We start from the raw sequence: 56,879 nt of genomic DNA, 5'->3' as shown, positions 1-56,879 counted from the left end.
TTCCGTAACGGTTGATTTCAGTCGTGGCGTACCCATGCCACGATACAAATTCGGCAATATCAAAACGATAGAGGCAACAGCTGCGTTCACCGGTTTTAGACATTGATAATGTGTTGCTATATTTGCATGCATTGGTTTCAACGGAGGTCGCAAAAGCGGCCTCTTTTTTATTGGTATAACAGACTGTTACAGTAAAGTAATGCATGATTTATAGGTGTGAAGCTACCGTTTAAATCTCCGCTATGACAGCATGCTTACTACAGTTTCTTTAACCGCCGAACAGCTTCAGTCGTTGCAAGCGATGGCTGATATGAACCAACAGAAGGTAATCGTTTATGAAACATGTGACCCATTCTGACCAGCTCAGTAAGTTGCTGATTGAAGGTTACAAGTCTATTGAACGTTGTGAGTTGCACATGGGCAGTCTCAATGTGCTGATTGGCGCGAATGGTGCAGGTAAATCGAACTTTATCAGTTTTTTCCGTTTGATTGCGACGTTACTTGACCAGCGTTTGCAATCGTTAGTCAGTAAGGCTGGCGGGCCTGATGCCATGTTGCATTTCGGACGTAAAAAGACACCGCATCTGAAAGGCGAACTGTATTTCGGCAATAATGGTTATAAGTTCGAGCTGGAGCCAACCAATGACAACCGGATGATGTTTTCACGAGAAGCATTGTGGTGGAACATGAGTGGTGAGAAAGGTGTCGTTGCTGGTCATTTCGAATCACGGGCGGAAGAACATCACACCGGAATTAAAAAGTACACATTGCCAATTATGCGACGCTGGCGTGTTTATCACTTTCATGACACCAGCGAATCAGCTCGCGTAAAGCAGATCCACCGCATTAATGATAATGATTATTTAAGAGAAGATGGTGCGAATCTCGCGGCATTTTTGTATCGGTTGCAGAAAAACCATTTTTCACACTATAAGCGAATCGTTAAAAGTATTCAGATGGTCGCGCCTTTTTTTGGTGATTTCTACCTGCGCCCAACGCCAGATAATCCCGATACTATTCAGCTTGAGTGGACAGAGAAAGAGCAAGACATTCCGTTCAAAGCCAATGAACTGTCGGACGGCAGCCTGCGTTTTATTCTCCTGGCAACGGTGTTATTGCAACCAGAAGAATATAAACCGAGTGCGATCATCGTAGATGAACCCGAATTGGGCTTACACCCATACGCGATTGCCGTGCTGGCAGAATTAATTAAAACTGCCAGTCACGAACATCAGTTAATTATCTCAACCCAGTCGGTAGAATTGGTCAATGAATTTGATGCGGAAGATTTGATTGTCGTTGATAAGAAAGACGGCGCATCAACATTCAAACGGCTTGAGGCTGATTCATTGGAAGAGTGGTTAAGTGATTATAGCCTGGGTGAGTTGTGGACGAAAAATCTGCTGGGCGGGAGGCCGCAACGATGATTCGGGTTAATATCTTTGTGGAAGGGCAAACGGAAGAAACCTTTGTTCGTGATGTTCTCGCACCCGCTTTTGCGTATAAACACATTTATTTTACGCCAATCCTTGCACAAACCAGCCGGGGGTATAAAGGCGGTATTGTAAGTTACGGCAAGGTGAAGCATCAGATAGAACGGTTGTGTAAGCAAGATCCGCAGGCATGGGTGACAACCATGATAGATTATTATGGTTTACCGACGGATTTTCCGGGGCAAGATGAGAGTCCGGTTCAGAATGCCGATATTTACGTCAGAATTGGTCGTCTGGAGCAGGCATTTAAGCAAGATATCAATCAGCCTAATTTTCTCGCGAATTTTATTGTGCATGAATATGAGGCGTTGTTGTTTTGCCAGCCTGAAAAGTTTATTGATTGGATTGATGATGAAGATCCGGTAAAAAGACTTCTGGCAATGAAAGCCGAGTTTCCTACGCCTGAGCAGATCAATAACAGCCCGCAAACCGCGCCATCTAAACGTATTCGGGCGGTTATCCCTACATACAAAAAACATTACATGGCCCGCTGATTGCGGCTGATATTGGGCTGGATAGTATGCGTCAGCAGTGCCCTCATTTTCACCGTTGGCTTCAGTGTATTGAAGCGTTGGCTGATTAATGTGTTTGAAAAAATAGGATAATGAAAACACAAAAACTGGAAATGACAGAGTGAGTTACTGAAAAGAGATGTACCATAAAAATCACGTGATTTTTAGTTCTGTATGACTGACCTGAAACCATGAGTTAATTATGTGGACTCTTCCATGAGCTCACGAAAACTCGCGGAGTCAGAGGCCTTATTTTAATAAGCGTAGTAGCATTTCGATTTCTGAATTTGGTAATGAATAAAGGCATTTTATCAGTTTTCTCTTTTCTCTTTTCTCTTCAGTATCCCCTTCAGGATCAAATGATAGAAGTCAATCTGTAAACCCAATATTTCTTATTTCGACTTGGTTTGATTTATTGACGATGAAATCTGGAATTTCAGTTCTTTTGGGGTCGCAGATTACTCATTTTGTGCCTGATATATTAAGCCAGTCGGCTAAAACTACATTTACATGTTCATCTCCGAAACTATAGCCAACAACAATTAGCTCCCGAATCGATTGAATTTTACTCCTAAATTCTTCAAATAATTCCTTTGATAGATACAAAATGCTCTTGAATATTCTTATTTTCTGAGAAATAAAATAGATATGTATCAATTCTTGTTAATATGTTCTCCCTGAGTGTGGCAGTAAATGACCATACAAGTGGCATACCACATTCTACTGAAGCTCCTGCACCTAGAAAAAAAGCCAGCACCTATTACTCTCCTTAAATCTAAGTCGTGTCGATCTTATGCCTCAGGGTGCGTTTATTTCGCTAACATAATGCAGTATTTCGTCAGTAAAGACTCATCTACAAACTTAGTAGTCAAATCGTATATAGCACCTTTTTCAATAGTGACTTCTTCAAGGGCTTTATTGATACGTTCTTCAATTGAAACATCAAGGTCTGCGGTGCTCCGCGATTGTATAAAAACCGCATGAATGCGGAAATTATAATTTTCAGAAGTAAAATCTACATAATGAAATTGTCGATCTACTTGGAATGTTTCAGAAAAAATAGACTCAAAGTGAGTATGAATTATTTTTATTATCTTGTTGATATCATTATACATTTAGATAGCCCAATATTGTTGATTCATTATAGTTAACGAGTATCTGACTATCTTTTCATATTAGGGGGCTTAGGGGGCGTTCTCATATTTTCCATTCTTAAAACACCAATTTCGTTGTCGAGAGCACTTCCCGCAGGCCGATAAACGAGCGGATCTGGCGCACGCCGGGCAGGAACAGCAACTGTTCGGCGTGCAGTTTATTGAAACTCTGGTTGTCTTTGGTGCGGATCATCAGGATGTAGTCGAATTCGCCGGTGACGACGTGGCATTCCATGCAACCACTGATCTTTTGCACCGCCAACTCGAAATCCTCAAAGGTTTTCGGCGTGGAACGATCAAGCACGACGCCGATCAACACCACCAGGCCCACATTCAGCGCCTGCGGATTCAGCAGCGCGACATAGCCCTTGATCAACCCGATCTGTTTGAGCCGTTCAACCCGGCGCAGGCAGGCTGGTGGGCTGAGCGTGACTTTTTCCGCGAGGGCGACGTTGGAGATGGAAGCATCCAGCTGCAATTGACGCAGGATGGCAAGATCAAAACGATCCAGGTTGTAGTTTTTTTCGTCGTCGGCGCTGACGGTGGTTTTGGCGTTCATCTCTGCATCCTGTTAAATGGAATCTTATTGCGTATCGACATGGTAATACGCAATACGCAGGATAACTATCCAATAGATAAAGGACATGAAGCCGGGTTTATGGCTGCCGGGCGAAAGAATATTTCGCCCGGTATCGGTTACTCGTGGCGGAGTTTCGCCTGCTTCAATGTGGTGAATAGGCGTTCTTTATCGTGCGTGCTGAGGTTGTGCTGGGTGATGGTTTGCAGAAAGGTTGCATGGTTGAGGTGTTGCAACGACCCTTCCTTGTGCAGGGTATCCGCCAATTGTTGCAGGATGGCGCCATTCAGCGTCGCCAGCCGTGAGCGCACGTCTTCCAACGGTTTGGGTTGCCAGTCGTGTTCCGGCGCGGCCAGCCAGTCGGCGCGATAGCGATACTGAATGGCTTTGGCGGCATCCATTTGCGCCTGAATGAATGGCGTGACGGAGTCTGCATCCAACCCATATTGGCTGGCTTGCTGGCGGCTGGCCTTCAGCACATTGTCTTCTTGTTGCAGGTCTTCGATCGCCAAATGGTGCCCGGCTTTGTAACCGGCTACATCTTTCATGTAGCTGAGCCGCTGATTGATCAGGGTCGGGAGTTCGGTACTTTTTGCCGCGATGGCGCTGGTGCTCAATAACAAGGCCGTAAGGCCGAGGATCCGTAGCATGGTGCCTCCTGAGTGTGAGTATGAATCAATAGCTTAATCACCGAGTATGACAACGCCATACCGACGGATGCACGGATTAGTAACCTGATGTGGCAGATGTTTCATAACGGTTATAATTTCGTGCCGTTATTTTTATTGCGAGAGCGCGATTGAGCGGCATCACCGCCGCATCCCTATGGTTATCATTTTCTTATCCATTCTGACATTACGCCGCGATGATGTGGCGTCGCAGTTGCCATGTGGGGAACGGAGAACCGTTTGCATCTGCAAGGGACGATGATGATCACGAAAAATCAGCCGGTGGTGATTGCTCGTTTATGCAGTTTTCTGGTGATGCTTTACAGCTTGTCGATGGGCTTAACGGCGGATGGATTCGGCAGCCTGAACGACGGCGCCAAGTGGTTAATGTGTGTGGCGATGATCATGGGGCGTCTGGCGATCTTCCCGATCCTGGTGTTGTTTTCTTCATCGTTCTGGCGTGGTTAGTTTTGCCGGGACGCCGAGAGAGTCAGATTTTGTTTTATGCCTTAACGCCGTGAGCATGCCCATGCCTGCCAGCAGCGACAGCGCCAGCGCGGCGTACAGAAAGTATTGCAACGGCAGTGCGAAACGTTCGGACAGGAACAAAAACAGCGACATGAACGGTAAAATCGACTGATTCAGCAACATGATCCACGACGAGGCGCGGGCCAGTTGCCGTTCCGGGATCAGCGTTATGCGCAGCGTGCGCATAACGTTGCCGGTAAATACCCTGCCGGCAATGCCCAGCGAGTAAAACGCCAGAAAAGCGCCAAGTTGCTGTAACGATCCCATCAGCAATAATGATGCGCCGAGACTGACGCCCAGGCCGATGGTCAACAGCATTTCCTGGCTCAGGCGACGGAGGGCGGCGCTGTAAACAAACGTAGATAAAAAACCTACTGCGCCGGCGCAGATATCAATAAAACCGAAATATTTCACCGACAGCGCCATGTTATTTTTGATGAGTGCCGCGCCGCTGGATTCAATCAAACCGTCAAACATGTTATTTCCCACCGCTAAAACGATCATCAAAATAATAAATGGCTGGCGCATTATTACCGACAGTGAAATTTTATCGTTTGACGAGATACTTTTATTCCCTTCGCTTTTTTCATCATATTCAGGAGAGGCCGAAAAGAGACGCGCGGTGAGAAAATAATAAGCATTGCATAAATAACAGGTTGCGGAGATATACAATAACGTTACGAAACCATATTCAAATAACAACATGCCAAGCGCGGGGCCGACGATCATCCCCAGCAGATCGAGCCGGGTCAGCAGATTGGCGTCATGTTCAATACGACGGCTGCGCCCGGCGATCAGTTTTTCCATGGCGACCAGCGTCTGAGCGTTGCCGGTCGAAATGACGGCGCCCAGCAGGCCGCAGGCTATCGCCAACGTCAGGGATTCATTGGAGAAATTGAGTACCAGACAGAGCAGCAGACAGCCGAAGGCTTTGGCGGCGTCGGCGGTGATGGACACCGGGCGGATACCGATGCGATCGATAAATGCGCCCAGCGCCGGGATCATCACCAGGCGCGGTAGCCACCAGATCGCGTAGGACAACCCCGAATAGGTCAGACTCTGTGTTTCAGCATACACCGCCACCGGGATCAGAAAGGTCATTAATCCGTCAGCAATAAAAACTAAAGAAAGAAAAGAAATTAAAACCGGGCTCATAATAAATATACCGCTGACAATGATATTTGTGTTTTGTAAATTAAAAAAATGACAAAATTCGGAGCAATGAAATAAAGGAATCGTCATATAAAAGACAGCATCAATATAATAATAGCCTTTTGGAAAAGTAAATATTTATTTATTGAAGAATACGGTTTTTCACCGTTTATCGCTGTCGCAATTAATCGGGGTATTATCCATATTGATGATGTCTGGAAACATCATTGTCACAAGGAAAGGGTTATGCTGATGCGCATAATAACGAGACGTCGCCTGGAGAGAACCTATGGATATCACCGATTTTGAACAAACGTTGAGCCGATACATTGCAGAACGACTGGCGGATGCGCAGGACGGCGCGCACGACCATCACCATCTCTACCGAGTCGCGGCGAATGCTCGGCACATTCAGCAGCAGGAAGGGGGCGACCTGCGGGTGATTATCGCCGCAGCCTGGCTGCACGATATTGTGCAGGTTCCTAAAAATCATCCCGATCGTTGTCGCGCTTCGCGTATGGCGGCGGACGAAGCGGTGCGGATTCTGCAAACCCGTTTTCCGGCATTTCCCGCGACGTTGCACGCCGCCGTGTTTCATGCCGTGGAGGCGCACAGTTTCAGCGCCGGGATCACGGCGGAGACGCTGGAGGCGCAGGTCGTGCAGGATGCCGATCGTCTCGATTCTCTGGGCGCGTTGGGGGTGGCGCGTGTGTTTTATGTCGCGGGATTGATGTCGCGCCCGCTGTTTGAACCGCAGGATCCGTTTGCGACCGCGCGTCCGTTGGATGATCAGCGTTATACGCTCGATCATTTTCGCGTCAAAGTGATGCGCCTGCCGGAACTGATGAATACGGCGGAAGGCCGGCGTATTGCTGAAACCAATGCTTCCTGGATGATCGATTTTCTGTCCAAGCTGGCGGGCGAAATCGACGGCGAACCCTTACAGGCATCGGCGTGGGTACGTGAGCATTTCGCTCGCTGGCATCCCTGGTTGCAGTGATGGGCGGTTGCCCTGACCGAGGTCAAGGCGCCGGTGTGGCCCGGTGACGATAATAGACGCCTGATTTCCACCGGCTGGAGATGAACGATGCCCGTTGATTTGCCTCAGACTGATCCTTACCCTCCTGTGACGTCTTCCGGTCTGCATGTTCGTGATGTGTGGCTGGAGAGTCCAACCGGGCAGCGCCTGCTGCATCAGGTCAGCTTTTCGCTGCCGCCGTCTTGTTGTCTGGGGATGGTCGGCGAGAGCGGCAGCGGCAAAAGTCTCACCAGTCAGGCGTTAATGAACCTGACCGGGCCGGGGTTTCGCCGTGGCGGCGACGTGCTGCTGGAGGGGCAATCGCTGTTGACGTTGGATAACCGCGCCATGCGGCGTCTGTGCGGCAGCCAACTGGCGCTGATTCCGCAACAGCCCATGACTGCGTTTGATCCGCTGCAACGGGTGGGAAACCAGATCGCCGAAACCTTGCGCCAGCATGTGCCGCTGAGTGCCCGGCAGGCGCGAGAACAGGCGATAGCGGCAATGGAACAGGTTCGGTTGCCGCATCCCGAGCAGTTGTATCGCTGTTATCCTTCCGAACTGAGCGGCGGCATGCTGCAACGGGTGGCGATCGCCCTGGTGCTGGCGCTACGCCCGCGCTGGCTGATTGCCGATGAGCCGACATCCGCGCTGGATGAGGACAACCGCCGGGAGGTGGTGCGTCTGTTGCAGGATTTGCGGGCGCAAGGGTGTGGGCTGTTGTTGATCTCTCATGATTTTTCGCTGCTGGATCAGATGGCGGATCGTCTGGTGGTGATGCAGCAAGGGCGCAGCGTGGAGTATGGCGAGTATGCCTCTCTGTTGCATGCGCCGCGTCATGTCTGCACCCGACAGTGGGTGGCATCGGTACAGGCGTTAGCGGGGATGGTCGCCGTCGATAAGGAGCCGTATGTTGATTGAGGTCGAAGCGCTGTCGTACCGCTACGGTGCAACGCCGGTTCTGCGCGATATTTATTTGCATGCCCGGCGGGGCGAATTTACTGGGATTATCGGGCCGAGCGGTTGTGGCAAGAGTACGTTGCTGCGGATACTGCTGGGCATGGAGACGCCGACGTGCGGCACGGTGCGCATCAACGGGGTGGATATCCATGACCGGCGCCGCAGAGCGTCGGGGTTGCCGGTGACGGTGGGCGCGGTATTTCAGGATTATGTCTCTTCCGTCAATCCACTGATGACCGTGGCGCAGATCGTCGCCGAACCTCTGCGGCTGCGTAAGGTGGATGTGCAAGACGCCCAAAGCGCGGTGGCGTGCCGGCTGAATGATGTCGGCCTGAGCGCCGACCTGTTGCCGCGTTATCCGCATCAATTGAGCGGTGGGCAATTGCAGCGGGTTTGTCTTGCCCGGGCGTTGGTGGCGCAGCCGCAACTGCTGGTGCTGGATGAAGCGCTCAGCGCGCTGGATGCCGCCGCTCAGATGCTGATCCTGCGCGGTTTACGCCGGCATACCGAGATGACCTGCCTGTTCATCAGCCATGATCGGGCGATGGTCAACCGTTTGTGTCAGCGGATATGGTGTATTGAACGCGGGGAGGGGAGACAGGTGTCGGCGGCATAGTTGATGCCTGCGGCGGCGGATCAGCGGGTTTACTGTCGGTGTGGAGTGCTCAACCGTAGGCTTCGCATCCTGTTTCATCATGAAGTGACCGCCGTTGCGGTCACTTCGTCGTTATAGGGTATGGCGGGGTTAACTGAGTCGCAGGCGGTTTTCCTGCGGCGAGTCGATCTGGAAGACACGAACAGAGTCCCGCAGTTGTTCACCCAGTTCGGTCATCGACTGCGCCGCGGTGGCGGCCTGTTCTACCAGGGCGGCGTTCTGCTGGGTGACTTGATCCATTTGATCGATAGCGACGCTGATCTCCTTGATGCCGTTGTGCTGTTCGTTGGATGCCATAGAGATTTCCGCCACGATATCGGTCACTTTGGTGATGGAACTGACAATCTCTTCCATCGCCTGATTGGCGCTGTCTGCGTGTTGCGAACCGTCGGTGATTTTTTCCACCGTCCCTTCGATCAGCGTTTTTATCTCTTTGGCGGCGTTGGCGCTCTTTTGCGCCAGATTACGCACTTCACCCGCCACCACGGCGAACCCTTTACCTTGCTCGCCGGCGCGCGCCGCCTCTACTGCGGCGTTCAGCGCCAGGATATTGGTTTGGAAAGCGATGCCTTCAATCACCGAAATAATGTCGACGATCTTTTGTGAACTGTCGGAAATCTCGTGCATGCGCTTGAGCATGTCGTTCACGATGCCGCCGCCGCGTTGCGCGGTTTGTGACGTCTGGTGCGCCAGCTCGCTGGCTTGATGGGCGTTGTCCGCGTTGCGTTTCACTGTCTCTGTGATTTGTTGCATGTTGGACGAGGTTTGAACCAGCGACGCCGCCTGTTCTTCGGTACGTTGCGACAGGTCGCTGTTGCCCTGAGCGATTTCATCGGCGGCCAGCGAGATAGATTCGCTGCCCTGAATAATGTTTCTGATGGTGTCCTGCAGACGTCCGTTCATGAATTTCATCGTCGCCAACAGGCTGCTGTTGTCGCCGTTACGTAACGCGATCTCTACATTCAGCTTGCCTTCGGCGATGTGGTTCATGATATTGGCGGCATAAGCCGGTTCGCCGCCCAACTGGCGTGACAGGTTGCGGGAGATGAGGGTGGCGATAACGCCGGTGGCGATCAACGCCAGCAGCAGCAAACCGGATAACAGATAAACGGCCGTATGGTAGGACTGTTCGGACTCTTGCGCCGCCTGATCGCTACTGGCGATTTCCAGGTCGACCAATGTCGCCAGATCCTTCATCAACTGTGTACGGTATTTGGACGATACCGCGCCGCTGATCTTGCTGGCTTCGTCCAGTTTCTCGCTATTGACGGCATCGATGACCTTGGCATTGACGTCGACGAAGTTTTTGAAGTTGTCCGTGATCCGATTGAAAATGGCTTGTTTATCGGCGCCGTCATTTTTTACCAGCTTGGCGTAATTAGCCTGGGCGGTAAGAAAAATATCCTGATTTTGCAGCAGTTCTTTGCGATGCCCTTCCCGCTCATCCGGGGTTTGGGAAGCAATATACTGCACCTGTTGCAGACGAAGTTCCGACAAAACGCCACGCATTTCCAGCGTATAGCGCACGGAAGGAAGTTGGTTGCTGCGGAAGTTGTCGATATGGGCATTGCTGGCGCCGAGCTGGAGCAGAGAGATGATGCCCGGCAGTAACATCATCACCATCAATACTGAGAATCCGCACAACAGTTTGGCAAAAACGGTCATTTGCGAGAGTTTTTTCATAGCGGTTTGCTTTCCTGGGAATGGATTTATCAAGTAACGGCATTCTGGGAGGTAACTTTATTGCCGATGGGTTGGGGTGTGACTGATATAGCAATATTGGCCTAATAAATAATCAAGGGTTTTATATTCCATAAGAGAAAATATCTTCATGATAAGAAAGGGTATCGGACGGGCAGGCGAACAATATTTATCTGCTTATGGATTGCGCCATGACAAAAATAGTCATTTTTATAGATCATGCGGTTACTACATTGTGTTATGCGTCGCATCGCATTCCGGTTATTTTTTTATTTCATCTTGCGCTTATTTAAATATACCCCAAATCATTCGAGTTGCAGGAAGGCGGCAAGTGAGTGAACCGATGAACTTACTCAGGTAAGTGATTCGGGTGAGCTAACGCAGCCAACATACCTGCAACGTGAAGTATGACGGGTATAAAACGATAAAAAATCGTTTATCGGCTATTCGCCGTATAAAAATATTTTATTGCCAATATTGATTGGATAACGATTTACCAATGAGGAAGGCGGCGGTGGATATATCGGCGGTTTGCCCGCCGATGGATTATTCAAGATAGAAAACAGGCTGTAATTCTTCGCTGATCGGGCTGTCATCCGGATTGGCGGGCATTACGTCTTTCATGTATTCCCACCAGCGCCGGCAGGCTTCAGTGTGTGCAATAGCATTCCAGCGTTCTTCGGATTCAATCTCCACGTAGCCGAACAGCAAATTACGCTGCTTATCCAGGAAGATGCTGTAGTGGTGCGCGCCGTGCGACTTCAGTGTTTCCGTCAGTTCCGGCCAGATGGCATCGTGCCGACGCTGATACTCGTCATGACATTCTGGAAATACCTGCATGACAAAGGCTTTTCTTATCATGGTGCATATCCTGTTCAGGCGGCGTCGTCTTGTCAGCGTCGCCGCCTTATGGTGTTGATGTGTCTTACTGTTTTAGCGCTGACGCCATCGGGCTGACGCCGAAGCGTGTGCCCAGTGCTATCAGTTCTTCGGTGCTGATGGTCTGCTTTTTCCCCCCCATCGCGCGGACTTTCACCATGATTTCAGCGGATTTCTCGGCGGTATCGATCAGGCCGAAAGCATCATCCAGTGACGGGCCGGTACCGAAAATACCATGGAACGGCCACAGCACTAGCGAGTGATGATGCATCTGTTCGGCGGTGGCGGTGCCAATGGCGTCGGTGCCGGGCACCATCCAGGGCACGATGCCGACGCCGTCAGGGAAGACCACCAGACACTCGGTGCTGCCTTCCCACAGTTCGCGGGTAAACGTAGCGCTGGTCAGTTCCAGCACGTAGCTGAGGGCAATCAAATTGGTGGCGTGGCAGTGCATGATGACCCGATCGCGCCCGCCGCTGACCCCGATGCGCACAATGTGCGACTGAAAGTGCGCCGCCAGTTCGGAGGTGGGCAGGCCGCCGGCGGTCAGCCCCCAGAAAATGCGATAGCCGGCGCCGTTTGCATCCACTTGCAGCAGTACCAGGTTTTCCGCTGGATCCAGCGGCACATTGCGGAAGAATTTGCCGGAGCCGGTGACGATAAACCAGCCATTAGCCAGCTCGGGCATTGGCTGCGACAGCGCTTCATGGCGCGGCTGGGGATAAAAATCGCTTTCGTAGGGGGTGATGTCTTCGGTCGTCAGACGCAGGCTGATGTTGCCGCCGTTGCGTTCGTCCCAGCCTTTGAGCCACATGTCGCCGGTGGCCTTGACCATGCCCTGGACGAACCAGGAAGAGAGAATGGATTGCATAGCACAGTGTTCCTTAACGTTGACGGAGGACGGTGGTTTCATACTCGCGCACGCTTTGCAGCCATTCGCTGCCCGGCGTGACGTCCTGCTGCTGGCAGTAGTATTCCCAGACGGCCTGCCACGGCAGCGATTTTTGTTCTTCCAGCAGCGCCAGACGCGCGGTGTAGTCGCCGTTCTGTTCCAGTTTGCGCAGGCTGTCGGTCGGTTCCAGCAGTGCGCGCAGCAACGCTTTTTTCATGTTGCGGGTGCCGATCACCCAGGCCGCGATGCGGTTGATGGAGGCGTCAAAGAAATCCAGCCCGATATGAACCCGGTCGAACAGACCGTGGCGCACGATCTCGTGGGCGATGGCCTGGGTTTCATCATCCAGCAGCACCACATGGTCGCTGTCCCAGCGCACCGGGCGACTGACGTGCAGCAGCAGGCGGGGAACGAACAGGCTGGCGCTGGAAATCTTATCGGAGATGACCTCCGTGGGATGAAAGTGGCCGGCATCCAGACAGAGCGCGGTCTGACGGCGGGTGGCGTAGCCCAGGTAGAATTCGTTGGAGCCGACGGTGAAGCTTTCGGCGCCCAGGCCGAACAGCTTGCTTTCTACGGCGTCGATGTGGTGGGCCGGATCCAACCGCTCGGCGATGACGTCGTCTAATGCGTTCAACAAGCGCTGGCGAAACGCCAGACGATCGACGGTCAGATCTTTCATGCCGTCCGGGATCCAGATGTTCATGATCGACGGCGTGCCCAGCTCGCGGCCGAAATAGGCGGAAATGCGGCGGCTGGCCTGGCAGTGTTCAATCCAAAAGCGGCGTATGTTTTCATCCGGGTGCGACAGGGTAAAGCCGTCGCTGCTGAGCGGATGAGAGAAACAGGTCGGATTGAAGTCCAGCCCCAGCGCGTTTTCCCGCGCCCAGTCCACCCAGCGGCTGAAGTGGCGCGGCTCGATGGCGTTACGCGCCACCGGTGTATCCGATTCCAGATAAATGGCGTGCAGATTCAATCGCTTGGGGCCGGGTATCAGGCGCAGCGCCTGTTCCAGATCGGCGCGCAGTTCGTCGGCGTTGCGCGCCTTGCCGGGGTAGTTGCCGGTGGCCTGAATGCCGCCGGTCAATGCGCCGCCCTGCTGTTCAAAACCGGCGACGTCGTCTCCCTGCCAGCAGTGCATGGAGACGGGGATCTGGTCGAGCCGACGCAAGGCCGCGTCCACATCCACGTTCAGTTTGGCATAGCGTTCTTGTGCCAGACGCCAGGCGGTTTCAATGGCTGTATTCATACGGTGAGTTCCTCATTAATCTGGCAAAGCGCCTGGAAACGGCGCCAATGGCCAGTGAAATCAATATCCTGACGGGGGGTATAGTGTTGCAGCGGGAAACTGTCGGGCAGCAAGCGACGGAACGCCGCCAGATCGGCCACTTCGCCCTGGGCGATCAGCTGGCAGCCGATATTGCCGAGAGTGGAGGCTTCTACCGGGCCGGCCACCACCGGAATCTGGCACACATCGGCGCAAAGCTGATTCAGCAGCCGGTTCTGGCAGCCGCCGCCCACCACATGCAGACGGCGGATCGGCGACTGACGCAGCGACGCCAGCGTCAGCAGGCCCTGCCGGTAGCCGAGCGCCAGACTATCCATGATGCAGCGCGTCATCGCGGCAGACGTTTGCGGCACCGGTTGCCGGTGCTCGCGGCAAAAATCGCGGATCGCCTCGCTCATGGACGGCGGATTGATGAAGCGCTCGTCGTTCGGATTGATAAGGCTGGCGAAGCCGGTTTCCTGTTCCGCCGCCTCCAACAGCGCCGGCAGATCGCTCACCTGCTGTTCCTGGCTGATGCGTTGCAGTAGCCACAGCCCCATGATGTTTTTCAGGACGCGATAACGCCCGTTGGTTCCGCCTTCATTGGTGATGTTGGCGGCCATCGCGCGGTCACTGATGAACGGCGTCTGGCTTTCGATGCCGATAAGCGACCAGGTGCCGGAGCTGAGGTAGGCGCTGTCGTCATCGTTCAACGGGGTGGCGACCACCGCGCTGGCGGTGTCGTGACTGGCGACGGCAATCACCGGGATGCGGGCGCCGCTGGGGGCGAGCCAGTCGCCCAGAGGATCGCCGGGCTGGCTAGGTGCCGGCAGCCAGTGTGCTTGGATGCCGAGGTAATCCAGCAGCAGCGGATCCCAGTCACCGCGGGTCAGATTCAGCATCTGGGTGGTGGTAGCGTTGGTGTATTCGCTCGCCATCCTGCCGGTCAGCCGATAGTGAAAGTAGTCGGGGATCATCAGCAGGTGCGCGATTTGCGCCCAATATTCCGGTTGCTGCTGGCGCAGCGCCCGGAGCTGGTAAAGGGTGTTGAACGGCAGAAACTGAATGCCGGTGTGACGATAGAGGGTGTCGCGTCCGAGGTCGGCGATGACCTGCGCCATCACGCCGTCGGTGCGGTGATCCCGATAGGAATAGGGCGGCCCGATACGCTGGCCCTGTCGATCCAGCGCCACCATATCGACTCCCCAGCTGTCGATGCCGATGCTGGCTGGCCGGATCCCGCGCCGATCCACTGTATTCAGACCTTGCAAAATGTGCCGCTCCAGTGCGTCCAGATCCCACAGGTGATGCCCGTGATCAACCACCAGACGATTGCTGAAACGGTGGATCTCCTCCAGCGAGAGACGCTGGGTGTCCGTGTCCAGCGACGCCAGCATGACCCTTCCGCTGGATGCGCCGAGATCGACCGCTACGCTGTGTGTTATCGCCATTGCCCGTTCCCTTGTCGTTCTGTTATGTCGGGCAGTGTAGGGAAGATAGTCGGGGCGCACCTTTGGGTGAGTGCCATCTGTGAAAACGGGTTGGCAAAATGGCAAAGCTGACGGTGAAATCGCTCACATTCCAGGGCGGGGATCGCGGAGAAAACACCTGTGATCCTACCCACATTTCAGTAATTTAACGGCACGATCTTGAAAAAATGACATCGTTCCGGCCGGGGCGCGGCGCTATTTTAAGGCGTGGGTGCCCGGCACTGGCTACTATCGTTCACAGACTATCGGTTTACCGACGTAACAGTCTGGCAATAGCCGCAGGCGGAGGGGCAACATGACGATACTTCATGGCGATGAGTTTTTTGTTTCGCAGGCGACGACGGTGGCGGTGGAACCTCGTATGCCCCAGAGCGCATTTCCGGAGCATTACCACGATTTTTGGGAGATTGTGGTGGTGGATCAGGGCGCCGGGGTGCACGTATTCAACGATCAACCCTATGTGTTGTGCAGCGGCGCGGTGTTTTTCGTGCGCGACAACGACCGTCACCTGTTCGAGCAGGTCGAGGAACTGCACCTGACCAACGTGCTGTATCGCTCGCCGCGCGGCTTTCGCTTTCTGTCCGACATCGCGCCGTTTCTGCCTTACGGCCCGAACGGCGAATGGCTGGGGCAATGGCAGGTCAACAACGGAACCCGGCAGCAGGTAAAACAGCTGATTCTGCAACTGGCCGGGCAGGCCCGCAGCGAGCGTCCGGAGGACATCGCTACCAGTGAAAGCCTGTTCCTGCAGATTCTGGTGCTGTTGCGGCAAAAAGGATTCCGTACCCAGAGCGACGGCAGCGCAGCGCAGGGGATTCAGGCGTTGTTGGGCTGGTTGCAGAATAATTTCTGCGAGGAAGTGAACTGGGATGCGTTGGCGGAGCGTTTTTCGCTGTCGTTGCGCACGATGCATCGGCAGCTCAAGCAGCACACCGGTATGACGCCGCAGCGTTATTTGAACCGTCTGCGTTTGCTGGAGGCCCGCCGTCGTTTGCAGCAGAGCGACGATTCCATCACCACCATCGCCCATGATTGCGGCTTTAGCGACAGCAACCATTTTTCGACGCAGTTTCGCAAGGCGTTCTCGTTGGCACCCAAATCGCTGCGTCATCGGGCGCAGCATGAGGAAACCATCCAGTAGGTAGCCCGCCGTCAGGCGCGATCCGTTGCGACGGTGGCGGGCACTCTCTGGCAGAGACAGGTGTAAGAGAGCGTGCAATCTCGCGGCCTTAAGTTACAAACAGAAGATTATTTCCTGACCGAAAAAAATGCGGTCACGGTAGCGGAACGCAGCCCTCAGTCTGCGTTCCCGCTGCATCATCACGATTTCGACGAGCTGGTGATTGTCTGGCGCGGTAACGGCCTGCATATCTGGAACGACGTCCCTTATCGCATTACCTGCGGCGACCTGTTTTATGTGACCGCCGACGATCGCCACAGCTACGAATCCGTTCATGCACTGGAACTGGACAATATTCTGTATATTCGCCCGCGCCTGACCTTGCCCACCGACTGGCAGAACCTGCTGCCGGACGGTGGGGTGGCGCAACAGCAACGCTATTGGCGGTTAGGGGAGCAGGGGATGGCGATTATCCGCGATCGGGTGGAGTCCTTGACGCAGGAGTGCATGAAGTCCGATCCGCTATCGTTGCAACTGAGCGAAGTGCTGCTGATGCAAATCGCGCTGCTGGCGCTGCGCTATCGTCACGCGCCCGGCGAGACGCAACTGGCGGATGCCCATCAGCTTGACCTGTTGATGAATGCGCTGCGGGACAGCATCGCCCAGCCTTTCCGGCTGGAGGCGTTTTGTCAGCAATATGGGTTCAGCCTGCGCAGCCTGCGCAGTCGCTTCAAACAGCAAACCGGTATGAGCGTTTCGCAGTATCTGCGCCAGCTACGGCTGTGCCGGGCGATGGAGCTGTTGCGTTATGACCGTCAGACCATCAGCGAGGTGGCGGCGCAATGCGGTTTTGACGACAGTAACTATTTTTCGGTGGTATTCCATCAGGCGTTTGGCGTGACGCCCAGCAGTTACCGGCAACGTTTTCAAACTCGGAGCGTTGCCGGTACGGCTTGTTCAGATGTGGATATCGGCAACCGTTGACAGCAATTGGCGGGTGTAGGGATGCTGGGGCTGAGTGAAAATCTGTTCGACCGTGCCGCGTTCCACCACTTCGCCGCTTTTCATCACCAGAATGCGATGGCTCATATGTTGCACGACGCCCAAATCGTGGGAGATGAAAACCATCGACAACCTGAGTCTCTGTTGCAGCGCCACCAGCAAATCCAGCACTTGTGCCTGTGTGGTGACATCCAGCGCCGACACCGGCTCGTCGCAGATCAGCACCTCCGGCTCCGCCGCCAGCGCCTGCGCGATGGAAATACGCTGACGCTGGCCGCCGGACAGCGAACGTGGCCGACGGGAAAGCAGCGTCGGCGATAATCCCACCAGTTCCAGCAGCGCCAGAATGCGTTGCCGGCGGGCTTCCGGCGAAAGGTCGCGTCGCAGCCGCAAGGGTTGCAGCAGAATGTGTTCGACAGTGAATTGCGGGTCGAATGAACTGAGCGGATCTTGCGTAATGGTTTGGATCCGGGCGCGCAGCGGGCGGCGTTCCCGCTCGGGCAGCGCGCTCCAGGGGCATTCGCCGAGCAGGACTTCGCCGTCGTCCGGCGGTTGTAGCGCCAGAATGACTTTGCCCAACGTGGTTTTGCCGGAGCCGGATTCGCCGACGATGCCCAGTGTTTCACCCCGTTCCAGCACGAGCGAGAGCCGGTTGACCGCCGTCATCCGGCTGCCGTCCGGCCGTTTGAAGCTGACCGATACGCCATCCACCCGCAGCGCCTGCCCGGGGCGTTCGGTCTGTTCCGATAACGACGAGAGCAGCGCGGCGGCGTGCTGGCTCAGCGGGTTCTCGCCCGCCAGCCAGTTCCCGCGCGTAGCGGCGGTCGGGATCGCCGCCAGCAGACGATGGGTGTAGGGATGCTGCGGCGATGTCAGGATCTGGCGCGTCGGGCCACTTTCCACCAGGGCGCCTTTTTGCATCACCATCACGCGATCGGCGATTTGGGCTACCACGGCCAGATCGTGGGTAATCAACAACACGCCGTGGCCGGCCTGCGCCAGTGCAGTAAACAGCTTTAGCACCTGCTGTGAAACGGTGGCATCCAGCGCGGTGGTGGGCTCATCGGCGATCAGTAGTTTAGGGCCGCCCGCCAGCGCGGTGGCGATCAGCGCTCGCTGGCGCAGTCCACCGGAGAGTTCGTGCGGGTATTGCGCAGCGCGGATGTGCGGATCGGGAATACCGGCTTGCTGGAGCAGTTCCGCCACGCGGGCCGGTACCTCGGCGCGCGGCAGCAATTTATGCGTCAGCAGCGGCTCCGCCACTTCTTGACCGATTTTGCGCAGCGGATCGAGCGAGACCAGCGCATCCTGTAGAACAAAGCCGATTTCCCGGCCGCGGATGTGGCGCCATTGCCGATCGCCGAGCGTTGGTAAATCACAGAGACTACCGTCGTGGCGCGTCAACTTGATGGCGTCTGCCGTCACTTGCGCATGCTCGCCCGCCAGTCCGACCAGCGTCCGGGCCGTCACCGATTTGCCGGAACCGGATTCACCGACCAGCGCCAGTATTTCGCCGGGATTCACCTGGAACGACAGATTGCGTACCGATTCCACCGGCCCGGTCGGGCTGGGGAACGTCACGTTCAGGTTTGCGACCCGCAGTAGCGGCGGCGGTGTTGTCGTTGTTGTCGTTGTCGTTTGGCTCATACTTCCCCTCTGGCGAGAATAGCCTGCAAGCGACGCCCCAGCAGGGTGATGACGATGACCGACAGGGCGACGACGGTCGCCGGGAACAGGCTGACCCAGGGGGCGATATCCAGAAAATTGCGGCCATCCGCCAGCAGCGCGCCCCATTCCGCGGTTGGGGGAACGACGCCCAGACCGAGAAAACTCAGCGCAGAGGCGGCGAGCACCGCATGGCCGACGCCGATGGTGGCGAGGATCAGCAGCGGGCGCAGAGTGTTGGGGATGATGTGCCGGACGATGATATACAACGGGTGTTCGCCCAACGCGATGGCGTGTTCCACATAACCGGACAGCTTCACCTGTAACACCTGCGAACGTACCAGCCGGGCGTAACCGGCGACGCCGGATAACCCGACCGCCAGCAGCGTGTTCTCCGGGCCGCGGCCCAGCACGGCGATAACCAGCAATGCCAGCAGCAGTTCCGGGAAGGCCAGCATGATATCCAGCAGACGTACCAGTACGCGCTGCACGGCGGCCGGCGCCAGCGCCGACAGCGTGCCGAACAGGATCCCGCCCAGGCAGGCGATCAGCATGGCGCCCACGCCGATACTCAACGACAACGAGGTACCGTGAACCACGCGGGCGAAGACATCCCGGCCGAGCGCATCGGTGCCGAACCAATGCGCCGCATCGGGCGCCTGCAGTACGGCGCTGATATCCATCTCATCGGCGGCCCGATGGGTGAAGAGCGCAGGGAAAAATACCGCCAGCACCAGCAGCAGTACGGTGGCGGCGGGTAGCAGCGTGGCGGGCGCCAGCCACGGACTGCGCCAGGTGGTGCGTACTCGTGTACGCGGCAACGTCAGGGGTTCACTGCTCATGAGCGTTCGCCTTCTTTCTCAGACGCGGATCGATGACCAGATACAGGGCATCCACCAGCAGGTTAATCACCACAAACAACAGGGCGGAGAGCATCACCAGCCCCAGCACCAGCGGCATGTCGCGGCTTTCAATCGCATGTAACGTGACCTGCCCGATGCCGGCGCGGCCAAACACGGTTTCTGTCAAGACGGAGCCGCTCAACACGCTGGCCAGCAACGTGCCGGTCAGCGTGGCGGCAGCCAGCGCGCCGTGACGTAATCCATGTCTGAACCGCAACCAGGTTTCACTGACGCCGCGGGTTCGCACCGTCAGCGCGAACGGCTGCGATAGCGCTTCTTCCAGCCCATCGCGCAGTACCTGGCTCAACAACGCCGCGATCGGCAGGCTTAAGGTGATCACCGGCAATACCAGCGAGGCGATGCCGTCATTGCCAGTGACCGGGAACCATTGCAGGCGGAAGCTGAACAGGCTCAACAGCACAATGCCGATCCAATAGACCGGCGTACTGAGCAGCGTCAGCTCCAGCCAGGACAATAGCGCCCGCAGCCGATAGTGGCGACCGGCGGTGAGCAGCGCGTTGAGCGTCGCCAGCAGCAACGCCAGCAACAACGCGCTGAGCGCCAGTTTTACCGTTTCACGCATGGCCTCGCCGACCACATCCAGTACCGGCTGGCGATACTGGTAGCTGATGCCGAAATCGCCCTGCAATGCCTGTTGGCAATAGCGCAGGTACTGCATCCACAGCGGCTGATCCAGCCCGAATTGATGGATCAGCGCCATTCGATAGGCTTCATCCACCACGTTTTCACCGCCGCTGAGGATGGCGACCGGGTCGCCGGGGATCATTTTGACGGCGATAAACGTCAGGGTGGCCGCGCCCCAGAGCACAGCCACGATGGTGAACAGACGTTGTAGCGCCGTTACGGCCAAATTACGGTTTAATCCAGACATCATAGAAGTTCGGTTTCGCATTGGTGGCCCAGCTGATCCCCTGTACTTTTTTCGACAGACCCAGCTGGTAGGCCGGAACCAGTAGTGGTACCGCGTAGGCCTGCTCGATGAGCGTCTTCTGGATATCGCTGTAAAGCTGTTTACGTTCCGCCTCCGGCGCACCGATCGCTTTTCTCAGTGTTTCATCCAGCGCGCTGGTGCGTGTGAAGTTGTTGCCGTTGGGCGGGATGTAGGCGGAATCGAACACCGTTCGCAGGATGTCCGGCTCGGCGCGCACAAAGTAGTTGGACGCGGCGTCATAGTCGTTGTTGTTGCTACGACTGGTATAGGTACCGCTATCCACCGGGTTAAGTTGTAAATCGAAGCCCGCCTGCTTCACCTGGTATTGCACCGCCTGGAACAGCGTGATGTCGGTGGATTCTACCGAACTGGTGCTGTAGAGCAGCGCTACGCTCAGACGTTTGCCGTCTTTGGTGCGGTAGCCTTCGCTATCTTTGGTTTTCCAACCTGCTTCATCCAACAATTGATTGGCTTTTTGCAGATCGAATTTCCACAGCGACGCTACCGTCGGATCGTAGTATAGCGTTGACGGGCCAAGCACGTTGCTGGCCGGTTGCAGCGCGCCGAAAAACGCCACTTTAGTGGACGATGCCGCATCTACGGCGCGCAGGAATGCCTGGCGTACCTTGAGGTCTTCGAAGGGGCCGCGGGTGGTGTTGAGATACAGGACGCGGTTGACGCCGGGGTTTTCCCGCGTGATGACATTCAGCCGTGTGTCTTTTTTAACGGAGGCGATATTGGCGGGCGGCACTGCATCGATAGCCTGCACCTGGCCGCTGTTGAGTGCGCCGAGGCGCACGGACGGTTCGGGCAGGTATTTAAACTCCAGCCGATCCAGATAAGCCGGGCCGGTGTGTGCGGCGTAACCGGGGCCCCAATGGTAGTCCGGGCGTTTTGTTAGCTTGCTGCCGTTGCCTTTCACGAAGGATTCCAGAATGAACGGGCCGGATCCGATCACCGTGTTGCTGGTGTTGGGGGTGTTCTTCAGATAGGTCGGCGATTGAATGCCCAGATAGGGCAGGCTCAACCCTTGCAGCAGCGGCGCGAAGGGGGTTTTGTAGCTGATGACGACCGTATAGTCGTCAGGCGTGGTCACGCTGTCGATCGGGCCCAGCAGCGATTTGGCGTAGCTGGAGGTGGTTTTCGGATCGAGGATGCGATCCAGATTGTATTTCACTGCGGCGGCGTCCAGTTTGGTGCCGTCGCTGAAGGTGACGTCTTGACGCAGATGGAAAACGTAGCGGGTATTGTCGCTGTTGATTTCCCAGCGTTCCGCCAGCCATGGCGTATAACGATTGTCTTCAGCCTGGCCGACCAGCGAATCCACAACATTGCGGGAAACCAGCGCGGCCACGGAGAAAGCGGTAATGGAGGGATCGATAACCGGCGTGTCGCTGCCCAGACCCACCGTCAGGGTGCCGCCGGATACAGGCTTAGGCGCATCGGCGGCGTGGGCGCCGGGTAAATTGCTGGCCAGCACGGCAACCAGACCGGCGGCAAGCAATGTCATTCTCAATGGGGCTTTTGTCGTTGATCGTATTGCCATTCCCTGAATCCTCTGCGTCATTGTTTTATGGAAGTATTGCTGACGAATTCATTTTGGGGAGTACGTTGAGTAGAGTAAAAGTCTAAAAAATTATGTTTAGTGATTAAAAAGTTATATGTAGGGTCGACACCGGGGAAGTGGATGCATGTGATGAACCTCGGCGGAAGGGGATATAACGTGAGCGCTGGTGGTGATGGAAGAGGGTGGGTCACGTTGTGAATGGCCCACCCAGTAAACGCCAATTAGTGCGCCGTATGCAGTTTCAGGTCGCGGTCTTCATCCTGATGTGTGATGCGATTGCGCAAATCGCGCCGTGCCAGTTCCGCCACCCAGAAACAGAACATGTGGCCGAAGATTTCGGAGAAATGCTCGGCGAACGGTTGATCCCATGGCGCGGGTACGGTGCCAAACAGCGGCAGCAATACGACGTGGAATACCGCCCACAGCACCAAACCGTAAAAGGCGCCTTGCCACAATTTGATGCGTGGCCAGAATTCGGCGACGACGGTATAGAGAACGGTAAACGTAATGGAAAAACCGAAATGCATGATAAAGCTCATGATCGGCCGTGGGTTGCCATTAAACAGATAGCTGATATGCGACATGTCGAAAGACATACCCAACTGTTGCAGTAACTGTTGGGGCGGGTTGGTGAGATCCCTGGCGGGGGTTCTGGGAGGAAACGGTATTTCCCAGCCGAATTTCGCAATTGCGCAAATAACACCCGCAATAATGCCCAAAATAATTGCCAGGATGATTTTTTCTTTAACGGTTCGTGCCTGCATTATTATTTCTCCTTTAATAACGCTACGAATTAAACAATATCTGACCTGCCAGGATGGCGATAACCCGCCGAAAGGCGCCCTGTTATATGTCAGACCGGGTCATAATATAGCGGTTCTTTTTTTACGCCACACTATCTATTTGTTTTAAATCGACTATGTAAATAATTTGCTAATAATGACGGGTATTGTGGTTATTTATTTATCGGGTGGATTATATTCTTATTAATAATATTCGTTTCTTTTAATCATCGTTTTAATGAAATAGATAAATCATTTAATGGTATTTATTAATATTTTTTCATGCTTGGACACATTCATCATCCGTATGGAAATCCGCAAGCGGAAATACGTATTGCCGTTGAAAAGGGGAGAAACGGTAATCATTGACTGACTGACTGACTGACTGACTGACTGACTGACTGACTGACTGACTGACTGACTGACTGACTGACTGACTGACTGACTGACTGACTGACTGACTGACTGACTGACTGCGGCAGGCGGTGAACCTGCCGCTCCGGCGGCGTTACTGTGCTTCAAGCCATTCGGGCAGATCGTTGAGCCCCATGGCCTGCCGCACCAGCACCGGTTTAACCCCAGGCAGCGTATCCGCCAGCTTCAGGCCGATATCACGCAGCAGTTTCCCCGCCGGATGGGAGCCTGCGAACAGGGTGCGGAATCCCTGCATGCTCGCCAGCATGAGCGCGGCGCTGTGTTTACGACGGCGCTCATAGCGACGCAGGTACAGATGCTGGCCGATATCCTTGCCCTGTGATTGCAGCCGTTTCAGTTCGGCAATCAATTCCGCCGCGTCCATAAACCCGAGGTTTACCCCCTGACCGGCGAGCGGATGGATGGTATGGGCGGCATCGCCGATCAACGCCAGTCGGTGCGCGGCAAAACTGCGGGCGTAACGGGCCGTCAATGGGAACGTCTGGCGCTCGCTTTCCAGGTGGCAGCGGCCGAGATGCATATCGAAGCTCATCGCCAGCTGTTTGCAGAAACTGTCGATATCCGCTTCTTTCATGGCCAGAGCCTGTTCCGGCGGCAACGACCAGACGATGGAGCAAAGATGCGGATCGCTCAGCGGCAGAAACGCCAGAATGCCGTCGCCGTGGAAGACCTGACTGGCGATGGCGTGGTGCGGCCGCTCGGTGCGGATGTTCGCGACTAGCGCATGGTGGCCGTAATCCCAGAATGTCAGCGGGATATCCGCATGTTGGCGTAGCCAGGAGTGTGCGCCGTCCGCCGCTACCATTAGCCGGGCAGTCAGCATATTGCCATCCTGTAGCGTGATGAAGACTTCGTTCTCGCCCCATGCCACCTGCTGCAAACCGGCGGACGCCATCAGGGTGATGTCCCGCGAGCGGGCCGCCTGTTGCCACAGCGCCCACTGGATAACATCGTTTTCTACGATATGCCCAAGACGCGAAAAACCGAAATCCTCACCGCTGAAGCTGATGTTGCCGAAACTGTCCTTGTCCCAGACATACATGTTGTTGTAAGGGCTGATACGCTGCGTGGCGATGTCCGGCCAGACGTTGAGGCGGGTTAACAACGCTTCGCTGGCGGCGTTGATGGCTGAAACGCGCAACGTGCGCTCGGCGCCTGACGGGGGATGAGCGGCCGACTGCTTTTCCAACACCGCTATGCTCAAACCGCTGCCAGCAAGACCGCAGGCCAGCGCCAGACCTACCATGCCGCCGCCGGCGATTACCACATCGAATGATTGCATAACACCTGAATTCCTGTTTGTTGTCCGCTTATCGGGCTACCCAACCCAGTGTACGGCGTGCCAGCGCGTCGCGCAGTGGCGGGAGATTGTTCATGGTCATCAACCCCAGATTTCTTGCTACCGCCAATGGGAAACAGCGATTGGCGAAGAGGCGAACCAACCCATCGGTGATGCCGACGGTGGCATGCTGATCAGGCTGACGGCGTTGCTGGTAACGCTGTAAAACAGCGGCACTGCCGGGATCTTCGCCGCGATCGGCGGCCTGCACAATGGTTTCCGCCAGCGTCATGATATCCCTCAACCCGAGGTTGAACCCCTGACCGGCGATGGGGTGCAGCGTCTGGGCTGCATTGCCGACCGCCGCCAAACGGTGAGTGATATGGCGATTGGCCGTAATCAGATTAAGCGGATAGCTGTGGCGTTCGCCGACGTGGGTGAATTGCCCCAGTCGCCAGCCGAACGCCTGTTGCAGCCGCTGGAGAAATTCGTCGTCGTTCCAGCCGTTCACCACAGACTGGCGCGCCAGCGGGTGGCACCAGACCAGTGAGCTGCGGCCCTGGCTCATCGGTAACAGTGCCAGCGGACCCTGTTCGGTGAAGCGCTCATAAGCCCGGCCCTGATGGGGGAGCGCAGTGGCGACGTTGGCGATCACCGCCACCTGTTCATAAGCGTGCTGTTGCCACTGGATGCCGGCATCCTGCGCCAGTTTTGAACGGGAGCCGTCCGCAGCAACCAGCAGACGGCCATCGAGCCGGGCGCCGTTATCCAGTGTCAGGGATACGCCGTCATGCCTGCGTGCCATGTTCACTACATTGGCAGGACAGTGCATCTCCACCCCTGGCGCTTTTTGCAGTTGCGCGAAGAGCTGGCGACCGGCGTCGTGCAATTCGATGACATGGCCGAGCGCCGGGACATGGTAATCCCGCGCGTGCAGCCAAACACGGCAGGCATGCCCCCGGTCGCTGACATGAATACGGGTGATTGGGGTGGCGAATGGTGCCAGCGCGGGCCAGACGCCGATATGCGCCAACTGCTGACAAGTGCCTTGCGCCAGGGCGATGGCGCGGGCGTCGAAACCGGGATGCTGCCGTTCGAGCGGCGACCGCGCTTCAATCAATGCGACCGGCACGTTGCCGCCGGACAGATGGGAAATCGCCAGCGCCAACGTGGCGCCAGCCATGCCGCCACCGACGATCAGCACCGTCATGATGCGGTTCCCGCTGCGCGCGCCATCAGCGCTTCGATAGCGTCCGGGTCTTTGACTACACCGGCGGTCAGCACTTCGTTGCCGTTGGCGGTAATGACGATGTCGTCCTCAATACGGATGCCGATGCCGCGGTATTCCGCCGGGATGTCCGCATCCGGCGCGATGTACAGCCCCGGTTCGACGGTCAGCACCATGCCCGGTTCCAGAATACGTCCGCGATCGCTGGAGCCGTAATCGCCTACATCATGTACGTCAAGGCCGAGCCAGTGGCTCAAACCATGCATAAAGAACTGGCGATGGGCCTGATCCGCCAGCAGGTTTTCCACATCGCCCTGCAGGATGCCGAGCCGGATTAACCCTTTGAGCATGATGCGTACGACTTCTTCGTTCACTTCGCGGATACTCCGCCCCGGCGCGAACAGCTCGATAGCGCGCACTTCGGATGCCAGCACGATGTCGTAGATGGCGCGTTGTGCTGGTGTGAAGCGCCCATTGACCGGGAACGTGCGGGTGATATCTCCGGCGTATCCCTGGTATTCGCAACCGGCGTCGATCAGCACCAGATCACCGTCGCACATCAGGCTTTCATTTTCGGTGTAATGCAGGATACAGGCGTTTTCGCCGCTGCCGACGATTGTGTTGTACGACGGGTAACGGGCACCGTGGCGGTTGAATTCGTGGTGGATTTCACCTTCTAACTGGTATTCGAACATGCCGGGCCGGCATTTTTCCATCGCCCGGGTATGCGCCAGCGCGGAAATCTCCCCGGCGCGGCGCATGACGTCAACTTCCAGCGGTGATTTGAACAACCGCATTTCATGCACCCACGGGCGCCAGTCAGTCAGCGTGGCAGGGGCGCGGAACCCCTTGCGGCTTCCCTGGCGCAGGGTTTCCAGCGCGGCGAAGACCAGCTTGTCGGCATGAGCATATTCGCCCTGTGCGTGATAGACCACATCCAGGCCGTTGAGCAGTAGATGTAATTGTTCGCTGATTTCACTGAACGGTAATGCGCGATCGACACTCAGCTTCGCCGGCGCAGCTTCCTGACCAAGGCGGCGGCCAAACCAGATTTCAGCGGTGACGTCCCGTATGCGGTTGAACAGCACGCTGTGGTGATGGTGATCGTCGCTTTTTATCAGCAGTAACGCCGCTTCCGGTTCGTTGAAGCCGGTGAAGTACCAGAAGTCGCTGTTCTGGCGATAGGGGTAGTCGCTGTCGGCGTTGCGTTGCGCTTCCGGCGCGGCAAACAGAATGGCGGCACTGCCCGGAACCATTTTTTCCAGCAACGCCAGACGGCGGCGGAGATATTCTTGTTGATTCATTACCTGCTCCAGAATCCTCGGCAATCAGGCTGCGCGTTAGTGCAGCGTCGGCTTATTCTGTACCGGCGCTGTGGCGGTAGGGTGATTGAATTCGTTATGGCACATGATGGCGGCTACGCGCACATATTCGATCACTTCCTCCAGCGATTGTTCCAGCTCTTCCTTATCTTCGTCTTCGTCATAACCCAATTGGGCGATGTTACGCAGATCGTCGATCGCTTCTTTAATTTCGCCTTGTGCTTTATCGAGCCGTGGCTGCACGACCCCCATCCCCAGCAGGAAATGGTTTACCCAACCGGCTAGCGCGTCGGCGCGGTCAAACACGCTAACGTGCTCGAGCGTATCGTCCGGCAGGAACAACTGGAACAGGAAGCCGTCATCCTCCAGCGTATCCCGAGTTACCTGATAGATTTGCTGGAGCGGCTGCGCCAGCGTTTGAGGGAACGCGAGACCGTCGTTAGTCAGTTCGAACGTCAGTGTTTTCCAGCTTTCATCGTGGTTGCCGCCGCACAGGATGCCGCTGATCAGGCCGTGCATTTCTGCAGCGGTCAAAGCAACCTGGTGTTGGTGCAGAAGCTGGTCGATGGCTTCATAGCCAGGGAGTGTATTCTGTATAGACATATGCATTCGTCGTCGTTGGCGGGACATCGTGTTATGCTACCACCAAGCTCTGTCGCTATACCAGAAAGGGCTTGTATCTTCTATTTGGGATGGATATAGTAGCGCCCGCTTTTTACCAGCCTGACATTTCGGGCCATACGGTAAACACCCTTTTATGCGGGCGCGAAACGAAATAAGGCAGGAAGGTGACATGTCTGCACAACCAGTAGATATTCAAATTTTTGGCCGTTCGTTAAGAGTGAATTGTCCGCCAGAACAGCAGGATGCGCTGAATCAGGCTGCGGAGGATCTTAACCAGCGGTTGCAAGATCTCAAAGTTCGCACTAGAGTCACAAACACGGAGCAATTGGTGTTCATCGCGGCGCTTAACGTGTGCCACGAACTGGCCCAGGAGCGAATGAAAACCCGCGATTACGCCGCCAACATGGAACAGCGTATTCGCATGCTGCAGCAGACGATTGAACAAGCGTTGTTGGAGCAAGGCCGAATTACTGAACGTCAAGGTTCGCAGTTTGAGTAGTCTGTCGCGTTTTGACAAAAGTATGGCTAACAAAATGCTGCCGAACGTGTTAGGGTAACGGCAGTTAAAGAACAAAATTTCTCTGAGATGTTTGTCGGCGGACGAGTCCCCTGAGCCGATATTTCAAACTTAAAGAATGTAGCGTAATGTAGTTGGTGAGCATGCTCGGTTCGTCCGAGAAGCCTTAAAATTGCAGCGTTGCGTTCACCTTGAACCAAGGGTTCAAGGGTTATAGTCTGCGGCGGCATCTCGGAGATTCCCTTCTCGCTTTCTCTCTACTTTTTATTCCACTCGGCGATCATTGCCTATGTGTTCTACCTCTTCTCAGGATTTTCTTTCCATTTCGTTGTCGCGTCAGTCTATACGTCAGAACGTTCGTCAATGTCGGCGTGCGCTTAGCGCAGAGCAGCAGCAGATATTCGCTTTACAGGCTGCAGATAAAGTTATGGCGCATGAGCGATTGGCAAAAGCCCAGCGGGTGGCGGTTTTTCTCTCGTTTGACGGTGAGCTGGATACCCAGCCATTGATTCAGGCGTTGTGGCAGCAGCGCAAGCAGGTTTATCTGCCGGTATTGCACCCGTTTTGCTCCGGGCACCTGCTATTCCTGCGCTACGAGCCTGATACGGAACTGGTGATCAATCGTCTTAAGATCCGCGAACCGCGTCTGGATGTGCGCCAGGTTTTGCCCTCTTACCAGTTAGATGTGTTATTAACACCGCTGGTAGCGTTTGATCGGCAGGGGCAGCGATTGGGCATGGGCGGCGGATTCTATGACCGCACCCTGCAGCACTGGCGGCAACGCGGCCCTTATCCGATCGGCCTGGCGCACGATTGCCAGCAAGTGGAATCGCTCCCTGCCGAAAGCTGGGATATTCCCCTGCCGGAAATCATTACGCCTTCCCGCTATTGGCGGTGGTGAGTGGTTCTTTCCTGAGCATCCTGCCCCAGCATCTGTTGCACCAGTTCTACACAGCGCAGGAAACGGCTGTCGTAATCGGATTCTGTCACATGAACGTAGGGAACGTGATTGTCCGCCAACATACTTTTCAACAGATCCTGAAATTCCTTGCGGTCTGCGGCGTTACCGAGGCTGCGTAGCCCGTCCGCCACCCATGGCGTGTTGTTTTCCAGTAAAATGACCAGATCGAAGCGGTACTCTTCGATCAACGCCTGAACAAACGGATGCTCGCGGCCTTCGTATTTTTTGCAGAATGCCTGGGTCGAAATGAAGTCGGTGTCGATAAAAGCCACTTTGTTAGCAAATTTAACTGCAAAATCAATATATTGTGCGTGACCGATGGCGATTTTGTCATAATCTGAATACTGCAGAGCTATCTCGTTTCCCCCCAGATGGGAGAAGACATAATCGCGGCCATATTCCCAGGCGCTGGTGGTATTAAAGATATTGGCCAGCTTATTGACCAACGTTGATTTCCCGCTTGACTCTCCCCCGAGGATCGCCACTGTGCGGACAAAAAACGGCTTTACTTCGGTGGGGATGTATTCCCAATAACGGAACGGGTTCTGACGAATTTGCGCACCGCTGATATTCATAAATGAACGTTTGGGGTCGACCAATACGGTTTCTATGCCCAGATGTTCTTTGTACTGCGGCGCATCCTGCTCTTCGCTGGTGTAGACATAACTGGGGTCGATACCTTGTTCCGCCATAAACTTCTTGATGCCTTGGCTCCAGATATCCCAACCGTGTGGATAGGGTTCCATGCCCTGTTCGTTAAACGCATGGATATGAATATTTTTCTGATATTTGAACGTTTGCAGCAGCCAACGTAAGCGGTCGCTGACTGTGGGTTGTTGGGACATGGAACTGTTTTCGAACAGCAGGCGATCGCGCGGTTCATCGTATCCCAGAATGACATGCAGCTCGTCAACCTGGCTGCAGGCGCGCTGGATCAAATAAATATGCCCGGTATGCAACGGATAAAATTTACCAAACACGACGCCGACGTTTTTCTGGTGATAAGGAAATTCCAGCTCCAGAAAACGATGCAACGACTCCAGTTTTTGCGCGCTTGGGCTTTTAATTTTCGCGTTAAGTAATTGGCTCAGGTAGCCTTTTGTCATGCCAGCGGCGTCGGCGACCTGTTGCAGGGTACATCCTTTCTGCCTGATGGCCGTTTTCAGGTAATCGTAGGGGGACATGTCTGACGCTCCGGTTTAACTCGCTGAACAAAATAGCATAGAGGCTCTGGGACGATCCAAAATAAAGCTTACAGTTCATCAAGGATAGCGAGCGCGTCCGACAGTTTTTTTACGCCGAACACCTGCATGCCGGCAGGCGGTTTTTTGGGATTATTGGCAAAAGGCACGATGGCGCGTTTGAAACCATGCTTGGCGGCTTCGGCGATACGCTCCTGCCCGCTGGGAACCGGTCGGATTTCTCCTGCTAACCCCACTTCGCCGAACACCACCAGATCATGCGGCAACGGACGGTCGCGCAAGCTGGAAACCAGCGACAGCAGTAACGCCAGGTCGGCGCTGGTTTCCGTCACTTTGACGCCGCCGACCACATTGACGAAGACATCCTGATCCGCCATTTGCAGCCCGCCGTGGCGATGCAGCACCGCCAGCAGAATGGCCAACCGGTTTTGCTCCAGCCCGACGGCCACACGGCGTGGATTGGCCATCATGGAGTGATCCACCAGCGCCTGAATCTCCACCAGCAGCGGGCGCGTTCCTTCCCAGACCACCATGACTGAACTGCCGGGCGTCATTTCGTCGCCGCGGCTGAGGAAGATGGCCGAAGGGTTGTTGACTTCGCGCAGGCCCTGTTCTGTCATGGCGAATACGCCCAGTTCGTTGACGGCGCCAAAACGGTTCTTGTGGCTGCGCAAGGTGCGAAAACGGGAATCGGCATCGCCATCCAGCAATACCGAGCAATCAATGCAGTGCTCCAGCACTTTCGGCCCGGCCAGCGTCCCGTCTTTGGTGACGTGTCCCACCATGATGATGGCGACGCCGCGCGTTTTGGCGAATCGCGTCAGATAGGCGGCGGTTTCCCGTACCTGCGCCACGCTGCCGGGGGATGACTGGATATCGGCCAAGTGCATCACCTGGATGGAGTCGATCACCATCAGCCTAGGTTGTTCCTGTTCGGCGATCAGGCAAATCTGTTCGATGCTGGTTTCCGACAGCATATTGATGTGCTGGGCTGGCAGGCCGAGGCGGTGCGCCCGCATCGCCACCTGTTGCAACGATTCTTCGCCGGTGACGTAAAGCGTTTTCATCTGCCCGGCGAGTTTGCACAGGGTTTGCAACAGCAGCGTACTTTTCCCTGCGCCAGGGTTGCCGCCGATCAGAATAGCGCTGCCCGGCACCACGCCGCCGCCCAAAACCCGATCGAATTCCAGGAAACCGGTGGAAAAACGGGGCAATTCTTCCAGGCTGATCTCGGAGAGTTTCTGCACTTTGCTGATGCTGCCGCCGTCCCCGGCGTAGCCGGAAAAACGATCACTGCGCGCCGAACCGGCCGCCGCCGCCAGTCTGACTTCGGTAATGGTGTTCCAGGCGTGACAGGCGCTGCACTGGCCCTGCCAGCGGGGGTAGTCGGCACCGCATTCATTACAAACGAAGGCGCGTTTGACGGCTTTAGCCACAGCGTTCTCCCGTTAACTTTTTTCGTGTCGCAGACTGCCGCTCAGAATACAGAGCACGCCGGTTAGATCGGCATGGCGAATACTGACCGCGCTTTGCTCGTTCACCTTGGGCTTGGCGTGATAGGCAATCCCCAGGCCGGCCGCTTTGATCATCAGCAAGTCGTTGGCGCCATCGCCGATGGCGATCGTCTGTGTCGGCGGGATTACCAGCTTGTCCGTCAGTTGCTTCAGCGTGTACGCCTTGTATTTGGCATCGACGATCTGGCCGACCACTTCGCCGGTCAGTTTGCCGTCGCGCATGCCCATTTCGTTGGCGACCGCGGCTACCAGCCCCAGTTTTTGGCGCAGGTGGTCGGCAAAATAGGTGAACCCGCCGGAGGCGATCGCGACATGCCAGCCCGCCTCTTGCAGTTGGCGCACCATGGTTTCCAGCCCCGGCATCAGCGGCAGCGTATCCAGCACCTGACGCAGAATATTGGCGTCGGCGTCTTTCAGGGTGGCGACGCGCTGGCGCAGACTGGCGGAAAAATCCAGTTCGCCGCGCATGGCGCGCTCAGTCACTTCCGCCACCATTTCACCGGTACCTGCCAGTTTGGCGATTTCATCGATACATTCTATTTGGATCGCGGTGGAGTCCATATCCATCACCAGCAGGCCGGGTGCGCGCAGGCTGGGGGTATCGCCCATCGGCGCGACATCCAGCCCCAGTTCATGGGCGGCTTTGGTGATGCGTGGCGTCAGGGTGCCCGCCAGCCGAACCACCTGATAGTCCGCGACGTTCCAGGCGCTGACGATCACCAGCGGGTCGTCCAGACGGCGTTGCACGCGGGAAAGCAGATACTTGTCGAGCACGTCGCCGTACATCAGCCAGCCAGTATTGCCTGCGCGGTAGTCCAGCGGCATGACTTCGTCGCCGCTCAGAGACAGCGGGAGATTTGGCCAGCAGGAGATCTCATCGGGCAGATCGCGATAGGTCAAATGGTTCGACATGGGGTAAATCCTTTCCTGCGGGTAACGGTGGGTTGAAGGTGTGGATGGCTGCACTGGGCGCCCATAAATCAACGCAACAAGCTATCCTATCGTCAACGCTTCTGGCAACATTAAAGTATCCAAATTGCGCAGGGATTCCCATGGTTCGGGCTCGGATAAAGTTTCGCTTACATCGTACTGCGATTGTGTTGATTTGCCTGGCGCTGCTGGTGGTTTTGCTGCAGGGCGTGTCCTATTTCAGCCTGAGTCATCAGATGGCGCGTTCGGAGCAGGTCGAAGAACTGGCGCGCACACTCACACGGCAAGTCGCATTCAGCCTGACGCCGCTGCTGGAAAGCAACGGCGACAATACTGGACGGATCGAAGAAACGCTGCGACAACTGACCACCCATAGCCGGATTCTGGATGTGGCGCTCTATCAGCAGGATGGTACGTTGATCGCGCGGGCAGGCGAGCAGATAAATGTGCGTGATCGGCTGGCGCTGGATGGCAATCGCGCCGGCAGCTATTTCAATCATCAACTGGTTGAGCCGGTCAACGGCAAGGATGGGCCGCTCGGATTTCTACGCATTACGCTTGATACCCATGTGCTGGCGACGGAAGCCCGGCAGGTAGACAACACCACCAATATTCTGCGGCTGATGCTGCTGTTGGCGCTGGCAATCGGTATTATTCTCGCCCGGACGTTGCTGCAACACCGCCGCTCTCGCTGGCAACAATCGCCTTATTTACTGACGGCCAACACACCGGTGCGGGACGAGGACGAGCCGGTGTCGGAAACATCGTCCTCCGAGCCGCCGAAAATGCCCTGAAACCCGGCGCCTAGCCCTTGCGCGCCGTCAGGAATAACCGGGGGTAGGCCAGCAGGCAGCTGCCATCCCGACGCGCGGGATAAGCCTGTTGTAGATGTACTTGATAATGTTGCAAAAACGCCTGCTGTTCTTCTTTATCTAATCGGGTCAGGAATGGCCGTAATCCCGTACCTTTCAACCATTCAATAATCGCCAATGGGCCGCTCATGACGTGATAGTAAGTCGTGCGCCAGATATCGGCTTCGCATCCGTTACCGACGAGCAGATCGTAATAATATTCCGGGTCAGACAACGGTTGGCGGATGCGATCGACATCGGCGAATGTGTCCCGCCACGGCCCGGCCAGCGCAGTCTGGCGCATTAATTGGTGCGTAGGCTGTTCCAGCGTATCCGGCATCTGTACCGCCAGTACGCCGCCCGGCGCGAGCTGGCGCAGCAGGTGGGGAAACAACCGGTCGTGATCGTCGAGCCATTGCAGCGATGCGTTGGCAAAGATCAAATCCTGCGGTTTTTCCGGCTGCCAGTGTGCAATGTCTGCCAGTTGGAAGGTGCAGCCCGGCAAACGCCGGTGAGCCTGTTCGAGCATGGCGGCCGAGTTATCCAGACCGGTGATTTCGGCATGCGGCCAGGCCTGCCGCAGCAGTTCGGTGCTATTGCCGGGGCCGCAGCCCAGATCGGTGATGCGAATAATATCGGGATGAATGATACGGGAGACGAGTTCGAGAGCCGGGCGTGTGCGCTCGCTGGCGAAACGCAGATACAGTTCGGGATTCCAGTCTTGCATGGCTGATCCTCCAGGATGTGGAGCAAGCAGGTGAGATCAGAGGATAAATGAAGCGTGACGATGTTGTCATTCACGGGAAAATAGCGACGCACGATGTGACGGCGCCGTCGTTGCATACGCAGGCCTGCTTGTGCTGAAACGCTTGCCATGGCTGTTGTCGCGCGTCGAGGTTCCCCGTCCTGCGCTGAGCACAATCGGTAATATGGCTGGCTGCCTGGCGGTGGATTGTGTATCGACGGTAAATCGGGGAAAATAAGCGGCTATGTTGCCTGTCATTAAGCCTGCCTGAGGGTCATCGCGTGTAAAATTCGGTATTGGCGTTGTTGCCATAGATGGGGTGTTGGTACCACTGTGGCCTGACTGATTTGGCATAAGACAGCATTATGTCTTTACTTTCCGCTTTGCCTGGCGTGTGCGCGATGTTGACGCTGGGTGATTAACTATGAAGAAGCCTGAATAACATGTCTCCAAGTGAATATGCTTGCGAAGTCTCGAAACGGCGGACTTTCGCTATTATTTCCCACCCTGACGCCGGTAAAACCACCATTACTGAAAAGGTTCTGCTGTTCGGACAGGCCATCCAGGTCGCCGGTACGGTAAAAGGCCGCGGCTCCAACCAGCATGCCAAGTCGGACTGGATGGAAATGGAAAAACAGCGCGGGATATCTATTACCACCTCGGTGATGCAGTTTCCGTATCAGGAATCTCTGGTCAACCTGCTGGATACCCCTGGACATGAAGACTTTTCGGAAGATACGTACCGCACGCTGACGGCGGTGGACTGCTGCCTGATGGTGATCGACGCCGCCAAGGGCGTTGAGGATCGCACCCGTAAGCTGATGGAAGTGACGCGCCTGCGTGATACGCCAATCCTGACTTTCATGAATAAACTGGATCGTGACATTCGCGATCCGATGGAATTGCTGGATGAAGTGGAAAACGAACTGAACATCGCCTGTGCGCCGATCACCTGGCCGATCGGCTGCGGTAAGTTGTTCAAAGGGGTGTACCACCTCTACAAGGATGAAACCTATCTCTATCAAAGCGGTATGGGTCATACCATCCAGGAAGTGCGTATCGTCAAGGGGCTGGATAACCCGGAGCTGGAGCAAGCGGTGGGCGAGGATTTGGCCGCCCAGTTGCGCGAAGAGCTGGCGTTGGTGAAAGGCGCGTCCCATGAGTTTGAACTGGATGCGTTTTTGGAGGGGGAGTTAACGCCGGTCTTTTTCGGCACCGCGCTGGGTAACTTTGGCGTCGACCACATGCTGGACGGTCTGGTGGCCTGGGCGCCTGCGCCGATGCCGCGTCAGACTGACGCGCGCGTGGTGAGCGCCGATGAAGAGAAATTCAGCGGTTTTGTGTTTAAGATTCAGGCCAATATGGATCCGAAACACCGCGACCGAGTGGCATTCATGCGTGTGGTCTCCGGCCGTTACGAGAAAGGGATGAAACTGCGTCAGGTGCGCACCGGCAAGGACGTCATCATCTCCGATGCGTTGACGTTCATGGCGGGCGACCGTTCCCATGTGGAAGAAGCGTATCCGGGCGATATCATCGGGTTGCACAACCACGGTACGATTCAGATTGGCGATACCTTCACCCAGGGCGAGGATCTGAAGTTTACCGGTATCCCGAACTTTGCGCCGGAACTGTTCCGCCGCATCCGGCTGCGTGATCCGCTCAAACAGAAACAGCTGCTGAAAGGGCTGGTGCAGCTGTCGGAAGAAGGCGCGGTGCAGGTGTTCCGTCCGCTGATCAACAACGATCTGATCGTGGGCGCGGTCGGCGTGCTGCAGTTTGACGTCGTGGTATCCCGTCTCAAAACCGAATACAACGTGGAAGCGGTGTATGAATCGGTGAACGTGTCCACCGCCCGTTGGGTGGAGTGCGGCGATGCGAAGAAACTCGAGGAGTTCAAGCGTAAGAACGAATTGCATCTGGCGCTGGATGGCGGCGACAACCTGACGTATGTCGCGCCGACCATGGTGAACCTCAACCTGACGCAGGAACGTTACCCAGACGTACAGTTCCACAAAACCCGCGAACATTAATCACCCGCGACGGCCCGCTCCTGTTAGCGGGTCATTCGTGTGGATCCCTGTCACGCCGCCGCTCCGGCGGCGTTATTCATGATCCCCATCTGACAGATAACTCTTAAAGTGCCGCCTCTCCGTCGGTTTTCGGACTTTACGTCTGGGTTTTCCACTCCATTTTTTTATAGTTAGCCTGCTGTGTTTTTTCCCATTGAAGGTTCTGTGGGCAGTGTAATACATTGTTATTAATGGTTTTAATGGCCGGTTTATCGAAAGCAGGCCGGAGCAAAACCGCTGACTGCCCATAACGCTTGTCATCGACAGGTATCACGATAAGGAAACTGTCCAATGAAGAAACTGATCCTGATTCCCACCATGGTGGTTGTTGCTTTGAGCGCGGTGCTGGCGGCGAATGCGGCGTTGACGGACGTACCGCCGGCGGTACGGCAGGCGGCAGATAACGTTGGCAACAGTGTGAACCGTACCGTACAACAGGCATCGGCATTTGTGGATGACAGCACCGTGACGGCAAAAGTGAAAAGCGCGTTGCTGGAGGACGACATTCTGAATAGCACCGAAATTTCGGTTGCCACCCATCAAGGTTTAGTCACCCTGAGCGGGTTCGTCGCCAACCCGTCCATGGCGGCTCGTGCGGTGAAGGTGGCTTCCCCTATTGAAGGCGTCCAATCGGTGAGTGATAAATTGCAGGTCACGACCGCGGGAGAGCAGTCAGTGGGTGCTTACACTGAAGATGCCATGACCACCGGCGCCGTTAAGATCAAGCTGCTGACGGACGACATCGCGCCGTTTCACAACGTGCGGGTGGAAACGCGAGACGGCGTGGTGCTGCTGACGGGGTGGGTGAATAACGGTACCCAATCAGAACGCGCCGAAACCCTGGCCAAATCGGTGGATGGCGTGAAAAGCGTGAAAAATGCGCTAACGGTGAGATCGTGACCGCAACCGCAACGCCATTGAAGATCCAGGGATAGAAAATATGTTTCGTGGGGGCGTGGTATGTCTTTTGATTGCGGCGATAGCCGCTGTACTGGGGTTCGGTTGGCTGGCAGGGACTGCCGCCACTGTAGCCAAAATTCTGTTTGCCGTCGGCATCTTCTTGTTCCTGATTAGCCTGTTTTTCAGTCCTCGCCAACGTTGAATGCTTCCCTGTGATAATGCTGAATCGCCGTGAATGAAACGTTCGGCCCGACAAGCCTGTCCCGACGATATTTTCGCCTTGTCGGGCTGGTAGCTACCGGTGTCATACAGGCATCGCTTGCCAGCCATATTGCTGTCATCTCGCTGCGACACACTCCTTGCGTTATCGCAGCAATTCGCCCGGGAGACATCCATGAATAACGACATTGTGATGGGAAAATGGAAGCAGTGGAAAGGCGCTTTCTGGGAATGGTGGGCGGAATGGGTGGACAGCGATGAAGCCTGGCTTTCGGGCAACAACGCTTTTCTGTCGGGTGTGATGCAGGAGCATTACGGAAAAGAGCAGGAACAGGTATCCTCGGAGCATGACACTTTGCACTGAGAGGGCATACCTTGCTGCACGATGTACCTGAGGCGACCGCCAACGCGGATGATGCGCGAAACATCGCCGCAGATTTTATCGATACGCACTGCCATTTCGATTTTCCCCCTTTTACCGGCGATGAAGCCGCCAGCCTGGCGCAGGCCGCACAGTCCGGCGTTCACCGTCTTGTCGTGCCCGCCGTCGCCGCCAGTTATTTCGATCGTATTCTGGCACTGAGCCAACGCTGGCCGGCGCTGTATGCCGCGCTGGGGTTACATCCGTTGTATGTGGCCGATCATCGTGACCAACACCTGAACCAGCTGGAGGTGCTGTTGAAACAGCGTTCTTTGCGGTTGGTGGCGGTGGGGGAGATCGGGCTGGATCTTTACATGCCGGAGCCCTGCTTCGCGCGGCAACAGGAACTGCTCGCCGCGCAACTTAGACTGGCGGCGAAATATGATTTGCCGGTGATCCTTCATTCCCGACGTAGCCATGAGCCGCTGGCGCGGATGCTGCGTCGCTGTCTGGTGCCTCGAACTGGCGTGGTGCACGGTTTTGCCGGCAGTTACGAGCAGGCGATGGCGTTTATTCGTTTGGGGTATTTCATCGGCGTGGGCGGCACCATCACCTATCCTCGCGCCAGCAAAACACGGCAGGCGATCGCCCGTTTGCCGCTCGATAGCCTGGTGCTGGAAACCGATGCGCCGGATATGCCCGCCTATGGTTTTCAGGGGCAGCCTAACCGGCCGGAGCGCATTACTGCCGTATTCGCCGCGCTGTGCGAGCTGCGTCCCGAATGGCCGCAGGTCATCGCCGGTACGCTGTTGGCTAATTCGCAGCGGCTATTTGCTTTTTCCGATCGCTGAGTGGAAGCCTGCACGATGATGCGTACCGCGTGGCGCTTTGCGTCGTGAAACGGCGGAGCGCCGCGTCTGCGTGATGATATGAAAAAATATGATTCCGCTCCGAATAATCCCCGGTGTAATCGTGATGGGAATGAATAATGTCATCCATAAGACGGAATCGGCAGATAAAAGTAATAAAGTTTATTTTTTGCCTCCTTCATCCCTCCAAAATTGTATGTATTTGTGATGCAAATCGGCTACCTTGCATAGCCGATTATTCATTATCGGTATATCTGGCGGTGTCGTTATTGTCCCGGACGTGTTTAGAGTACGAGGGATCGTTGATATGAAATGCTTAATGCGTCTGGTTGGCAGGGTGACATTCATTCTTAGTACCGCGTATTCGTTGGCGACAATGTTCGAAGGACGAAGGGCTAGCGGCAGGGATGACCGAAAAATGCCGGGCGCGAAAGCCGGCCTGTTGGCATTTATTGCTCCGATTGCTTTACTTAATGGTATCTCCGGCGCAGCGGGGGGCCAGCTTTGGTGCCCGCGGCTGTCACCGGTGATGGCTGACGCCGGAAGCGTTATGGACATGCCTGCTGACGGCATTCCCTGACGACGTCTCGATAAAAGAAGTCAGGACGACCCCCTTCTTTTATCAGTCAATACCGGGTCGTCAGTGAAGTGCGATGAGCATACGCCGGCACGTCAGGACGTCTATGTCGGTTTTGCTCCCGCCAGGATCATAATTGCAGGACGCTTGCTGGCGCGGTAATCGATGCGGTATCCCGGGGAGTTGGATATTTTCCCTGCGGTACGCCAATACCGGACGTGTAGCGCCCGGTTGACGAGTGTAGTGATATGCTGTCTTCATTTATCAAAGACATAGAATGGTTGGCATTCCACCAGACAGACGGCGGCAGCCTTTATCCAGGGGTCAGCGCCCGCTGTAATTTCCACCTATCGGCCTATCGTGACGATCTGTTTTTCCGTGCCGGTATTCCTTTCACGCCGGAAATGGTGCGCTCGGTGCCTAAGCGAAGAGCGGAGTATCTGGCGGGGCGCTATCTGGCGCGCGAAGTATTGTCCCGGTTAGGGACGGACGATTTTATCCTCACCCATTCTCCGGATCGTTCCCCCGTGTGGCCGGAACATGTCGTCGGCTCTCTGAGTCATAACGTCGACAATGTGCTGTGCGCCGCCCATCTGCGTAACCATAGCGAATCCTGCATTGGGCTGGACATTGAAACGCTGATGAGCGACGAGCGGGCCAACAACCTGTGGCCGGGCATCGCCGACGAGATCGAATACGATTGGCTGCACACCCACCCTCTGCTGACGTTTTCCGACGTGTTGACACTAAATTTTTCCGCCAAGGAAAGCTTGTACAAAGCGCTATATCCCCGGGTCAGACGCTATTTCGATTTTTTGGATGTCAGAATGGTGGCGCTGGATACCGCCCGGCAATCCTTTACGTTGCAATTGTTGATCACTCTATCGTCGGATTATCCGGCAGGGCGCTGTTTTAGCGGGAGCTACCAACTGCGGGAGAAAGACGTTACTACTTTCCTGTTTTGCTGAGTATGGCGTGCGTGCTGTATTAGGGCGTCTCCCTGGCCGGTCGTCAGTGCTTTGCCGGGAAACAAAACGCGCGGTGGCGATGTCTGGATGCCGGGTGGAGCAATATAGGATGTAAGGAAGCGCTCACTCGCCGAGCTTGAATGGATAACGGATGGATGATTAAGGAGTATCCGGATGAATATGACAGGGAATACCCTGCTGATTACCGGCGGTGGTTCCGGGATCGGCGCCGGGTTGGCGGCGGCGTTTCATGCCTGCGGCAATCAGGTGATTATCGCCGGGCGTAGTGAAGCACGCTTGAAACGGGTAACGGCTGCGCATCCCGGCATGGCGTACCGGCTGCTGGATCAACGCGATGCGGAAACGATACCGATGTTCGCCCGCAGTCTGACGGCGGATTACCCGCGGCTGAATGTGCTGATTAATAATGCCGGCATCCAGCGGCGCGAGGATGTTGTCCGCCAGGATCGGCAAGTCGTATCGGAGACGCTGGCGACTAATCTGCAGGGGCCGATTCTGTTGACCGGCGCTCTGCTACCGCATCTGTTGGCGCAGCCGTCCGGTGCTATCCTGAATGTCACCTCTGAACTGGCGTTTGTGCCGCAGGCGATCACGCCCACCTATTGCGCGAGCAAAGCCGCATTGCATGCATATAGCGAGGCGCTGCGTTGCCAGTTGCAGGGCCGCGCGCTGCAAGTGATCGAAATTATTCCGCCCTGGGTACAAACCGGGTTGCAAGGCGAATGGGGGTTCGATTCCAATGCAATGCCGTTGCAGGCATTTATTGATGAAACCTTTTCATTACTATCACAACATCCCGACGCGGAAGAGATTGTGGTGTCTCGGGCGCGGGCGTTTCGCCTTGCCGAGCGTAACGGTCAATATCATCAGTTATTCCATGAGTTTAATCGTAAATAGCCGAGGGCGAACGGGCATTCTGACGGGTGGCGCCGCGCCTTAATGATTAATACGGATTAATTGTTTCCATGTGTAATCTTTAGTGTCCCTTGGTGTTGTCGGGGTGGGCAAATGCCTGAAAAACCGTGATTCACTTTGGGATGTTCATTGGACATATTTATGGTTTTTGTTATTTATATTTTATAATTCAATGTCTTAGTTTTTTATCGCCTCCGTAAACTTCTCTTTCCCTTTTTTAACGTCCTGTTCCATCTTGCCGATAATAAGCCGTGGCGTGTTTTATTTATGCCGATAAGAAACCACCTTCGTAAGGAAAAGAATGATGGATACTGTAGCGTTTTCTGCCGATTCCCCTCGTGTATCGTTCTGGCATAACTGGAAACTGATGCCGCTGTTCAGCACGATTATTGTCGTCATTCTGCTTCTGTTTGCTGTGGCGATTAGCTTTTCCGTGCATTTTCTTATGCGCAGCAATAGCTCGCTGAATGACGTCACGGCGGAAATTCAGGTACGCCTCGGCGTGTCAAATAGCTCCAACCATCTGCGCACGGCACGCCTGATGATTATTCAAGCGGCGTCGGCCGCCAAAGATGGCGACAAGGATACCGCCGCCAGCAGTATCCAGCAGGCGGAAGGCCGCCTGAAACAATCCGCCGACAGCTTCTCTGCCTATCAAAACCGCGAAGTAAAAACGCCCGCTGATGTGGCGTTGGATGATTCGTTGCAGCAGCGTTACAACGACTACGTCAACAATGGCGTCAGGCCGATGCTGGAGGCGGTAAAAGCCGGGCGTTTCGACGATGTCACTGCGCTGGAGTGGAAACAGACTCGTAAGCTGGATCTGGCCTACAACGACGTGTTGTTGAAGGTGGTGGCGATTCGCACCCAGCGGGCGGAAGTGCTGAATAAAACGGCGCAACAGGAATCCAGTCTTGGCTATAGCGTAATGGCGGCCAGTTTTGTGGTGGCGGTGTTGGTCTCCCTGTTTACCTATTTGTGTTTGCGCCGGGTGGTGATCCAGCCCATGCGTTCGCTGGTTACTCGTATCGAGCATATCGCCAATGGCGACCTCACGATGCCGATGGCGCAATGGGGACGCAGCGAAATCGGGCAACTGGGTCACTATCTGCAGAACATGCAGGCATCATTGGTGAAAACCGTGAGCAATGTGCGCCACGGCGTTGAAGCGATTTATCAGGGCATTACCGAGATTTCCGCCGGCAATACCGACCTTTCTTCCCGCACGGAAGAGCAGGCTTCCGCACTGGAGCAAACCGCCGCCAGCATGGAGCAACTGACATCCACCGTGAAGCACAACGCGGATAATGCCAACCATGCCAGTCAATTGGCGGGTAATGCGTCCGGCAAAGCGCGTCAGGGGGGAAACCTCGTGGATGGTGTGGTAAAAACCATGAATAACATCCACCAGAGTTCGAAGAAAATTTCTGAAATCACCAATATCATCAACGGCATCGCTTTCCAGACCAATATTCTGGCGCTTAATGCTGCGGTAGAAGCGGCGCGGGCCGGCGAGCAAGGGCGCGGGTTCGCCGTGGTAGCCGGGGAAGTCCGTTCACTGGCGCAGCGTAGCGCGCAGGCGGCCAAAGAGATCGAAGGGTTGATTACCGAATCCGTGACGCTGGTGGAGACCGGCTCCGATCAGGTGGAACGGGCCGGCGAAACCATGCAGGAAATCGTCAATGCGGTGACGAGTGTGACGGACATCATGGCGGAGATTTCGGTGGCATCTCAGGAGCAGAGCAAAGGCATTGGGCAGGTCGGTCAGGCGATCCATTCGATTGACAACGTCACCCAGCAGAATGCCGCGTTGGTGGAGGAAGCTACGGCCGCAGCCGCATCGCTGGCGGAGCAGGCGGCAGGGCTGAACGAAGCGGTGTCGGTATTCCGCATCAGCAGCCAATCTCGCACGTTGGGCGCCATCAATGCGCCGCGTCCGGCTCCGGTTGCTCCCAAAGCAGCCGCATTGCCGAAAACGGCAGGTGTGGCGAAAGTAAAATCAGGCAGCGAGGATGATTGGGAAACATTCTGATCGTTGTCGATGCGAGGTTTCAGGACACGGGCAGCTCTGGCTGCCCGTTGTCATTGATGCCGGCGCGTAGTGAAAGGTGAAGTGGCCGACGTCACCTTTGGGGGGGGCGAAAATCCGGATGGCGGGCGTCGCGATCATTGAGTGACTCATGCCTGCTTCAGCTGTACAGAGTTTGACCTGGTTCGCAGCGAACTGGCAATGCTGTGCCATACTTGCAACATACTCTGGTCGGCATACCGGTGGCCTTGCGGATCCCGCAGCGGTTTGCCGCGCGTTGCAGGCCACTGCGGGCAGGGCGGATTGGGCTATCGACATATCGATATCAATACCTCCATGCTCCCTCTATTCCCGTTTCTGGCATTAATCCGATGGGAATAACCTCATGGAGAAAGGATAATCCCCTTATATACCAAGAGATGACGTTGTATTTTTTTGCCGATGAGTCAGGCTGTGCGGCTCAATACGGTCTGAATATCAGGTCGTCTCCGTTATTATTCGTGTCGCGGGTGCTGCTTCAAAAAGCCGCGATTAAAGTGGAAGTCGATGCGTAGAATTAATGGGATGCGTCGAATAAAAATGCCGCCTTATGCCCTGTTATCCCGTCCTTGCCGATTTCCGGGCGCAGCCGTTGATATATTTACACCGGGAATATCGCCAGTGAAGTTGGAATAAGATGTGATTGCCTGAACCGTTATGATCGCTATTTTACCGACGCGGCCCGCGGCTGAAGGAGCGGAATATGAAACTCATTGAACGTGCCAGAATATTCGCCACCGAGGCGCACGCCGCCTGTGGGCAGATAAGAAAATATACCGGCGAACCTTATATTATTCATCCCGCATCGGTAGTGATGCTGCTGATGCAGATCGACCCGACTCCCGAGATGATCGCCGCCGCCTGGCTGCACGACACAGTCGAAGATACGGATGTTACGCTGGCGCAGGTGACGGCGCTGTTTGGTGAACAGGTGGGGCGTTATGTGGAAATGCTCACCGATGTACGTACCCGTAAAAGCGGTGGCGAGCGCATTCACCGCAAGAACGCCAACCTGTTGCACAGTGCCGCCGCCTGCCCAGAGGCGCAAAGCATTAAACTGTGCGATCTGATCGACAACAGCCGCAATATTTTCGACCACGATCCGATTTTCGCCCGGCCCTATATGGTGGAAATGCGGCGTCTGTTGTATGTGCTGAAGCGCGGCGATCCCCGTCTTTATTGCATCGCCAGTCAGCAGTGCAGCAACAATATCGCCTGTATTCATCAGTCGCTGGGCGATGAGGAATGGTATCAACAGTTGTGGCTTCAGTATGAGGCGCATTTGCCGCTGGATACGGTGTTGGCGGGCGTGCGGGAAACCGCATAGTGAAACGCCGGGGAGCGGAGGGAGTGCACCCCGGCGGATATTTTATCCGGGAGCGATGTCGTGGGAATGCCTGCGGCGGAAACGTTATTTTTACCTGGACGATGTCAACGGGAAAATAACCAGGGTAATATTGTGGATAGAGTAATGTCGGCGGATAGATAATAAAGAGTAATAGCATTTTCATCGTATATTTTTCTTTTATTTTTTAACTTCATCTTCTTTTAAATCATTTGGTTGTTATTTTTTAATTCAACGCATTAATAATGAATGGCGCTTGGTTGATTATTTTTTGTCTTAGTCTTTTTTCATCAAAGTTAATGATGAAATATGATTCGCGAGGCAATACTCCGCCCTCTATGATTAGCGCATTCTCAATCATCATGACAGGTTGGCGAATGGCCGCTATCCCTCTCGATATTATTCAGCAGGCGGTTGCCTGGCGTCGCGATTTTCATGCTCATCCGGAAATAGGTTTGCGCGAACGCCGAACGTCCGGCCGGATTGCCGAATTGCTGAAATCTTTTGGGCTTGAGGTGTATTCCGGCATTGCGCAAACCGGCGTGGTGGGCACGCTACGTCATGGCGACGGCCCGGCTATCGGCCTGCGTGCCGATATCGACGCGCTGCCGGTTCAAGAGCAAAACGGGTTCGATCATCGTTCCCGCGTTGAAGGGTGCATGCATGCCTGCGGTCATGACGGACATACCGCCATTCTGTTGGCGACCGCCCGTTATCTGAGTGAAACCCGCCGCTTTTCCGGTACCGTGCATTTTGTGTTTCAGCCTGCCGAGGAGAACGCAGGCGGCGGTCAGATGATGGTGAACGAAGGCTTGTTTGAGCGTTTCCCGATGCAGGCGATCTATGCGTTGCATAACTGGCCGGGGCTGGCGGCGGGCGATGTGCTGGTGAATCCCGGCGCGATGATGGCCTCGCAGGATGGATTCCGCATTACGCTGACGGGCCGCAGCAGCCACGCAGCGATGCCTGAACGTGGTGCGGATCCGGTGGTGGCCGCCGCCCAGTTGATCCTGGCGTTGCAAACCATCACGTCGCGTCGGCTGTCGCCGCAGGAGCAGGCGGTGATCAGCATTACCCGCATCGAGGGCGGCGAGGCGTTGAATGTGATCCCGGAACAGGTGGCGCTGGCGGGCACCTTGCGTTGTCTCAGTGATGAAACCCGGTCAACGGCTCGGCGGCTGATCGATGAATATGCGGCATCGGTGCCTTTGCCCTTTGGGGTTCGGGGCGAAGTGCGCTGGCGCTACGGTTATCCGGTGACTCGCAACCAGCCTGAAACCGCCTCCGCGTTACGGGATGCGGCGGTGTCCGCGCTGGGCGCGGCGCGCGTGCATTGGGATCGGCCTGCATCGCTGGCCGCCGAAGATTTTTCCTACATGCTGCAGGCGTGTCCCGGCGCCTATTTCTGGCTGGGCGCCGATAGCACATCACCTTGTGCGCCGTTGCACAACGGCGGTTATGACTTCAACGACGACATTATCGGCGACGGCATTCGGGTGTGGGTAGCGCTGGTGGAACGCTCATTGGGCGCGGCGAATGCATGATTGACCGAAAACCGGGCTGAATATCAGCGGCCCAGGCTTCTCAACTGGGTACAAAACGGGCAGTTGCATCCGCTCACGGAAACGGCATCGCATAGACCCGGCGTCGCGGTTTTCACACCGTGACCATAACGAAATGCGTTTTCCGCCTGCGCCAGTATGACGGCGCCGTTTGGCTCGACGGGCGCGATTCTGGCCTGAAAGGCCGAGGCATCGGCCGCCGCGAACGAGAGAAAAACCAGCGACATGTTGAGTTTCATGGCTACGCCTGTCGTGAACCGAAGAAGAAAAGTTGATTGGTTATAACATAACAATATTCCTTGCGCGTAAGCCGAAATCCTCACCATTGCGCACGCTTTGTAAGCATTCGTGACAGCCCGCTATGCGGATGCGCCGCCGGTATCGATGGCAGGATGTTCCCCCACATCTTGGTGTTTTATGGTGTCGGCTGGCGGTTCGTTCGGTATTGCTTATCGATTCGATATGGACAACGCATTAGCGACCTACATCACACTTCTGTACCTTTAGCCCCATGCCAGGCACATGGCCAATCACGCTAACCTTATGAGGAAAAAGAACGATGTCAGTGATCAATACTCAAGTTAAACCTTTTAAAAATCAGGCTTTCAAAGACGGTCAGTTCATTGAAGTGACCGAGCAGAGCATCGAGGGTAAATGGAGCGTGTTCTTCTTCTACCCGGCCGACTTTACGTTCGTATGCCCGACTGAACTGGGCGACGTTGCCGATCATTATGCCGAGTTCCAGAAAATCGGCGTAGACATCTACTCGGTTTCTACCGATACCCATTTCACCCACAAAGCATGGCACAGCAGTTCTGAAACCATCGCCAAGATCAAATACGCCATGATCGGCGACCCGACCGGCGCGCTGACCCGCAATTTTGACAATATGCGTGAAGATCAGGGCCTGGCTGACCGCGGTACCTTTATCGTCGACCCGCAGGGCATCATTCAGGCGGTTGAAATCACTGCCGAAGGCATCGGCCGTGACGCTTCTGACCTGCTGCGTAAAGTGAAAGCGGCTCAGTACGTGGCGGCCCATCCGGGTGAAGTCTGCCCGGCCAAATGGCAGGAAGGCGATGCGACTCTGGCGCCGTCTCTGGATCTGGTTGGTAAGATCTAAGACCGCTCCCCGTTGCTCAAAGAACATCTTTATCGGGTGCGCCGCACCCGATTTTTCGCACTCAAGGATAATCTATGCTCGACAATACTATGAAAATCCAGCTGAAAGCCTATCTGGAAAAATTAACCAAACCTGTTGAGTTAGTGGCGACGCTGGATGGTTCCGCAAAGTCTTCGGACGTCAGAGGGTTGCTGGCCGACATCGCCGGGTTATCCGATAAAGTCAGTTTCTTTGAGAATAACGATCTGCCGGTACGCAAACCGTCGTTTCTGGTGACGAATCCGGGTTCCGCCAGCGGCCCGCGTTTCGCCGGCGCCCCGATGGGGCATGAGTTCACTTCGTTGATCCTGGCCTTGTTGCAGGTCGGCGGCCATCCGTCGAAAGAGGCGCAGGAACTGCTGGATCAGATCCGCGAGCTGGATGGCAAATTCCATTTTGAAACCTATTACTCCCAGACCTGCCACAACTGCCCGGATGTGGTGCAGGCGTTGAACCTGATGTCCATCCTGAACCCGAACATCACGCATACCGCGATTGATGGCGGCGTATTCCAGGATGAAATCAAGGATCGCAATATCATGGGCGTTCCCACCGTATTCCTGAACGGCGATCAGTTTGGACAAGGGCGCATGACCCTCGGCGAGATCGTCGCCAAACTGGATACCGGCGCCGGCGACAAGCTGGTGGAAAAACTGAATAACCGACCGGTATACGACGTGCTGATCGTCGGTAGCGGCCCGGCCGGCGCGGCGGCGGCGGTGTATGCCGCCCGCAAAGGGATCCGTACCGGTCTGATGGGCGAGCGCTTCGGCGGCCAGATTTTGGATACCGTGGACATTGAAAACTACATTTCCGTCCCGAAAACCGAAGGGGCCAAACTGGCCATGGCGCTCAAAAGCCATGTAGATGACTATGAAGTAGACGTTATCGACCTGCAAAGCGCACAGCGCCTGATTCCGGCCAGCAAGCCGGGCATGCCGCACCAGATTGAAACGGCATCGGGCGCCGTGCTGAAATCGCGTAGCATCATCATCGCAACCGGTGCGCGCTGGAGAAGTATGAACGTGCCGGGGGAAGAGCAGTACCGTACCCGCGGCGTCACTTTCTGTCCGCATTGCGACGGCCCCTTGTTCAAGGGCAAGCATGTGGCGGTGGTCGGCGGCGGCAACTCCGGGGTGGAGGCGGCTATCGATCTGGCGGGCGTGGTGAAACACGTGACGTTGCTGGAGTTCGCGCCGGAGCTGAAGGCCGACTCGGTACTGCAGGCCAAATTACGCAGCCTGCCGAACGTAGATGTCATTGTGAATGCCCAGACCACCGAAGTGATCGGTGACGGCCAGAAGGTGACGGGCCTGGAATACCGGGATCGCGTCACCAGCGATACCCACAAACTGGCGCTGGAAGGGATTTTCGTGCAGATCGGGCTGTTGCCAAACACTCACTGGCTGGAAGGGTCGGTGGAACGTAACCGTATCGGCGAAATCATCATCGACGCTAAGTGTGAAACTACCGTCAAAGGGGTGTTTGCCGCCGGAGACTGCACCACGGTGCCGTACAAGCAGATCATTATCGCCACCGGCGAAGGTGCTAAAGCGTCGCTCAGCGCCTTTGATTATCTGATCAGAACCCCGACATCGGCCTGATGTCGTCAAGGGATCGGGCGATGGCGTTGCCGTTGTCCGGTGTGTCGGTGAAACCGAACGCTGGCTTTATCAACCCTCCTTTAACGTTGTGACATTACCGCTTTCTCTTCTGTGCTTTCCCTCTTTCAGTTCCCGCTGAAAGGGGGCTTTTTTTGGCGTATACCCTGACGTGCCAGTCGATGAAAAACTCGCCCGATTTTTTACCGCCGCACGCTTAGCCGACCACGCTCAATGGTACCTGTTGCAAGGGTTGCCCCAGCTTTAGCCAGGTATCAAACGCAAACATATCATTGAATGTGCAGAACTCCGGCACGCCAAGCGCCAACACCGGCACCTGTTGCTGCAAGTAACGCAGACAATCGGTTTGTATCTGCCGATATGCCTGTGATTCCGTGCGGTTCATCCATTGCACCAGATAGGCCAGCGTGATGTGAAAACCATAACGATCGTGATCCGGCATACGGATTTGCAGCCGATCCGCCAGCCGATCGCGTAGCGTGCGCAGCCGTCGCTCTTCCTGATTGTCCGCCGGCGTCAGGCGGATGGTGGCGCCGGCGTCGCGGTGGGCATTGAAATCGGCGATGACGAGGCGAAACGGCACGTCGCTTTCCAACGCGAAGCCCGCTAATTTTCCGGCCAGGTGTCGGGTGCAATCAGCCAGCGACGCCGTCGTCGGCAGGTCTGCGGGCCAGAACCCCGCTTGCCGCTTGGCGAGCGTGACCCCTTCGAAGAGTGTCATGTGGTAACTGGAGGGCGGTGTGAAGCCCAGACAGTGACTGAATGCCTGCTGGCGCAACGTGTTCCGTACCGCCATCAGCGCATCCGACGCGACGGTGCGCAGCGGAATCGGGCAAATGAGGGTATTTCCGGGGAAGGGGCTGGCGCTGCCGTCCGGGTGGAATTTCCCGCCGGGGTCGACGCTGTGCGGCGCTGGCGCGGTGGAACCCGCCGGGCGCATGGTCGCGAATCGTTCTCTGTCGTCGTCGGCAAAAGCCGTATTGAACAGCGAGGTGCCGCAGGCCAGCAGCGGCAGTTGCAGAATAAAACGTCGGCGTAATGAGTTCATCTTGGGTCTTCGCAGGTTGCCGGCACATTGCCGGGCGACAGTATAAGCACGCCCTGATGACCGGCGAATTTCACCACAACATGGAAAGGGGAAATCAGAACGGGGTTTAAAGCCGCTGACATGCCTTTGTCATACGTGGGTGAAAAAATAGACACCTGTTACCCGCTTCGTCAGTCAACGTGCAGGAAAAGGTATGAAGCTTCGCCAACCGCCCTCGTCGGTACTCAGCCCGACGCCCCGTCTCGCCGATGATGTCAATGCGTTCCATATTGAATTGGGACGCTGGACGGCAGTGGCCGAGCGCACCATTCTCAATCATGTGACGCTGGGGGATTACAGCTACATCATGAATGACTGTGACCTGATGTTTACCCAGATCGGCAAATTCACCTCCATCGCTTCCCATGTACGGGTCAACCCCAGCAATCATCCCTGGTGGCGACCGACGTTGCATCATTTCACCTACCGGCCCGGCAAATATCAGATGCGCGATAACCCCGCTGCGGTAGACAGCGATATTTTTGAATGGCGTCAACAGGATGAAGTCGTTATCGGGCACGATGTGTGGATCGGCCACGGCGCTATCGTGCTGCCGGGCGTCAGTATCGGCAACGGGGCGATTGTCGGCGCGGGCAGCGTGGTGACGAAACCGGTGCCGGCCTGGACGCTGGTGGTGGGCAACCCGGCCCGCATATTGCGCCCGCGTTTTGCAGACGAATCGGTGGCGGAAAAGCTGGAACAACTGCAATGGTGGGACTGGCCGGATGAAAAACTGCGCGACAACCTGCCGTGGTTCCAGCAGGATGTCGCCGCATTTGTGGCGCACTTCTGCGCCGAATAAGGCAGCTACGTCAAAAAAATGCCACGATGCTAGTTGCTGAGCAAGGCATGGCGGAATGACAGAATATGCGCCTGTGCGGCGGCGCAGGCCGCTTCCGAGTTCTGTTGCTCCAGCGCGCTGATGATAGCGTCATGCTCATCGATCACTTCCTGCATATGCCCTTCGCGCGACAGGGTCGTCGCCCAAAAGCGCTGGGAGCGGGCATTCAACACGCGAAGAATGTCGTCCAGAATATGGTTGTTCGCGATGCGCGACAGCTGTTGGTGGAACTGGTGGTCCAGCGTCATCATCTCGACGTGATCCCGCGCTTGACTGGCGGCGGTGATCTGCTGGTTGAGCTCGCGCAACAGGGCGATATCCTGCTGAGTGCAGCGTTGGCAAACGAGGCGGATACACAACAGTTCGTTGACGAGACGTACTTCGATCAGCTCCAGCGCGTCATCCAATGATAGCGGCGCCACCATCATTCCTTTACGCGGAATGATTTGTAGTAACCCTTCGTTCGCCAACCGATGTACCGCCTGGATGATTGGCGTCCGGCTCAATTCCAGTTCGTTCATAACCTGCGCGGTGTTTAGATACTCCCCAGGCTTGTAGCGCAGGGTTATCAACGCCTGCTTGAAACGCTCATACGCCAGTTCGTTGAGTGACACTCCCGTTTCCTGTGCCGTTCCCGATGGCGTGATTTCATCAACCACTTTCACTCTTTGCTCCTGCGTCATCATCACTTTTTCCATCTTACCGAAAAATTCTGGCATGGAAATCGCTTAATTATTAATTGAAGTTACAGTGAAATTTCACTGTGTTTTTAAACCAAGGGAAGGCAGTCATGACATTACTTTTCGATTTACCCGATGATTTTGAAACAGATTTGATGGATCTGGAGGTCAAGGAGCTGGTCATTGCCGGCTGGACCGGGCGCGATCGCGAAGCAGTGATGCACCATATTCGTGAATTGGAACTGCTGGGTGTGCCTCAACCCAGTGCAATCCCGCTGTTTTATCGCGTGGCGGCCAATCAGCTCAGTCAGTCGGCGCAGATTGACGTCGTGGGGGAAACCACATCTGGTGAGGCAGAGCCGCTGCTGTTCTGCCGCCAAGGGGAATGGTTCGTTTCGTTGGCCTCCGATCATACCGACCGGGAACTGGAAGCTTCCAGCGTGGCACTGTCCAAACAAGTGTGTGTGAAGCCGGTGGCGCATCAGGCGTGGCGTTTCGCCGACGTGGAGGCGTACTGGGATCAGTTGGTGTTGCGTTCCTGGATTCTGGAGGATGGTGACTATCGCTTGTATCAGCAAGGAACATTAGCCGGGCTGCGTCGTCCAGAAGAACTGCTGTCTTTATACCGAGAGCGTTCCGGCGAGGCGTTACCGGCCGATGGGCTGGCGATGAGCTGCGGCACGGTTCCTGCAATTGGCGGCATCCGCCCGGCTCAGGCGTTTCGCATGGAACTGATCGATGAGCGTCGAGGGCGTGTTATCAGCCATCAGTACGCTATCACTGCGCTGCCGGTCGTGGCCTGAGGAGAACGGATGAACGAGCAAACGTTGATGTCGCTGGCCACTCGGTTGGCGCAAGGATCGCTGAGTGCGGTCGAACTGACGCGCGAGGCGCTGGCGCGAATTGCCGATCCTGCCGGTGAAGGCGCGCGCGTCTTTACCCAAGTGTACGGCGCATGGGCACTGGAACAGGCTTCGGTGTCCGATCGCCTGCTGATGCAGGGCGCGCCGCGATCGGCGCTGGAAGGTATACCGGTATCGGTGAAAGACCTCTTTGACGTGTCGGGCGAACCCACCACCGCCGGTTCGCGCGTTTTGCGTGATGTGCCAGCAGCCAGTGGCCATGCGGCCGTGGTAGCGCGATTGCTGCAGGCCGGAGCCGTGGTGTTGGGAAAAACCAACATGACGGAGTTTGCTTACTCCGGCCTTGGCCTGAACCCGCATTACGGTACGCCTGCCAATCCATGGGATCGTTTGACCAGACGCATTCCCGGCGGATCATCATCCGGCGCGGCGGTGTCGGTAGCGGACGGTATGTGCTACGGCGCCATCGGCAGCGATACCGGCGGTTCGGTACGCATTCCGGCCGCTTTCTGCGGCTTGGTCGGTTTTAAACCCACGGCGCAGCGTATCGATCGGGCGGGGGTATTGCCGCTGTCCACCGCGTTGGATTCCGTCGGGGTCATTGCCCGTGACGTGGCGGGCTGTGTGGCGCTGGATAGTGTAGTCGCACACCAGCCGCTGACACTGAAGCCAAAACGTCTGGCTCAGGCGCGTTTCGTCGTACCGCAGACGCTGGTGTTGGACAACCTTGACGACAGCGTCGCCGCCGCGTTCGACCGCGCGCTTTCCCGGCTGTCGGCTGCGGGTGTGGAGATCGTCGAACTGCCGAGCGAACTGTTGGCGGAACTGGCATCGATCAACGCCGGCGGCGGTTTTTCCGCGTTGGAGTCTTGGCGCTGGCATCAGGCGTTGATTGCCCGCCGCGCTGCGGAGTACGACCCGCGGGTACTGTCACGCATTCGCAAAGGGGAAGCGTTGGGGGATGCGCAGGCGCGCGAACTGGCGTCGCGTCGCGTCGACTGGCAGCAACGAGCGGCAGCAACCTGGCAGGGGTTCGATGCGGTATTGATGCCCACCGTACCGATGGTGGCGCCGGCCATTGATGAATTGGCCGCCGATGAGAACGCCTATTTTGCAGCTAATGGTCTGGCGCTACGTAATACCGCAATTTTCAACTTCCTTGACGGTTGCGCTATTTCGTTGCCGTGTCACCGCCCAGGCGACGCGCCGGTCGGGCTGATGGCGGGAAGCTTGCACGGCCGGGACGACGAGCTGCTGAGCTGGGCGCGGGAGTTGGAATCATGCCTGAACTGATCGCCGTTGTTCCGGCTTTATCGGCCGACTGCCGCTATTCCTTGTTTGACGGGAGAAGATGATGACTACATTGCCACAGGGCATGCTGTTTGTTGCTACCGATGTCGATCCGGCCGACGAGGCCGACTTTAACCGCTGGTATGACACGGAACATGTGGAAGAGCGGGTACGTATTGAGGGTTTTCTGTCCGGTATCCGCTACCAGTCGGTCAGCGGCGGGCGTAAATATCTTGGCTTGTATAAAACCGTCTCGCTGGACTGCTTTACCTCGGCGTCCTATCAGGCGGCGTTCCGCCATCAGACACCCTGGTCGGTAGCGAGTCTTGGCAAAATGCGCCGGCCGATGCGCCGAGTCTGCACTATTCACTCGGCGATCGGGCAGGGCAACGGCAGCTATCTGGCGGTGATCACGCTGCAAGAGCACGTATCCGATGCGCTGATCGTCAAAGCTGAGGTGTTGGGCCATCAGCTTGCCATCGAGCATGGATTCGTTCGCTCTTGCCTGTTGGTGCCGGATGAGACGCTCAGTACGCCGCTGCCAGCGGAGGACACTCATCAACGTCAACTGTTGCCGATGCTGCTGATAGAGAGCAGCTACGACAGCACTTGCCGTTCTTTCATTTATGCCGCCACGGCGGCGTTTTCCCTTCCTTTGTCCGCCTCGGCGCAGTATGCGTTGGGCTGGGCCCTGACTGCTGAGGATCTGAAATCATGACCCTGTCTCTTAACGCTGACAATGTGACGTCCGCACAGGTACAGACCGGTCGGCTGGCGGCGGCCAGTTCGGTGGGCACGGCGCTGGAGTGGTATGACTTTACCGTCTATAACCTGATGGCGGCGTTGGTTTTTAACCACATCTTTTTCCCGTCTTTCGATCCGTTGGTGGGCACCATTCTGGCATTCTCCACCTACGCGGTGGGTTATGTGTCTCGGCCGATCGGCGGTTTTGTGTTCGGGCACCTCGGCGACGTGTTGGGGCGGCGTTTTGTTCTGGTCACGACGCTGGTGATCATGGGCGTGACGACGGCGCTGATGGGGGTATTGCCCAGTTATGCCAGTTGGGGGATCTGGAGCCCGGTTCTGCTGGTCAGCCTGCGATTTATTCAAGGGATCGCGCTGGGGGGCGAATGGGCCGGCGCAGTATTGCTGGCGATGGAACACGGTAAACCGCATCAACGCGGGCGTAATGCTTCGTTTGCGCAGGTCGGCCCATCCACCGGGACATTGGTGGGAACCGGCTTGATTACGCTGGTGACGCTGCTGTTGCCGTCGGAGCAGTTCCTCGATTGGGGATGGCGCATTCCGTTCCTGCTGAGCCTGGTGCTGGTGGCCTTCGGGCTGTGGTTGCGCAGCGGCGTGGGAGAAACGCCGGCGTTTCTTGAACTGGAACATCAGAACAAGACCGCGCACGCACCGCTTAAAGCGATCTTTACCGGCCATCTGCGCTCGTTGTTTATCGCCGGCGGTGCCCGCATCGGTTCCGACGTGCTGTATGCGCTGGTGGTGGTGTTCACGCTGACCTATGTAACCACGGTACTGCATCTGCCGCGTCCGCTGGCACTGGCCGCCACCATGCTGGGGGCGGTGGCCAATGTGATTACCGTGCCGCTGTTCGGCATGCTGTCCGATCGGCTGGGGCGTCGCCCGGTCTATATGGGGGGAGCGATCGCCGGCATGGTCTGGGCGTTTGTCTTTTCGTGCTGCTGGACGCCACCTATCCGGTCACCATTTGTCTGGCGGTGATCGTCGGACTGGTGATTCACGCGGCGATGTATGGGCCGCAGGCGGCGTTCGTCACCGAGCAGTTTCCGGCGCAGGTACGTTACGCCGGATCGTCACTGGCGTATACGTTGGCGGGGATCGTCGGCGGCGGTTTCGCCCCGCTGATCATTACCACGCTATTCCGTTCCTGGAACTCGACCGTGGCGATCTCTCTGTACGTCTGCGCGGCGCTGCTGTTGACTCTGCTGGCGGTATTCTGCGCCAGAGAAACGGCCACCCGTCCGTCGGATGAGTGACCGTAATAGGCCTGCCGCCGCGAATGGGCGGCGTCAGGCCGCTGGTGCGGACTGCTCGCGGGGGGTAGACTGGCGCAGCAGTCGCAGTCCGTTGCCGACCACCAGCAGGCTGGCGCCGACATCGGCGAATACTGCCATCCACATGGTGCCAAGCCCCATCAGCGTCAACAGCAGGAATACCGCCTTGATGCCCAACGCCAGCACGATGTTCTGGATCAGGATGCGGCGGGTTGATGTTGAAATCCTTACGAATTCGGGGATCTTGCGCAAGTCGTCGTTCATCAGCGCCACATCGGCGGTTTCGATGGCGCTATCGGTTCCCATCGCGCCCATGGCGAACCCGATATCCGCCCGCGCCAGCGCCGGGGTATCGTTGATGCCGTCGCCCACCATACCGATCACGCCTTTACCGGCCAACTGTTCGATGATGGACAGCTTATCCGTCGGCAGCAGGTTGCCGCGCGCTTCGTCGATGCCCACCTCTCTGGCGACCGCCTGGGCGACGTGCGGATTATCGCCGGTCAGCATCAGGGTCTTAATCCCGGCGCGGTGCAGGCTGGCGACGGCGTCGCGGCTGCCCGGTTTGACGGTATCTGCCACGGCTATCAGCGCCAGCACCTGGCGTTCGTCGCCAAGCACCACCACCGTATTGCCATCCTGTTCCAGGCCCGCCATCCGATCGGCGTGTCGGGTCGCAGCATCGCCCAACCGTTGCTGTGCCAGCCGCGGGCTGCCCAGAAAATAGGCGTGTCCGTCGATGACGCCGGTGACGCCAAGGCCGCCCAGCGCGGTAAACGTATCGACCGCGATCGGCGCAATCTGCGCCTGTTGCGCCGCGCTGGCGATCGCCTGCGACACCGGATGGTCGGAGCGGTCGGCCAGACTGGCGGCC

Annotated in this window: 53 protein-coding genes, 1 other RNA gene and 3 pseudogenes (1 of these 57 cut by a window edge); 30 read left to right on the top strand and 27 right to left on the bottom strand. The window is 56.2% G+C overall.

What is annotated here, in order from left to right; genetic code table 11:
• The 3 genes and pseudogenes from DPA2511_RS17945 to DPA2511_RS22085 form a co-directional block, all read left to right on the top strand.
• Positions 1–15, top strand: the final stretch of a protein-coding gene (locus DPA2511_RS17945) for a 1-aminocyclopropane-1-carboxylate deaminase (protein ID WP_015855157.1). The gene continues 1,002 nt to the left of window position 1, outside the view; only the last 15 of its 1,017 coding nucleotides appear in the window; its start codon lies beyond the left edge, outside the window; it ends in the stop codon at positions 13–15.
• 320 nt (positions 16–335) lie between these two features.
• On the top strand, positions 336–1,427 hold the full coding sequence (locus DPA2511_RS17940; RefSeq protein ID WP_015855156.1) for an AAA family ATPase: 1,092 nt from the start codon (positions 336–338) through the stop codon (positions 1,425–1,427).
• Positions 1,424–1,998: pseudogene (locus DPA2511_RS22085) on the top strand (DUF4276 family protein); the annotation flags it as partial. The gene DPA2511_RS17940 and the pseudogene DPA2511_RS22085, both read left to right, overlap by 4 nt.
• A gap of 587 nt (positions 1,999–2,585) precedes the next feature.
• Here DPA2511_RS22085 and DPA2511_RS23575 read toward each other — a convergent pair.
• The 4 genes from DPA2511_RS23575 to DPA2511_RS17920 all read right to left on the bottom strand — a co-directional run bounded on the left by DPA2511_RS23575 (position 2,586) and on the right by DPA2511_RS17920 (position 4,386).
• On the bottom strand, positions 2,586–2,762 hold the full coding sequence (locus tag DPA2511_RS23575) for a hypothetical protein (RefSeq protein ID WP_153247112.1): 177 nt from the start codon (positions 2,760–2,762) through the stop codon (positions 2,586–2,588).
• A gap of 52 nt (positions 2,763–2,814) precedes the next feature.
• A complete protein-coding gene (locus DPA2511_RS17930) occupies positions 2,815–3,120 on the bottom strand; it encodes a hypothetical protein (protein WP_015855154.1) in 306 nt (101 codons plus the stop codon).
• A gap of 97 nt (positions 3,121–3,217) precedes the next feature.
• Positions 3,218–3,718: an Lrp/AsnC family transcriptional regulator gene (locus tag DPA2511_RS17925; protein WP_015855153.1), complete on the bottom strand. Its 501-nt coding sequence runs from the start codon at positions 3,716–3,718 to the stop codon at positions 3,218–3,220.
• A gap of 137 nt (positions 3,719–3,855) precedes the next feature.
• A complete protein-coding gene (locus DPA2511_RS17920; RefSeq protein ID WP_015855152.1) occupies positions 3,856–4,386 on the bottom strand; it encodes a chorismate mutase in 531 nt (176 codons plus the stop codon).
• A 345-nt stretch (positions 4,387–4,731) separates the two neighbouring features.
• On the opposite strand from DPA2511_RS17920, the pseudogene DPA2511_RS23765 reads away from it, so the two are divergent.
• Positions 4,732–4,872: pseudogene (locus DPA2511_RS23765) on the top strand (potassium transporter TrkG); the annotation flags it as partial.
• On the opposite strand, the gene DPA2511_RS22080 reads toward DPA2511_RS23765, so the two are convergent.
• Positions 4,852–6,087 (bottom strand): MFS transporter, encoded by a 1,236-nt coding sequence (locus DPA2511_RS22080; protein ID WP_023638480.1) that lies wholly within the window; start codon positions 6,085–6,087, stop codon positions 4,852–4,854. The pseudogene DPA2511_RS23765 and the gene DPA2511_RS22080 sit on opposite strands and share 21 nt — an antisense overlap.
• Before the next feature lie 286 nt (positions 6,088–6,373).
• Between DPA2511_RS22080 and DPA2511_RS17905 the strand changes: the two genes are divergently transcribed.
• The 3 genes from DPA2511_RS17905 (at position 6,374) to DPA2511_RS22075 (ending at position 8,678) form a co-directional block, all read left to right on the top strand.
• A complete protein-coding gene (locus tag DPA2511_RS17905) occupies positions 6,374–7,084 on the top strand; it encodes an HD domain-containing protein (protein WP_015855150.1) in 711 nt (236 codons plus the stop codon).
• 87 nt (positions 7,085–7,171) lie between these two features.
• Positions 7,172–8,023 (top strand): ABC transporter ATP-binding protein, encoded by an 852-nt coding sequence (locus DPA2511_RS17900; protein ID WP_015855149.1) that lies wholly within the window; start codon positions 7,172–7,174, stop codon positions 8,021–8,023.
• The gene (locus tag DPA2511_RS22075) at positions 8,013–8,678 is read left to right on the top strand and encodes an ABC transporter ATP-binding protein (RefSeq protein ID WP_015855148.1); all 666 of its coding nucleotides are present in this window, start codon (positions 8,013–8,015) and stop codon (positions 8,676–8,678) included. Before DPA2511_RS17900 ends, DPA2511_RS22075 begins: the two co-directional genes overlap by 11 nt.
• Positions 8,679–8,807: 129 nt before the next feature.
• On the opposite strand, the gene DPA2511_RS17890 is transcribed toward DPA2511_RS22075, so the two are convergent.
• The 5 genes from DPA2511_RS17890 to rhaB all read right to left on the bottom strand — a co-directional run bounded on the left by DPA2511_RS17890 (position 8,808) and on the right by rhaB (position 14,907).
• The gene (locus tag DPA2511_RS17890; protein WP_015855147.1) at positions 8,808–10,400 is read right to left on the bottom strand and encodes a methyl-accepting chemotaxis protein; all 1,593 of its coding nucleotides are present in this window, start codon (positions 10,398–10,400) and stop codon (positions 8,808–8,810) included.
• Between the two features lie 564 nt (positions 10,401–10,964).
• Entirely contained in the window at positions 10,965–11,279 is a 315-nt protein-coding gene (gene rhaM / locus DPA2511_RS17885; RefSeq protein ID WP_015855146.1) for an L-rhamnose mutarotase, read from the bottom strand.
• 64 nt (positions 11,280–11,343) lie between these two features.
• On the bottom strand, positions 11,344–12,168 hold the full coding sequence (gene rhaD, locus DPA2511_RS17880; protein ID WP_015855145.1) for a rhamnulose-1-phosphate aldolase: 825 nt from the start codon (positions 12,166–12,168) through the stop codon (positions 11,344–11,346).
• A gap of 13 nt (positions 12,169–12,181) precedes the next feature.
• Entirely contained in the window at positions 12,182–13,438 is a 1,257-nt protein-coding gene (locus DPA2511_RS17875) for an L-rhamnose isomerase (protein ID WP_015855144.1), read from the bottom strand.
• Positions 13,435–14,907: a rhamnulokinase gene (gene rhaB, locus DPA2511_RS17870; RefSeq protein WP_015855143.1), complete on the bottom strand. Its 1,473-nt coding sequence runs from the start codon at positions 14,905–14,907 to the stop codon at positions 13,435–13,437. Before rhaB ends, DPA2511_RS17875 begins: the two co-directional genes overlap by 4 nt.
• Before the next feature lie 334 nt (positions 14,908–15,241).
• Between rhaB and rhaS the strand changes: the two genes are divergently transcribed.
• Together rhaS and rhaR are read left to right on the top strand one after the other, a co-directional pair.
• Positions 15,242–16,087: an HTH-type transcriptional activator RhaS gene (gene rhaS / locus DPA2511_RS17865; protein WP_015855142.1), complete on the top strand. Its 846-nt coding sequence runs from the start codon at positions 15,242–15,244 to the stop codon at positions 16,085–16,087.
• 72 nt (positions 16,088–16,159) lie between these two features.
• Entirely contained in the window at positions 16,160–17,050 is an 891-nt protein-coding gene (gene rhaR, locus DPA2511_RS17860; protein ID WP_015855141.1) for an HTH-type transcriptional activator RhaR, read from the top strand.
• Here the strand turns inward: rhaR and DPA2511_RS17855 are convergent.
• The 9 genes from DPA2511_RS17855 to DPA2511_RS17815 all read right to left on the bottom strand — a co-directional run bounded on the left by DPA2511_RS17855 (position 17,024) and on the right by DPA2511_RS17815 (position 27,803).
• Positions 17,024–18,715: a dipeptide ABC transporter ATP-binding protein gene (locus tag DPA2511_RS17855; protein WP_015855140.1), complete on the bottom strand. Its 1,692-nt coding sequence runs from the start codon at positions 18,713–18,715 to the stop codon at positions 17,024–17,026. The genes rhaR and DPA2511_RS17855 overlap by 27 nt on opposite strands.
• Positions 18,712–19,575 (bottom strand): ABC transporter permease, encoded by an 864-nt coding sequence (locus tag DPA2511_RS17850; protein WP_015855139.1) that lies wholly within the window; start codon positions 19,573–19,575, stop codon positions 18,712–18,714. Before DPA2511_RS17850 ends, DPA2511_RS17855 begins: the two co-directional genes overlap by 4 nt.
• On the bottom strand, positions 19,565–20,530 hold the full coding sequence (locus DPA2511_RS17845) for an ABC transporter permease (RefSeq protein WP_015855138.1): 966 nt from the start codon (positions 20,528–20,530) through the stop codon (positions 19,565–19,567). The genes DPA2511_RS17850 and DPA2511_RS17845 overlap by 11 nt, the downstream gene beginning before the upstream one ends.
• On the bottom strand, positions 20,508–22,133 hold the full coding sequence (locus DPA2511_RS17840; protein ID WP_015855137.1) for an ABC transporter substrate-binding protein: 1,626 nt from the start codon (positions 22,131–22,133) through the stop codon (positions 20,508–20,510). The genes DPA2511_RS17845 and DPA2511_RS17840 overlap by 23 nt, the downstream gene beginning before the upstream one ends.
• A 242-nt stretch (positions 22,134–22,375) precedes the next feature.
• Positions 22,376–22,918: a YagU family protein gene (locus DPA2511_RS17835; RefSeq protein ID WP_015855136.1), complete on the bottom strand. Its 543-nt coding sequence runs from the start codon at positions 22,916–22,918 to the stop codon at positions 22,376–22,378.
• 526 nt (positions 22,919–23,444) lie between these two features.
• Positions 23,445–24,653 carry an FAD-dependent 2-octaprenylphenol hydroxylase gene (gene ubiI, locus DPA2511_RS17830; protein ID WP_015855135.1) on the bottom strand — a complete coding sequence of 403 codons (1,209 nt, stop codon included), beginning with the start codon at positions 24,651–24,653 and terminating at the stop codon, positions 23,445–23,447.
• Positions 24,654–24,681: 28 nt separating this feature from the next.
• A complete protein-coding gene (gene ubiH, locus DPA2511_RS17825) occupies positions 24,682–25,860 on the bottom strand; it encodes a 2-octaprenyl-6-methoxyphenyl hydroxylase (protein WP_015855134.1) in 1,179 nt (392 codons plus the stop codon).
• Entirely contained in the window at positions 25,857–27,182 is a 1,326-nt protein-coding gene (gene pepP / locus DPA2511_RS17820) for a Xaa-Pro aminopeptidase (protein WP_015855133.1), read from the bottom strand. Before pepP ends, ubiH begins: the two co-directional genes overlap by 4 nt.
• 36 nt (positions 27,183–27,218) lie before the next feature.
• The gene (locus DPA2511_RS17815) at positions 27,219–27,803 is read right to left on the bottom strand and encodes a YecA/YgfB family protein (RefSeq protein ID WP_026595241.1); all 585 of its coding nucleotides are present in this window, start codon (positions 27,801–27,803) and stop codon (positions 27,219–27,221) included.
• 190 nt (positions 27,804–27,993) lie between these two features.
• Between DPA2511_RS17815 and zapA the strand changes: the two genes are divergently transcribed.
• From zapA to DPA2511_RS17805, 3 genes are all read left to right on the top strand, one after another.
• Positions 27,994–28,323, top strand: a complete 330-nt coding sequence (zapA, locus tag DPA2511_RS17810; RefSeq protein WP_015855131.1) for a cell division protein ZapA — start codon at positions 27,994–27,996, stop codon at positions 28,321–28,323.
• A gap of 76 nt (positions 28,324–28,399) precedes the next feature.
• Positions 28,400–28,583: non-coding RNA, 6S RNA (gene ssrS / locus DPA2511_RS23055), on the top strand.
• 47 nt (positions 28,584–28,630) lie between these two features.
• Positions 28,631–29,242 (top strand): 5-formyltetrahydrofolate cyclo-ligase, encoded by a 612-nt coding sequence (locus DPA2511_RS17805; protein WP_015855130.1) that lies wholly within the window; start codon positions 28,631–28,633, stop codon positions 29,240–29,242.
• On the opposite strand, the gene nadR is transcribed toward DPA2511_RS17805, so the two are convergent.
• The 3 genes from nadR to serB form a co-directional block, all read right to left on the bottom strand.
• Positions 29,227–30,486: a multifunctional transcriptional regulator/nicotinamide-nucleotide adenylyltransferase/ribosylnicotinamide kinase NadR gene (gene nadR / locus DPA2511_RS17800; protein ID WP_015855129.1), complete on the bottom strand. Its 1,260-nt coding sequence runs from the start codon at positions 30,484–30,486 to the stop codon at positions 29,227–29,229. The genes DPA2511_RS17805 and nadR overlap by 16 nt on opposite strands.
• Before the next feature lie 68 nt (positions 30,487–30,554).
• Complete coding sequence (gene radA / locus DPA2511_RS17795) at positions 30,555–31,940, bottom strand: DNA repair protein RadA (RefSeq protein ID WP_015855128.1); 1,386 nt, start codon at positions 31,938–31,940, stop codon at positions 30,555–30,557.
• A gap of 12 nt (positions 31,941–31,952) precedes the next feature.
• Positions 31,953–32,930: a phosphoserine phosphatase gene (gene serB / locus DPA2511_RS17790; protein WP_015855127.1), complete on the bottom strand. Its 978-nt coding sequence runs from the start codon at positions 32,928–32,930 to the stop codon at positions 31,953–31,955.
• A 140-nt stretch (positions 32,931–33,070) separates the two neighbouring features.
• Between serB and DPA2511_RS17785 the strand changes: the two genes are divergently transcribed.
• Positions 33,071–33,742, top strand: coding sequence for a YtjB family periplasmic protein (locus tag DPA2511_RS17785; RefSeq protein ID WP_015855126.1), 672 nt, complete (start codon positions 33,071–33,073; stop codon positions 33,740–33,742).
• 10 nt (positions 33,743–33,752) lie between these two features.
• Here the strand turns inward: DPA2511_RS17785 and tam are convergent, their stop codons facing one another.
• The gene (gene tam, locus DPA2511_RS17780) at positions 33,753–34,526 is read right to left on the bottom strand and encodes a trans-aconitate 2-methyltransferase (RefSeq protein WP_015855125.1); all 774 of its coding nucleotides are present in this window, start codon (positions 34,524–34,526) and stop codon (positions 33,753–33,755) included.
• 461 nt (positions 34,527–34,987) lie between these two features.
• Here tam and prfC point away from each other — a divergent pair, with 461 nt between their 5' ends.
• From prfC to DPA2511_RS17710, 10 genes are all read left to right on the top strand, one after another.
• Entirely contained in the window at positions 34,988–36,577 is a 1,590-nt protein-coding gene (gene prfC, locus DPA2511_RS17775) for a peptide chain release factor 3 (protein WP_015855124.1), read from the top strand.
• A gap of 330 nt (positions 36,578–36,907) precedes the next feature.
• Positions 36,908–37,516 carry a molecular chaperone OsmY gene (gene osmY / locus DPA2511_RS17765; protein WP_015855123.1) on the top strand — a complete coding sequence of 203 codons (609 nt, stop codon included), beginning with the start codon at positions 36,908–36,910 and terminating at the stop codon, positions 37,514–37,516.
• A 40-nt stretch (positions 37,517–37,556) separates the two neighbouring features.
• Positions 37,557–37,718 carry a DUF1328 domain-containing protein gene (locus DPA2511_RS23050; protein WP_015855122.1) on the top strand — a complete coding sequence of 54 codons (162 nt, stop codon included), beginning with the start codon at positions 37,557–37,559 and terminating at the stop codon, positions 37,716–37,718.
• 192 nt (positions 37,719–37,910) lie between these two features.
• Positions 37,911–38,099: a CsbD family protein gene (locus DPA2511_RS17755; protein WP_015855121.1), complete on the top strand. Its 189-nt coding sequence runs from the start codon at positions 37,911–37,913 to the stop codon at positions 38,097–38,099.
• A 14-nt stretch (positions 38,100–38,113) separates the two neighbouring features.
• A complete protein-coding gene (locus DPA2511_RS17750; protein ID WP_404821633.1) occupies positions 38,114–38,947 on the top strand; it encodes a TatD family hydrolase in 834 nt (277 codons plus the stop codon).
• Positions 38,948–39,790: 843 nt separating this feature from the next.
• Complete coding sequence (locus DPA2511_RS17740; RefSeq protein ID WP_015855118.1) at positions 39,791–40,510, top strand: 4'-phosphopantetheinyl transferase family protein; 720 nt, start codon at positions 39,791–39,793, stop codon at positions 40,508–40,510.
• A 174-nt stretch (positions 40,511–40,684) separates the two neighbouring features.
• Positions 40,685–41,428, top strand: coding sequence for an SDR family oxidoreductase (locus DPA2511_RS17735; protein ID WP_015855117.1), 744 nt, complete (start codon positions 40,685–40,687; stop codon positions 41,426–41,428).
• 322 nt (positions 41,429–41,750) lie between these two features.
• On the top strand, positions 41,751–43,478 hold the full coding sequence (locus DPA2511_RS17730; RefSeq protein ID WP_023638477.1) for a methyl-accepting chemotaxis protein: 1,728 nt from the start codon (positions 41,751–41,753) through the stop codon (positions 43,476–43,478).
• A 739-nt stretch (positions 43,479–44,217) separates the two neighbouring features.
• Positions 44,218–44,841 (top strand): HD domain-containing protein, encoded by a 624-nt coding sequence (locus tag DPA2511_RS17720; RefSeq protein WP_015855115.1) that lies wholly within the window; start codon positions 44,218–44,220, stop codon positions 44,839–44,841.
• Between the two features lie 395 nt (positions 44,842–45,236).
• Positions 45,237–46,403 carry a M20 aminoacylase family protein gene (locus DPA2511_RS17710; protein WP_015855114.1) on the top strand — a complete coding sequence of 389 codons (1,167 nt, stop codon included), beginning with the start codon at positions 45,237–45,239 and terminating at the stop codon, positions 46,401–46,403.
• Between the two features lie 23 nt (positions 46,404–46,426).
• Here DPA2511_RS17710 and DPA2511_RS17705 read toward each other — a convergent pair whose 3' ends face one another.
• Complete coding sequence (locus DPA2511_RS17705) at positions 46,427–46,660, bottom strand: hypothetical protein (RefSeq protein ID WP_015855113.1); 234 nt, start codon at positions 46,658–46,660, stop codon at positions 46,427–46,429.
• A 320-nt stretch (positions 46,661–46,980) separates the two neighbouring features.
• Here DPA2511_RS17705 and ahpC point away from each other — a divergent pair, with 320 nt between their 5' ends.
• Both ahpC and ahpF read left to right on the top strand, forming a co-directional pair.
• The gene (gene ahpC / locus DPA2511_RS17700; protein WP_015855112.1) at positions 46,981–47,544 is read left to right on the top strand and encodes an alkyl hydroperoxide reductase subunit C; all 564 of its coding nucleotides are present in this window, start codon (positions 46,981–46,983) and stop codon (positions 47,542–47,544) included.
• Positions 47,545–47,618: 74 nt separating this feature from the next.
• Positions 47,619–49,187, top strand: coding sequence for an alkyl hydroperoxide reductase subunit F (gene ahpF / locus DPA2511_RS17695; protein ID WP_015855111.1), 1,569 nt, complete (start codon positions 47,619–47,621; stop codon positions 49,185–49,187).
• Between the two features lie 214 nt (positions 49,188–49,401).
• Here the strand turns inward: ahpF and DPA2511_RS24350 are convergent, their stop codons facing one another.
• Positions 49,402–50,253 carry a DUF1868 domain-containing protein gene (locus tag DPA2511_RS24350; protein WP_015855110.1) on the bottom strand — a complete coding sequence of 284 codons (852 nt, stop codon included), beginning with the start codon at positions 50,251–50,253 and terminating at the stop codon, positions 49,402–49,404.
• 193 nt (positions 50,254–50,446) lie between these two features.
• Here DPA2511_RS24350 and DPA2511_RS17685 point away from each other — a divergent pair, with 193 nt between their 5' ends.
• Positions 50,447–51,094, top strand: a complete 648-nt coding sequence (locus tag DPA2511_RS17685; RefSeq protein WP_015855109.1) for a DapH/DapD/GlmU-related protein — start codon at positions 50,447–50,449, stop codon at positions 51,092–51,094.
• Positions 51,095–51,123: 29 nt separating this feature from the next.
• Here the strand turns inward: DPA2511_RS17685 and DPA2511_RS17680 are convergent, their stop codons facing one another.
• Positions 51,124–51,819 carry a GntR family transcriptional regulator gene (locus DPA2511_RS17680; protein WP_015855108.1) on the bottom strand — a complete coding sequence of 232 codons (696 nt, stop codon included), beginning with the start codon at positions 51,817–51,819 and terminating at the stop codon, positions 51,124–51,126.
• A 104-nt stretch (positions 51,820–51,923) separates the two neighbouring features.
• Here DPA2511_RS17680 and DPA2511_RS17675 point away from each other — a divergent pair, with 104 nt between their 5' ends.
• From DPA2511_RS17675 to DPA2511_RS22070, 4 genes and pseudogenes are all read left to right on the top strand, one after another.
• Positions 51,924–52,616, top strand: a complete 693-nt coding sequence (locus DPA2511_RS17675; protein ID WP_015855107.1) for a DUF2848 domain-containing protein — start codon at positions 51,924–51,926, stop codon at positions 52,614–52,616.
• Positions 52,617–52,625: 9 nt separating this feature from the next.
• On the top strand, positions 52,626–53,969 hold the full coding sequence (locus DPA2511_RS17670) for an amidase (protein ID WP_015855106.1): 1,344 nt from the start codon (positions 52,626–52,628) through the stop codon (positions 53,967–53,969).
• Between the two features lie 61 nt (positions 53,970–54,030).
• Positions 54,031–54,684 (top strand): DUF4286 family protein, encoded by a 654-nt coding sequence (locus tag DPA2511_RS17665; protein WP_015855105.1) that lies wholly within the window; start codon positions 54,031–54,033, stop codon positions 54,682–54,684.
• A pseudogene (locus tag DPA2511_RS22070) lies at positions 54,681–55,987 on the top strand (MFS transporter). The gene DPA2511_RS17665 and the pseudogene DPA2511_RS22070 overlap by 4 nt, the downstream one beginning before the upstream one ends.
• Before the next feature lie 33 nt (positions 55,988–56,020).
• Here DPA2511_RS22070 and DPA2511_RS22065 read toward each other — a convergent pair.
• A partial coding sequence (locus tag DPA2511_RS22065; protein ID WP_035049860.1) for a heavy metal translocating P-type ATPase occupies positions 56,021–56,879 on the bottom strand: 859 nt, incomplete at its 5' end.

Source organism: Musicola paradisiaca NCPPB 2511, assembly GCF_000400505.1.
GTDB classification, from domain to species: Bacteria; Pseudomonadota; Gammaproteobacteria; order Enterobacterales; family Enterobacteriaceae; genus Musicola; species Musicola paradisiaca.
This window is presented reverse-complemented; position numbering and strand designations above follow the sequence as displayed.

What these genes read in the sequence shown, in the direction of transcription:
- DPA2511_RS17940 (WP_015855156.1), top strand. Translation starts at nt 336, where the DNA reads ATGAAACATGTGACCCATTCTGACCAGCTCAGTAAGTTGCTGATTGAA.
- DPA2511_RS17930 (WP_015855154.1), bottom strand. Translation starts at nt 3,120, where the DNA reads ATGTATAATGATATCAACAAGATAATAAAAATAATTCATACTCACTTT.
- DPA2511_RS17925 (WP_015855153.1), bottom strand. Translation starts at nt 3,718, where the DNA reads ATGAACGCCAAAACCACCGTCAGCGCCGACGACGAAAAAAACTACAAC.
- DPA2511_RS17920 (WP_015855152.1), bottom strand. Translation starts at nt 4,386, where the DNA reads ATGCTACGGATCCTCGGCCTTACGGCCTTGTTATTGAGCACCAGCGCC.
- DPA2511_RS22080 (WP_023638480.1), bottom strand. Translation starts at nt 6,087, where the DNA reads ATGAGCCCGGTTTTAATTTCTTTTCTTTCTTTAGTTTTTATTGCTGAC.
- DPA2511_RS17905 (WP_015855150.1), top strand. Translation starts at nt 6,374, where the DNA reads ATGGATATCACCGATTTTGAACAAACGTTGAGCCGATACATTGCAGAA.
- DPA2511_RS17900 (WP_015855149.1), top strand. Translation starts at nt 7,172, where the DNA reads ATGCCCGTTGATTTGCCTCAGACTGATCCTTACCCTCCTGTGACGTCT.
- DPA2511_RS22075 (WP_015855148.1), top strand. Translation starts at nt 8,013, where the DNA reads ATGTTGATTGAGGTCGAAGCGCTGTCGTACCGCTACGGTGCAACGCCG.
- DPA2511_RS17890 (WP_015855147.1), bottom strand. Translation starts at nt 10,400, where the DNA reads ATGAAAAAACTCTCGCAAATGACCGTTTTTGCCAAACTGTTGTGCGGA.
- rhaM (WP_015855146.1), bottom strand. Translation starts at nt 11,279, where the DNA reads ATGATAAGAAAAGCCTTTGTCATGCAGGTATTTCCAGAATGTCATGAC.
- rhaD (WP_015855145.1), bottom strand. Translation starts at nt 12,168, where the DNA reads ATGCAATCCATTCTCTCTTCCTGGTTCGTCCAGGGCATGGTCAAGGCC.
- DPA2511_RS17875 (WP_015855144.1), bottom strand. Translation starts at nt 13,438, where the DNA reads ATGAATACAGCCATTGAAACCGCCTGGCGTCTGGCACAAGAACGCTAT.
- rhaB (WP_015855143.1), bottom strand. Translation starts at nt 14,907, where the DNA reads ATGGCGATAACACACAGCGTAGCGGTCGATCTCGGCGCATCCAGCGGA.
- rhaS (WP_015855142.1), top strand. Translation starts at nt 15,242, where the DNA reads ATGACGATACTTCATGGCGATGAGTTTTTTGTTTCGCAGGCGACGACG.
- DPA2511_RS17855 (WP_015855140.1), bottom strand. Translation starts at nt 18,715, where the DNA reads ATGAGCCAAACGACAACGACAACAACGACAACACCGCCGCCGCTACTG.
- DPA2511_RS17850 (WP_015855139.1), bottom strand. Translation starts at nt 19,575, where the DNA reads ATGAGCAGTGAACCCCTGACGTTGCCGCGTACACGAGTACGCACCACC.
- DPA2511_RS17845 (WP_015855138.1), bottom strand. Translation starts at nt 20,530, where the DNA reads ATGATGTCTGGATTAAACCGTAATTTGGCCGTAACGGCGCTACAACGT.
- DPA2511_RS17840 (WP_015855137.1), bottom strand. Translation starts at nt 22,133, where the DNA reads ATGGCAATACGATCAACGACAAAAGCCCCATTGAGAATGACATTGCTT.
- DPA2511_RS17835 (WP_015855136.1), bottom strand. Translation starts at nt 22,918, where the DNA reads ATGCAGGCACGAACCGTTAAAGAAAAAATCATCCTGGCAATTATTTTG.
- ubiI (WP_015855135.1), bottom strand. Translation starts at nt 24,653, where the DNA reads ATGCAATCATTCGATGTGGTAATCGCCGGCGGCGGCATGGTAGGTCTG.
- ubiH (WP_015855134.1), bottom strand. Translation starts at nt 25,860, where the DNA reads ATGACGGTGCTGATCGTCGGTGGCGGCATGGCTGGCGCCACGTTGGCG.
- pepP (WP_015855133.1), bottom strand. Translation starts at nt 27,182, where the DNA reads ATGAATCAACAAGAATATCTCCGCCGCCGTCTGGCGTTGCTGGAAAAA.
- DPA2511_RS17815 (WP_026595241.1), bottom strand. Translation starts at nt 27,803, where the DNA reads ATGTCTATACAGAATACACTCCCTGGCTATGAAGCCATCGACCAGCTT.
- zapA (WP_015855131.1), top strand. Translation starts at nt 27,994, where the DNA reads ATGTCTGCACAACCAGTAGATATTCAAATTTTTGGCCGTTCGTTAAGA.
- DPA2511_RS17805 (WP_015855130.1), top strand. Translation starts at nt 28,631, where the DNA reads ATGTGTTCTACCTCTTCTCAGGATTTTCTTTCCATTTCGTTGTCGCGT.
- nadR (WP_015855129.1), bottom strand. Translation starts at nt 30,486, where the DNA reads ATGTCCCCCTACGATTACCTGAAAACGGCCATCAGGCAGAAAGGATGT.
- serB (WP_015855127.1), bottom strand. Translation starts at nt 32,930, where the DNA reads ATGTCGAACCATTTGACCTATCGCGATCTGCCCGATGAGATCTCCTGC.
- DPA2511_RS17785 (WP_015855126.1), top strand. Translation starts at nt 33,071, where the DNA reads ATGGTTCGGGCTCGGATAAAGTTTCGCTTACATCGTACTGCGATTGTG.
- tam (WP_015855125.1), bottom strand. Translation starts at nt 34,526, where the DNA reads ATGCAAGACTGGAATCCCGAACTGTATCTGCGTTTCGCCAGCGAGCGC.
- prfC (WP_015855124.1), top strand. Translation starts at nt 34,988, where the DNA reads ATGTCTCCAAGTGAATATGCTTGCGAAGTCTCGAAACGGCGGACTTTC.
- osmY (WP_015855123.1), top strand. Translation starts at nt 36,908, where the DNA reads ATGAAGAAACTGATCCTGATTCCCACCATGGTGGTTGTTGCTTTGAGC.
- DPA2511_RS23050 (WP_015855122.1), top strand. Translation starts at nt 37,557, where the DNA reads ATGTTTCGTGGGGGCGTGGTATGTCTTTTGATTGCGGCGATAGCCGCT.
- DPA2511_RS17755 (WP_015855121.1), top strand. Translation starts at nt 37,911, where the DNA reads ATGAATAACGACATTGTGATGGGAAAATGGAAGCAGTGGAAAGGCGCT.
- DPA2511_RS17740 (WP_015855118.1), top strand. Translation starts at nt 39,791, where the DNA reads ATGCTGTCTTCATTTATCAAAGACATAGAATGGTTGGCATTCCACCAG.
- DPA2511_RS17735 (WP_015855117.1), top strand. Translation starts at nt 40,685, where the DNA reads ATGAATATGACAGGGAATACCCTGCTGATTACCGGCGGTGGTTCCGGG.
- DPA2511_RS17730 (WP_023638477.1), top strand. Translation starts at nt 41,751, where the DNA reads ATGGATACTGTAGCGTTTTCTGCCGATTCCCCTCGTGTATCGTTCTGG.
- DPA2511_RS17720 (WP_015855115.1), top strand. Translation starts at nt 44,218, where the DNA reads ATGAAACTCATTGAACGTGCCAGAATATTCGCCACCGAGGCGCACGCC.
- DPA2511_RS17710 (WP_015855114.1), top strand. Translation starts at nt 45,237, where the DNA reads ATGGCCGCTATCCCTCTCGATATTATTCAGCAGGCGGTTGCCTGGCGT.
- DPA2511_RS17705 (WP_015855113.1), bottom strand. Translation starts at nt 46,660, where the DNA reads ATGAAACTCAACATGTCGCTGGTTTTTCTCTCGTTCGCGGCGGCCGAT.
- ahpC (WP_015855112.1), top strand. Translation starts at nt 46,981, where the DNA reads ATGTCAGTGATCAATACTCAAGTTAAACCTTTTAAAAATCAGGCTTTC.
- ahpF (WP_015855111.1), top strand. Translation starts at nt 47,619, where the DNA reads ATGCTCGACAATACTATGAAAATCCAGCTGAAAGCCTATCTGGAAAAA.
- DPA2511_RS24350 (WP_015855110.1), bottom strand. Translation starts at nt 50,253, where the DNA reads ATGAACTCATTACGCCGACGTTTTATTCTGCAACTGCCGCTGCTGGCC.
- DPA2511_RS17685 (WP_015855109.1), top strand. Translation starts at nt 50,447, where the DNA reads ATGAAGCTTCGCCAACCGCCCTCGTCGGTACTCAGCCCGACGCCCCGT.
- DPA2511_RS17680 (WP_015855108.1), bottom strand. Translation starts at nt 51,819, where the DNA reads ATGATGACGCAGGAGCAAAGAGTGAAAGTGGTTGATGAAATCACGCCA.
- DPA2511_RS17675 (WP_015855107.1), top strand. Translation starts at nt 51,924, where the DNA reads ATGACATTACTTTTCGATTTACCCGATGATTTTGAAACAGATTTGATG.
- DPA2511_RS17670 (WP_015855106.1), top strand. Translation starts at nt 52,626, where the DNA reads ATGAACGAGCAAACGTTGATGTCGCTGGCCACTCGGTTGGCGCAAGGA.
- DPA2511_RS17665 (WP_015855105.1), top strand. Translation starts at nt 54,031, where the DNA reads ATGACTACATTGCCACAGGGCATGCTGTTTGTTGCTACCGATGTCGAT.